The following is a 57,671-nucleotide window of genomic DNA, read 5'->3' as shown; positions in this document are numbered from 1 at the left end:
CGCCCGCCCCGAACTCCAGGTGGTCCAGGTAGCCGTTCGGCTGGTAGGGCAGGGCGCGGGCGGGCCGGGTGCCGGGCTCCTGGACGGGCAGGGCGTTGGTGGTGGGCACCGGATTGGGCAGGGGGCCGCAGGTGGCGATCCCGATGACGCTCGTGGCGGGCAGCGCGACCGTCCCGTGGACCGGGTCGGTGAAGTCGAAGACTCCGGTGAGGTCACCGGTGATCTTGCGGCGCCAGGCGCTGATGTTGGGGCAGGCGGCGGGCTTGCCGAGCGCCGTCGTCCACGTCTCCAGGAAGCGCAGGACCGAGGTGTGGTCGAAGACCTCCGAGGAGACCCAGCCGCCGCGTGTCCAGGGTGAGATGACGAGCATCGGGACACGGAAGCCGAGACCGTACGGGGCGCCGTTGAGGAACTCCCCCGCCGTGTTCGCGGGCGGGGCCGGGGGCGGCACGTGGTCGAAGAAGCCGTCGTTCTCGTCGTAGTTGAGGAACAGGACGGTGGAGTCGAAGACGTCCGGATCGGCGGCGAGGGCCTTGTACACCAGGTCGACGAAGTGGGCGCCGTCGCCGGGCGGGGCGTAGGGGTGCTCGGAGAAGGCCTGGTTGGCGACCACCCAGGAGACCTGGGGCAGGGTGCCCGCGAGGACGTCGGCCCTGATGGCGGCGGCGATGTCGTCGGGGGTGGAGCCGGTGGCCTTCGGCACGGAGGCCATGCCGCGGTCGTAGAGCGGGTCGCCCGCCTTGGCGGAGGCGAACTTCTTGAAGTAGGCGCAGCCGTTGTCGCCGTAGTTGTCCTGCGCGTTCTGGTACACCTTCCAGGTCACTCCGGCCGTCTGGAGCGCCTCGGCGTAGTTCTGCCAGGTCAGTCCGGACTCGTCGCCGCCGTCGTAGCTGGAACCGTCGACCTTGCCGCTCCACAGGTAGGTGCGGTTGGGGCCGGTCGCGCTGAGTGCCGAGCAGAAGTAGGCGTCGCAGATCGTGTAGTTGTCGGCGAGCGCGTAGTGGAAGGGGATGTCGGAGCGGTCGAGGTAGCCGAGCGAGCGGACGTTGCCGACGCCGGAGACCCAGTTGTCGAGGCGGCCCTTGTTCCAGGCGGAGTGCTGCGAGGACCAGGAGTGCGGGAGGTCGCCGTTGCACTGTGCGAGAGTCTCGCCGTCCTTGCCGCCCGCGGCGGGCGTGGAGCTGAGCTTCCACGGGTACTGCCGTCCGCCACCGTTCGGCTGGTTGAAGACGGAGTACCCGCCGGACAGGGTGATGCCGCTGCGGTCCTCGAAGCCGCGGACGCCCTTGAGGCGGCCGAAGTAGTGGTCGAAGCTGCGGTTCTCCTGCATGAGGACGACGACGTGCCGTACGTCCTGGATGGTGCCGGTCGCCGCGTCGGCGGCCGCCGCCGGACGCGAGCCGACGCCCAGCGCGGCGCCCGCCGCCACGGATGCGCCGAGTCCCACGAAGCCCCTTCGGCTGATCGGTGTCATTCGCCCGCCCCCTCGTCACCGGAGTGCCCCTGCGGCACACCGCGCGCCAGCGTGCACGCGGTGTTCGCCGAGGGCCATACCGATGCGGTGAGGGACGAGTGAACAGCGGCCGAACGCCGCCGCCGAACGCTATCGGCTCATGCGTTCGCCATAGGATCAAACGAAAGCATGCTCCTCTCTGCCGCATACGCCAGAGAGCGACCCCTGCGGACAGACGAAGAGGGCGATGACATGGCGGAGAGCCGGAGGGGACCCGGACCGCGCGATCGGTTCCGCGCGCAGGTACGGGAGGAGGTCAAGGCCGCGGCACTGCGGCAACTGGCCGACGGCGGTCCGGAGGCACTGTCCCTCAACGCCATCGCCAAGCAGTTGGGCATGACCGGGCCCGCCCTCTACCGCTACTTCGCCAACCGGGACAGCCTGCTGACCGAACTGGTCATCGACGCCTACCGCGACCTGGCGTCCGCACTCGCCCGCGCGGCCGACGCCTCCGCGAGCGACGCGGCCGCACGCCTGGCCGCGGTCGCCCGGGCCTACCGCGAGTGGGCGCGCGGCCAGCCGCACCGCTACCGACTGCTGTTCCGGGCGCCCCTGCCGGGGTACGACGCGCAGTCCACGCGACTGGTCGAGGCCTCCCAGCCGGCCATGAACGTCGTACTGAACGTGGCGAGTGCCCTGGCGGCGCCCGACGCGATGGCTCCGGAGGGCTCGGAGGGCCAGTTCGGGGAGTGGATGAAGCTCCGCGGAGTCGAGGACGTCCCGGCGGCGGTCGCCGCGCGGACCACGATGCTCTGGGCCCATCTGCACGGTCTGGTGAGTCTGGAGATCGAGCAGAACTTCGCCTCGATGGGCGTCGATCCCACACCCCTCTACGAGGAGGAGGTACGCGATTTCGTCCGTTCACTGTGAACGGGGGGGCACTTCGCTCCCGAGCATGGACACGCCACGTACATATGACCGTCGAACAAAGAAATGAAGGAGGCCCCCGGCTACCCCTGAGGACCCTCAAGTCACGTACGCTTTCTACGACTTGGGGGCGCGACCCGCGTACCGAATCCATGCCGGTCGGACCGTCCGCCTGGACTACAGCATATGTCAGAAGCACCACCGGATCGTGTGTTGCCAAATCCCTTACAGGGCGTCGCAGGCTGTGCAACAGTCGTAACGGTCCTTCCGCCCAGCCTTGGTCGTACCGTCCCCCATCGGAGTGCGTCATGCCGTCCCATCTCTCTGCGGACCGCCCCGCCGCCCAGCCGCCCCAGCGCGGCTCGGTCGACGCGCTCATTTCGCAGACGCGACGGCTGCGCGGCGAGGTGGACGCCGTACGGCGGGACGCGCCCTTCGACGGCACGGACCCCCAAGGACGCTGGCAGCGCGCACTGTGCGATCTGGCGATGCACCAACTCAACGACCTCGACGAGCATTTGGCACAGTTGCGGGACGGACCCCCGCCCGTGCCCACGGAGCCGGCCGACTCGCCCCCCGCACCGGCCGTCCCGGCCGCGCCCCGGCGCGGCTCGCTGCTCAGCCGGGTGGGCAGTGCCGAGTGGAACCTGCTCACGGACGAGGCCAGTTGGTCCGGAGAGCTCTACGACATCCTGGGTCGCGACCCCGCCGCTCCCCCGCTCACCCTCGACGAACTGCCGTCGCTGATGCTCGACGAGGACCGGCCGATGCTGACGGCGATGGTCACCGACTGCCTCATCGACGCGAAGCCCATCGACGGCGAGTTCCGCATCGTGCGCCCCGACGGCGGGGTGCGGACCGTGCACATGATGGGCGAGCCCGTGCTCGACACCCACGGCAGCACCGCCGCGATGTGGGCCGTGCTGCGCGACGTCAGCGAACTGCGTCGCAGCCAGCAGACGGTGAGCGAGACTCGTGAGTCGCTTCAGCTGCACCGGCACCACGCGCAGAGCGAGCGCCGACTCGCGGTCCAGCTGCAGGAGGCCGTGCTGCCGCCTTGGCGCGGCTCCCTGCGGTTCCCGCAGCGGGGCCCCGAGGCCCTGGACCTCGCCGCCCGCCATCTGCCCTCCTCGAACAGCGCGCTGATCGGCGGCGACTGGTACGACGCGATGGAACTGCCCGACGGGGCAACGCTGTTGAGTGTCGGTGACCTCACCGGGCAGGGCATCACCGTCGCGTCGGGCATGGCGATGCTGCTCGGCGCCCTGCGCGGCATGGCCGTCGCGGGCACCCAGCCCGGGCAACTCATGTCCTGGCTCAACCAGTTGCTCGACGCCTCGGTGCAGCCGTCCCTCGGCAGCGCGGTCTGCTGCCGCTACCGGCCCGAGACCCGCACCCTCACCTGGGCGCAGGCAGGACACCCCGCCCCGCTGGTGTTCCGCAACGGGACGGGGCGCATGCTGACAGCGCCGGACGGCGTGCTGCTCGGCGCGACCTCGGGGGCCGTCTACGGGCAGGCCGAAGAGACCCTCGAAGACGGCGACCTGCTGTTCCTGCACACCGACGGACTGGTCCCCGGGCACTATGGAGCGCAAGCCGTCCAGAGGCTGCTCGACCTGGCCCCGCGCTTCCACGGAGCCCGCACGGCCCAGGACTGCGTACGGACGGTTGTAGAGGAATTCGGCGAGAGTGGGCGCGAGGACGACGCCTGCGTGCTCATCGCCAGGATCGGCTCATAGACCTCACCGGGATCAGACCTCGCCGGGATCGGCTCGAAGACCCCGACTTGGAACCCTTGGACCTGGAACTCTTTCTGTGCACACAGGCAGGAGTGCTCACGCCTGTGTGGTGGTGCCCCCGCGCTTCGGCCTGAGCGAGCTCTTGGGGAGGGCGAGTTGGATCTCCTCACGCAGTTCGTGGATCTTCGGGTAGCCGGAGTACTCGGCGGTGAGCCGGTACATCTCGCGCAGTCGGTCCCAGGTGCGGTGGGAGGAGTTCGCCCCCATCGACACCAGGGCCAGCCGGGCATAGCGGTCCGCCTGCTCGGGGTCGTCCGCGATGAAGCACGCCGAGGCCAGCGACAGCCAGTCGAAGATCTGTGACCGCTGCCGCCCGTTCTCCCGCAGATGCAACGCTTCCTTGGCGTGGCGCTGCGCCGTGGTCGCCGCGACCGGGTCGTGCTCCGCGAGCGTCCGGTAGGCCAGGGCCTGCATGCCGTGCATGTCCGCCTCGTCGAACATCTGCATCCAGCTCGGCGGTGGCACATCACCCTTGTCGGAGACGAAGAGGTCCTCCGCCTCCCCCAGGGTGCGCCGCATGGCCTGGCCCTTGCCCATCGACGCCTGAGCCCAGGCCTCGATCGTGTAGAGCATGGCCCGGGTGCGCGGCAACATCTCGGAACCCGAGCCCGACTTGGCGAGCTTCATCAGGTCCAGGGCGTCGTCGGGCCGGCCCAGGTGCACCATCTGACGGGCGGCGCGGGAGAGCGCCTCCCCGGCGCGCGGCCGGTCGCCGCCTTCTCTGGCCGCGTGCGCGGCGATGACGAAGTACTTCTGGGCCGTGGGCTCCAGGCCGACGTCGTGCGACATCCAACCCGCGAGGACGGCGAGATTGGCGGCGACGCCCCACAGGCGCCGCTGCAGATGGTCAGGGTGTCGGTAGGAGAGCATGCCTCCCACTTCGTTGAGCTGGCCCACCACGGCCTTGCGTTGCAACCCGCCGCCGCGGGCCGCGTCCCAGGCCCGGAACACCTCGACCGAGCGCTCCAGTTCCTCGATCTCCTGCGACCCGATGGGGGCGGCCTCGTAACGGTCGAACCCAGCGGGGTCGGCGTGCAGGGGATTGTCGACTACAGGGGCGTCGGCCGCGAGGGCCGGATCGGTGTGGAGCCAATCGTGCATGGCACTGCTGAGTGCGGATCCCGCGGCGAGCGCGGCACCCGCGCCCACCAAGCCGCGTCGGTTGAGCATGAGGTCCATTCCCGTGAATTCGGTGAGGACCGCAGCGGTTCGCTCGGGCGCCCACGGCACACCGTCGGGATGTTCCACATTCCCGCCGCCCGGCCGTTTCCCCACACGCCCGTGCCGCACCAGACCGAGGTCCTCGATGGTCACGACACGGCCGAGACGCTCGGTGAAAAGAGCCGCCAACACTCGCGGAACCGGATCGCGCGGGATCTCTCCCATGTCGATCCAACGCCGCACCCGTGAGGTGTCGGTCGCCAGCTGGGGGTGGCCCATCGCCGCCGCCTGCTTGTTGACCAGCCTCGCGAGTTCGCCCTTGGACCAGCCGGCCAGGCCGAACAGATCCGACAGACGAGTGTTGGGTTGTCCGTTCACGTCAAGCCCCCAGGTTCTCGGCTGAGTTGACAGTAACCCTCTGTCAGTTGCTGAGCGACTATTCGCCAGGGTTCGCCAGGGTGCGCCAGATGGTCTGCCACTGGGCATCCGGTGTCAGGTAGGAAAGCGCCACCCCGACCCGGTTGCCGAGGGACATTCCCCAGGGTGCACCAGGGCGGCCGGGGCGGGTAGCGCAGCAACTTGCAGGCACACGAAGGGATCTGTTTCGCCCATGTACACAGCATCGTCCTCCGTGTCCGCTCCGCCCCGGTCGCTTCACCCCCGCCCGGCGGCGGCGGGCAGCGGCCCCTACCTCGACCCCGCTCGACCGGCGGCCCCCGTGCTCGGCGCCGGCAGGACGCGGCGCGTTCCGGGGCTCGGCACCCAACCGCTCAGCGGGAGACTCGACTTGTCCGGCCCTCAGGGCGCGCAGCTGCGCACGGCGATCGCGTCGGTGCACCGGATCTGTCCGGAGTTCGCTCCGGTCCAGGTACTGCGCCGCAGCGGGCGCTCCGTGCTCCTCGTCGGCACGACGGGGCGCAGCACGGCGGTCGCCAAGTGTTTACTGGACCACTCCCCGATCTGGTCGGAGCGGATCAGGCACGAAATAGCGGCATACCGATCGTTCGTGCGGCATCGGCCACCGGTCCGGGTGCCCCGGCTGATCGCGGCGGACCCGGACAACTGCACCCTTGTGATCGAGCGGATGCCGGGGCGGGTGGCCGCGCTGCAGCGGCACCCGGCGGAGGCGCCGCCCCGCGCGGACATCCGGGCGGCACTGGGTGCGATCTGCCGGCTGAACGCGTGGCGGCCGCCGGCGGGGACGTTCGACGCCCCGCTGGACTACGCGGAGCGGATCTCCCGTTTCCATGAGCTGGGTCTGCTCACGGACCGGGACATGGGCGACCTGCAGAAGCTGGTGCACGGCATCGCGCACTCGGCGGGCCGTCAGGGCATGGGCCAGTTCTGTCACGGGGACGCGTTGCTGTCGAACATCCTGCTCTCACCGGCCGGTCCAGTACTGGTGGACTGGGAGCACGCGGGCTGGTACCTGCCGGGCTACGACCTCGCGACGCTGTGGGCGGTCCTCGGTGACGCTCCCGTGGCGCGCCGCCAGATCAGTCAGCTCGCGCAGTCCGCCGGTCCCGCGGCGCGCGACGCCTTCCTGGTGAACCTGATGCTCGTACTGACCCGGGAGATCCGTACGTACGAGACGGCCGTGCAGCGTTCGATGCACGACGCGACCCCGGCGGCACCAGGACCGGCCCATCCGGGTGCTGCGCCGTCCGGCGAGGAACAGCGGCTGCTGCTGCGGCGGCTACACGACGACTGCCAGATGGCCCGTCGGGCCGTTCGAGCGGCGGTCGGCACTCGTTGACGGGGACGAAGGTCCGCGGTGCGCCTGAACGGCGGCGCGCCGCGGACCTTCGTCGTGCGGGGCCTGCCGTGCGGCACCGATGTACGGCGAGCGGCTCTGCCCCCTCGTCGGCATCTCTCCCGCGGGCATCTTCACCCGTTCGCGCCAGGGGTCCACTCCACTGACGCCTTGCAGGCCGTCCCGCTGCCGCCACGAAAACCCGTTCGCCCCCTCTCGGTAAGGGAAATCGCCCGCTCCTGGGCAAGATTGACGGATCGTCGGAGAGCCGATACCACTGACCCACGATCGGCCCCGCACGCCCCACCGCGCTCGACCGTCCCAGGAGGCTGCATTGCGAGGATCCTTCATCGACCCCGAGGCCACTGTCGGGTACAGACGCGCGCGCCGTACCGCGGGCGCCGTCGCCTCGGCGGCGCTGTTGTTGCCGCTGCTCGGCGCGGCCCCGTCGAGCAGCCCCGCGCAGGCGTCCGCCGCGGAGCTCCAGCGGGCCTTCGCCGTCGCTGCCGCCGAGTACCACGTGCCGCTGAGCGTCCTGCTCGGCGTCTCCTACCTCCAGTCCCGCTGGGACGCGCACGCGGGCGCGCCGAGCGTCAGCGGCGGCTACGGCCCCATGCATCTCACCGACGCGCGGACGGCGATCGCGGAGGCACCGCACCACAGCGAGGGCACGGAGGACGCTCGTGGCGACAGCTCGCGCCCGCCCCTGCTGCCCACCACCCAGGTGCCGCAGAACTCCCAGCTCCCGGACCGGCTGAAGACGTTGCCGAAGGCGGCCCGGCTCACCGGCCTGCCCGAGGAGCGGCTGCGTACCGACGCCGCCGCGAACGTGGCGGGCGGGGCCGCGCTCCTGGCGGCCGCGCAGAAGGACCTCGGCGAGCCGCTGAGCGACGACGCGGCCGACTGGTACGGCGCGGTGGGGCGTTTCTCCGGCGCGGACGACACCGCGACCGCGGCGACCTACGCCAATGACGTCTACGAGGTGATCCGCCAGGGCGAGGAGCGCACCACGGACGCCGGTCAGCAGGTCGCGCTCGCCGCCCGGCCCGGACTGAGCCCCGACACCGCGCTGCTGCGGCGGGCCGGGCTGCGTACCGTCTCCGCCACGAACACGGAGTGCCCCACGTCCGTGTCGTGCGAGTGGATCCCGGCCCCGTACTCGGAGTTCGGCGACGGTGACTACGGGAACCACGACCTCGGTGACCGGCCCGCGTCGCAGAGCATCAAGTACATCGTCATCCATGACACGGAGGGCAGCTGGGACGGCGTGCTGAAGCTGGTCCAGGACCCGACCTACGTGTCGTGGAACTACACCCTGCGCTCGACCGACGGTCACATCGCCCAGCACGTGAAGGCGAAGGACGTGGCCTGGCACGCGGGCAACTGGTACATCAACGCCAAGTCGATCGGCCTGGAACACGAGGGATTCCTCGCCTCGCCGGACGCCTGGTACACGGAGGAGATGTACCGCGCCTCGGCGCGGCTGGTGAACTACCTCGCCTACAAGTACCGCGTTCCGCTGGACCGCCAGCACATCCTGGGCCACGACAACGTGCCCGGTCCGACCACGTCGACCATCCCCGGCATGCACACGGACCCGGGCCCGTACTGGGACTGGCAGCACTACTTCACCCTGCTCGGCCACCCGTTCCGGCCTGCGACGAAGACAAGGACGAGTGGAGGTCTGGTCACCGTGCTGCCGGACTTCGCGGAGAACCAGCCCCGGTACACGGGCTGTGTCACCAGCGGTGAGCCCTGCGCGGCGCACGGCTCCAGCGAGGTGCGGCTCTACTCCCGGCCGGACGAGACCTCGCCCCTGATCAAGGACATCGGGCTGCGTCCCAAGGGCGACGACTCGACGATCGACGTGAACGACGTGGGTTCCCGGGTCTCCACCGGACAGCGGTACGCGGTCGCGGACCGTGACGGCGATTGGACGGCGATCTGGTACCTGGGCCAGAAGGCCTGGTTCAAGAACCCGCAGAGCCGGCCGACTGCGGTGAACGCCTCGGGCCAGGTCGTGACCCCCAAACCGGGCCTCACGGAGATCCCCGTGTACGGGCGCGCCTATCCGGAGGCCGCGGCATACCCGGCGGGCGTCCCCGTCCAGGCCGTCTCGCCGCTCCCGTACAAGATCCTGGCAGGCCAGAGGTACGTCGCCGGTGACAAGGTGCCGGGCGAGTACTTCTACGCGCCGACGTTCGACACGACCCCGCACAGGGTCGTGATCGGCAAGGACATGTACTACGAGATCCAGTTCGGTCACCGAGTGGCGTTCGTGCGGACGGCGGACGTCAACGAGACGCGTTCGCACCCCTGAGTGCCAGGGGCGAGGGGGCCGGGCCGCGGACAGCGCCCCGGCCCCCTCGCCGTCCTCTCCGCTACACCCAGTCCCGGCGAGCGGCCTGCCAGGCCAGTTGCATACGGGTGGCCGCCCCGGCGAACGTCATCAGTTGCTGGATATGACGTTGGACCGTACGCCTGCTCAGGCCCAGTTGCGAGGCGATCGCCTTGTCGGTGACGCCCGCGACGAGCAGGGAGAGCAGCCGTCGGTCCGTGGTGGAGAGGGAGTCGGCGCCGGATGTCCCGTCGGTGCCGCTGACCGCTCCGCTGTCGTCGACGTGCAGGGGGACGGCGTCGTCCCAGTAGCGTTCGAAGAGCGCGATGAGCGCGGCGAGGAGGCTGCTGTCGCGCACCAGGGCCGCGGTGGGTTCCTCGGGGCTGCCGAAGGGACCACCGGGTACGAGCGGGCAGATGGCGATGGCGCGGTCGGACACGGCGAGCCGCAAGGGCAGATGGGGTACCGCGCGGGCGACCTCACCCGCCCGTACGCCCTCGATAACGTTGTCCACGGCTCCCTCGTCGTCGAAGAACGCCTTCTCGTAGAGGACCCGATAACGCACCCCGCGGGCCAGCGCGTCGAACTCCGCCTCGTTGCTGCCCGAGGGCATGGCGACGTACTGGGCCTTGCAGAACCACAGCATCTCGTCGTGGGTGTCCGCCTGGATGCGGCGCAGGTGCTGGCGCAGCGCGTCCGCCCCGGTGATCACCTCGATGAGCTCACCGGCGTCGCGCCGGCGCATGGTGTCCCGGTAGGTCGCCAGCAGGGCGGTGGCCGTGGCCCGGGCCTGGTCGAGGGCGTCGGCGTTGCGTTTGAGCCGGGGCATGAGGGCCACATCGGGTGGCGTGGCCCGGTAGAGCCGTGGGGATCCGTCGGTGTGACTGGCCAGTCCCCTGGCCGTGAGCGCCTCGAGGGTCCGTGAGGCGTCCGCGGTGGTGGCACCCGAGCGGATCGCGAAGTCGCCCGCCGAGGCGTTGCTCATCGTCACCAGGATCCGATAGGCGGACTCCTCGGCATCGGTGACCCCGGCGGCTTCCAGTGTCACGGCGCTCTCCTTGGTCCCACCCCGTCCAACGGTTGAACACCGTACTGCATCCGTGTGGACGGGCGGCGGGTGCACGGCCGCGTCGCTCCGCCGTGCACCCGCCGTGCGCGCTGTGCGCGCTGTGCGCAGCAGCGTCTATCCCCGTTGCAGGTAGGCGCGTTGTACCGTCTGTCGGACGCTGTTGCCGAGCCGGTCCCGCGCCGTGACCCGCAGGGTCACATACGCGTCGCCGTGGCCGGAGGGCCTGGTGACGGTGGCCCGGAACGCGTTGTGCCCGCGGTCCTGGACCGCCGCACCGCTCCAGTGCCTGCCGTCGTCGTAGGACACCTCCACGCGCAGGGCCACTCCGCGCGGGGCGGGCTGACCGTCCTGGGCGCGGACGGCCAGGCCGATGGTGTGCGTCCGCCCGGCCCCCACCGCGTTGTGTGCGTCGACCGGTACGGCGTAGTCGAGTTGCAGCAGGGACAGCGGTGTCGCCGTGGCCGTGGTCGCGGACCGGAAGGACCAGGAGGTGTCGGTACGGGCGGCGAACGCCCACTCGTCGTCCACGCGCGAGGTCGTCAGGTCCAGCCGGTAGTCGGCTGCGCCCGGGGCGACCTCGAAATCGGTCCAGGCGCTGTCGGCGTCGGCGACCTTCACCCCGTCGCGGTAGAGCGCCGCGGCGGCCGTGTCACCGCCCGGCGCGTCGGCGGCCGTGGCGAGTCCGCCCACCCCGCCGCCGTCCCCGGCGAGCAGCCGTGACCAGTGACCCGCCGTGGAGTCGGTGAACTCCGGAATGCGCAGGGCCAGTACGTCTCCGGTCCGTACCGAGGGCGTCTTGGTGCCCCGGGGGATCGAGGGGCGCACCACGGCCCCCTGCCAGCGCTCGTCGAGGTGCTCGCCGGGCCGGTAGGTGCGGGGCGCGTCGTTCATGCCCACGGCCAGCGGCATGTCTACGTCGAACGTGGTCGTGTGATGCACCCGGTGCAGCCAGGCCGTGCCGTTCGCGCTGACGTACTCGGTGCGTACGAAGCCCGTCGGCACATAGCGGGTGTACTGCAACCAGGCGGTGTCCTGGTACGGGCGCCGGGCGAACCGCTGTTCACTGGCCCAGGGCGCTCCTCCGTTGTCGGCGTACGTGGTCCGCAGCACCGCGCTGTTGCGCTCGGACACGGTGTACACGACCTGCCGGGGTATCTGTTGGGACGACGTCTGCATGACGTCGTAGAGGTACGGGCTCTTCGCCGTTCCGGTGAATCTGACGGTGGTGCTCGGGCGCTTCTTCAGCCGGTCGAGCAGGGCGGCGCCCGCTGCCTTGCCGATGCGGACGGTCGGCACGGCGGTGCGTTCGCCGTCGGGGCTCCAGCGCGTCCAGGCGATGTCGGCGAAGTGGGTCATCAGCAGTCCGCGTACGCCCGCCGCGGCCGCCTGTCGGGTCAACTCCCGCTCGTTGGTGCCCTCTTCGTTGCGGACGATCGCGAGTTTGCCGCGGGCCCGGCTGAAGTCGGGCTTGGCGAAGGTGCCCGCGTCCACGGCGGTCAGGGTGATACCGCCGGCGGCGAACAGCGGCGAATTCGGCATGTAGTACGGATTCAGGGCGAGGTCGCTGCCCGACACCTTCGCCTCCAGCAGCGGGGCGACCAGCTGCCAGCGCGAGGCGAACTCGAAGGTGCCGTCGGTGACGGCCGCGGTGGGGCTGACGTAGAGCCGCTTGGCCAGGTCGAAGTACATCGTGCCCTGGAGGAGGCTGTGTCCGTCGATCTGCCGGTAGGTCTGGTAGTCGAGGATGCCGCGCTGTTCGGCGGGCCGGGGCGTGCGGATGTCGACCTTGGTGGTCTTGCGCGCGTCCAGGGTGACGGCCGTGTCCTTGGTGACCTTCACCTCCGGCAGGACGACCTGGCGCAGTTCCTGTCCGTCATCGGCCGTGTCCAGGCTGGAGTAGTCGAGTTGATAGGTGCCTTCCTCGACTTCGGCGACGGCCGGCTCGGTGCTGACGTAGTCGACGAATCCGTCCGTGCCCCAGATGGTGGGCAGTGCCTGGACGCGGTTCCCGTCGTGGTCGTAGGTGGTGACGGTGAGCTTGTGGATGGGGCCGTGCACCACGATGCTCACCGTGGTGTGGACCTTGACCGCGCCGTCGGTCGTGGTGGCGGTGACATAGCCGTAGTAGTCGCCCCGGCCGGCCCGGGAGGGATCCACCGTCAGTGGCACGTCCACGGTGGCACCGGCGGCGATCCGCACCGCGTCGGAGCCGAGTCGCAGCGCACCGGTCGTGAGTTCCCGGCCGCCGGTGGTGGCCAGGTGGGCGGCGAGCGCGAGGGTGACGTCCTTGTCCGAGGTGTTGGTGTAGCGGACGGTGGCCGTGCGCGGGGCGCCGTTGTCGTCGCCGCCGGTTCCGTACGGTCCCATGGCCACACTCCCGGTGGCGGTGACCGGTCCGAGCGCCGCCGCGGCCACGTCGACGCGGCCGCCGCCCTCCTCGGTCACCTGCTGTCCCCCGACGGTGTGCGCCGTGCTGATGAGCGCGTCCTTGAGCCGCTGTCCGCTCCAGGTCGGATGCGCCTGGGCGAGCAGGGCGGCGGCGCCCGCCACATGCGGGGTGGCCATCGACGTACCGGAAGCGGCCACGTAGTACTGGTCCACCGGTTCGCCCATGGTGGTGCCCGCCGCGCGGGCCGCGACGATGCCCACCCCCGGGGCGGTGACATCGGGCTTGACCACGCGGTCGCCGTGGCGCGGACCGCGGCTGGAGAACGGGGCGAGTGAGTCGTCGCGGTCCACCGCGCCCACGGTCAGTGCGGCGTCCGCGGCGCCGGGTGAGCCGATGGTTTCCTGGCCCTGCTCTCCGCTGTTGCCGGCCGCCACCACGAAGAGGGCGCCGCTGTTGCTGCTGAGTTCGTCGACGGCGAGGCTCATCGGGTCGGTGCCGTCGCTCACCTCGTCCGAGCCCAGGCTCATGTTGACGACCTTGGCGCCCTCGGCGGCGGCCCACTCCATGCCGTCGATGACCTGCGACTCGGTTCCGTAGCCGTCGTCCCCGAGGACCTTGCCGATCAGCAGGTCGGCGCCCGGTGCCACCCCCTTGCGGGTGCCGCCGGACGCGGCGCCGGTCCCGCCGACCGTGGAGGCGACGTGGGTGCCGTGACCGAAGACGTCACCGGTCCCGGAGCTGCCCGAGAAGTCCTTCGCCTGGCTGATGCGTCCGGCCAGGTCCGGATGGGTCTGATCGACACCGGTATCGAGTACCGCGACCTTGACGGAGGTGCCGTCGTACCCGGCCTTCCAGACCGCCGGGGCGTTGATCTGTCCGGTGCTGCGGTCGAGGGCGGCGTCCACCCGGCCGTCCAGCCAGATCCTGGGCGTGGCGGCCATGCCCGCGGCGCTCACGCGGTTCGGGGCGGGGGCGAGTTGTTTCCAGAACCGGGCCAGGTCGTCGTCGGAGATCCGGACCGACTGTGCGTCGATGCTGTCCAGCGTGCGGGCGGGCGCGTCGTCCTCGGTCAGCGTGGTGAGCCTGCGCACCGCGGCGGCCGGGACACCGTTCGGCCGGCCGATGATCAGAGGGAGGGTGTCGGTGTGCGCGGCGTCGTACTTCTGTTTGATGAGTGCGCTGACGTTGAACAACTGCCGGTCCAGGCGCCCGGCGGCGACCAGGTCCTGGGCGTCGGAGGGCAGCACCGTCAGGTCGCCGTCCTGTTCGACGGTACGGAACAGGATGCCGCGCCTGCCGCTGCCGGGCTCGACGGCGGCGATCCGCTTGCCGTCACCGTCCGTCGTGACGGTCACACGGTCGCCCGTGATCAGCCGCACGGTGGCGCTGCCGCCTGGCGAGCCCCCCGCCGAGGCAGCCGTTGCCGTCGTGGCAGCCGTTGCCGTCGTGGTCGTCCCGGCCGTACTGGACACACCAGCCGCGCCGGCCGCCGATGGCATGCCGCCGGCGGTCAGCGCCAGGCCGGCCGATATCACCGCCGCGAGGCGAATGCGTCTCATCTGATCAGCACCTTTCCGTGCATGGTTGTGCGCGCGAGGAGATCTTCATTCGGGTGCTGCACAGAATCCGCCGCTGCCGGACGCGATGTCACCGTTTCCCCGTGGCGCGGATGGGACATGTCGCAACCGCGCCACCCCGCGGACTCCGCGGACGTCGCGGCGGAAGCGCGGAAGCGTGGAAGCCGACTGCCACCCTGGGCATAGCCGCCGTGGCGCTGACGTTCGACTGTTCAACAGAGATCATCTGTTCAACAGAGATCGTCGCGAACGTTGGAGGAGCCTCGTGCCACTGCCCTCACACCCCCTGCGGAAGCTGGGCTTCTTGACCATCGGACTGTTCGACGAGGCCGACCCACGGCGGGGTCACGAGTCGACGCTGGAGATCATCGAGCTCGGTGAGCAGCTGGGATTCGACAGCGCGTGGGTACGGCACCGTCATCTCCAGTACGGGATCTCCTCCCCCGTGGCCGTCCTGTCGGCGGCCTCGCAGCGCACCAGCCGGATCGAGCTGGGGACGGCGGTCATCCCGGTCGGGTGGGAGAACCCGCTGCGGCTGGCCGAGGACCTTGCCACGGTCGACATCCTGTCCGGGGGCCGCCTCAACCCGGGCGTCAGCGTCGGCCCGCCGATGCACTACAACCAGGTCAAGCAGGCCCTCTACCCCGACACCGGCGACGCCGAGGACTTCAGTTACGCCCGCGTGGAACGGCTGCTGGATTTCGTGCGCGGCAAGCCGGCGACCGACTTCAGCGGGATCGAGGGCTTCGAGGTGTTCTCCGACCGCGTCCAGCCGCACGCCGCGGGCCTCGGCCGGCGCATGTGGTACGGCGGTGGCAGCCTGCGCTCCGCGCAGTGGGCGGGCGAGCACGGGATGAACCTGCTGACCAGCAGTGTCGTCAAGGCGGAGGAGTCCGAGGACTTCGCCGAGATCCAGCGGTCGCACATCCGGACGTTCCGCGCCCACCACCCCGACGGCGACCGTGCCCGGGTCTCCCAGGGCCTCGTCGTCATCCCCACCGACAGCGCCTCACCCGAGCAGCGCGAGAAGTACGAGGAGTACGCCCTGAAGCGCACTCCTCGTACCGCGACTCCGCAGGGCCCGGCCCGGATGATGTTCGCGCCCGATCTCGTCGGCACCTCCGAGGAGATCGCCGAACGGCTGTACGCCCACGCCGCGTTCCGGGAGGTCGACGAGGTCGCGTTCGCGCTGCCGTTCACCTTCGGGCACGAGGACTACGTGCAGATCCTCACCGACATCGCCACCCGGCTCGGTCCTGCACTCGGGTGGCAGCCGGCCGCCTGAGCGCGGCGCCGGGGCCTCAGCCCTGCTGGAACAGCTCCGGGGGCAGGGGCTTGAGCAGGGCGTACAGGTCGTCGGTGATGGGACGGTCCCAGGCGGCGATGGTCACCAGGACGTTGTCGTCGCGGTCGAACTGCACGCAGGAGATGCGGGTCTCGGAGAGCTTGAGACGGCGCACGATGAGGAGACCGTCGCCCTGCATCACCGGGATGTCCTCGGTCCCGGTGACGGTGACCTCCTCGTCGTTCTCCAGCGCCAGCAGCAGCTGGGCCACCTCGAAGGGGATCTCGTCCTCGGCGACCTCGCGGGCCGGGGAGCCCTCGGGCAGATTGCCGATGATCATCGCGGGGCCGCGGCCGCCGAACAGGTCGTAGCGCAGGAAGACACCCTGGCAACTGCCGTCGGGGGCGGGCAGCAGACCCGCGCCGAGATTGCCCGGCCAGTCACCCGGATCCATGGCCAGAACGTCGAAGTCGGGCCCGGCGGGCGTGGCGCTGCGGCGGCGGAGGAAGGACATGCCGCAATGGTACGTGCCCGGGCGTGAACCGGGCCTTGGGGGCGTCCCGCGTGCGCGGCTTCCGGACCGGTTGTACTTGGCTTCCGGACCGGTTGTACTTGGCTTCCGGACCGGTTGTACGTGGTTGCCGGACCGGTTGTACGTGGCTTCCGGACCGGTTGTACGTGGTTGCCGGACCGGTTGTACGTGGCTTCCGGACCGGGCCCGCATGGTTTCCGGACCTGTCGCGCGTGGCTACCGGACCGTTTGCTGGCCCAGTGCCGCCGCCAGTCCCGTACGGTCCGTGCCCACCTTCCGGTAGACCGCCGAGAGCAGGCGGACGACGGCCGGTTCGTCGGTCCCCAGCTCCTCGGCGACCTCGGTCGTGGTGCGGCCCCGGGCGGTGAGCGCGGCGGCCGTGCGTTCACGTGCGGTGAGGGTGTCCGTCTCGGTGCTGTGCAGGCGGCGCGGGCGCAGTCCGGCGGCGGCAAGCTCGGCGCGGGCCTCGTCGCCGAGGCCGTCGGCGCCGCACTGCATGGCCGCGTCCAGTCCTCGGTAGAGGTGTTCTGCGGCCTCCTTGGGAGAGCCCGAGCGACGCAGTTCGGTGCCCAGGGCGACCAGCGCGCAGGCCAGTTCGTAGGCGGCCGGGGAGCGCTCCAGATGGCTGACGGACTCTTCGAGGAGCTTGACGCGGGTCGAGCCTGAGGAGACGTCGGCGGCGGCCCGCAGCGCCTGTCCGACGGCCGAGGGGGCGCCGAACTGGCGGGCGCGGTGCACCGCTTCGAGTGCCGTGGCGACGGCGCGTTCCGGCGCGTCGTGGCTTTCGGCGCGGGCGAGGTGGAGCTGCCAGGGGCACCAGGAGGGGTTGCGCATGCCGCGTGGGTCCAGGCGGCGCCCGGCCGCTTCGAGCTCGGCGGCGGCGTCCTTGGTGAGGCCGCGGGCGAGCAGCAGTTCGCCGTGCACGGTCTGGACGTCGGGGAAGGTGACGGCGGCCGGGAAGGGCGCGCCGAACGCGTGGTCCTCGCCGATCTGAGCGGCCTCGGTGACGCGGCCGCGGGCGAGCAGGATCTCGATGATGACGCCGACGGCGTACCAGTGGACGGGGGTGCCGGCGCCGACGCGTTCGGCGAGCCTGAGGCCCGCGCGGGCGAAGTCCTCGGCCTCGACGAGTCGGCCGCGGCGGTAGCGGACGTATCCGAGGAGGGTGTAGCCGAAGGAGAGGTGGGCGCCGTGCCAGCCCTGGGACTCGAAGTCGGCGATCCCGGCGGCGAACAGTTCCTCGGTGCGGCCCGGGCGGTCGGCGTACATGAAGGTGAGGGCGACCAGGACGGGCACCTCGAAGCCGCGGTCGGCCTCGGCCCAGCGGATCCCTCCGGCGAGGGCGCGTTCGGCGTGGTGGAGCGCGACGTGGGCGGGCTCGCCGCGCAGGGTGGCGTCCCAGGCGCGCAGGCCGATGACATAGCGCTCGGTGAGGTCGCGGCCGGTGAGCCGGTCGGCGAGGCGGGCCAGGCGGCGGGAGCGGGCCGGGGAGTCGGGTTCGTCGGCGCGGAAGGCGTCCCACATGAACTGTTCGGACTGCATGCGCAGCCGGACCCGGGCGTCTCCGGTCACGCGGATCTCACGGGCGAGCGTCTCGGAGGCCTCGGCGAGCCGGTCGCTGTGGGCGAGGACCTGGGAGAGCCGGTAGACGATGTTGTGGCGCAGCTCCGGGTCGGTGATGGGTTCTTCCAGGGCGGCCCGGAGGTGGTTGACGGTGGTCGCCGGTTCGGTGAGCAGGGAGGCGCAGCCCAGTTCGTGGAGGACCGCGGCCCGCTCCTTGAGGGGCGGCGGTTCACGCAGGGCCCGGGCCAGGTAGCGGCGGGCGGCGTCGGGGGCTCCGGCGCGCTGGGTCTCGCGGGCGGCGGCGCGCAGTTGCTGGACGACCCAGTTGTCGCCCTCGGGGTGGGTCTCCATGAGGTGGCGGGCGGCGGCGGAGGGGCCGAGCCCTTCGTCGATGACGCACCACGCGGCCTGGCCGTGCAGGGCCACGCGGACGCCGCTGGGGATGGCGCGGTAGACGGCGGTGGCGATGAGGGGGTGGACGAACTCCAGGGTGTCGGCGCCGGCGAGGATTCGGGCGCCGCGCAGGGCGTCCGCGGCGTCGGCGGCCTCCTCGGAGCCGAGCCCGGCGACGGCGGCGGCCAGGGTCGGCGGGATCTCGGTACCGAGGACGGCGCAGGCCCAGGCGAAGCGGACGGTGGAGGTGCCCAGGCGTTCGAGGCGTGCGATCAGGCCGCTGCCCTTGACGGCGGCGGCGAGGTCGCGCAGCAGGTGCGCCCCTTCCTCGGTCGGGACCAGTCCGCGGTCGCGGACCTTCGCGGTCAGCTCCACCGCCTCGAAGGGGTTGCCCGCGGTGACCGCCCAGCATTCGCGGCAGAACACGTCGTCCGCCACGGTGCCGAGGTCCTCGCGGACGAGTCCGGCGACGGCGGCGGCGCTGAGCGGTTCGAGGTCGAGGGGGCGCTGGCCCGCGCGTCCGGGAAGGCCCCTGAACGCCTCGGCGTGGTCGGGGAGTTCGTCGGGCCGGTAGGCGACGGTCAGCAGCAGCGGCAGTTCCTCCGCGCGTGGTGCGAAGGCGGCGAGCCAGCTCAGTGACTCGGGGTCGGCCCAGTGCGCGTCGTCGAGGACGAGCACCATCGGGGCGCGCTGCACCGCGAGGTGGGTGAGCACCCAGTCGAGGCCGTCGCGCAGGCCCTGCTGGTCGGGCGCGGTGCCCTCGGTCGGGGCGCACAGGCCGAGCGCGGGACCGACGATCGCGTACCAACTCCCCAGCTGGGCGCGGATTTCCGCCTCCGGGGACCCGGCGAACTGCGGTTGCAGGAGCTGGCGGGCGACGTGGAAGGCGACGCCCTGTTCCTGGTCGCCGCCGCGCGCGGACAGGACGGTGCAGCCCCGGGCGGCGGCGCGGCGGCGCACCTCGGCGAGGAGGGTGGTCTTGCCGATTCCGGCACGTCCGGCGAAGGCGAGGAGCGCGCCGCGGGGCCGCTCGGGTGCTTCGGTTCCGTCCTCGCGCAGACCGGTGAGCTCGTTCAACGCCTCCTCGGCGGCGGCGAGTTCACCCTCCCGTTCGAAAAGTGTCCTTCTGTTGCGTACACCGCGCTGTCCCATGATCCACCCCCCGGCCACGGCGGTGTGGTCCGCGCGGGGAGCGGATGCGTACCGTGACCTCCAGGGACCTCAGCGTACGCTCGTAGCGCCTCGTGGGGAGCCCTTCCGCCGCTACCGGCGCGGGCTTCGGCCGACCGACCGGTTTCTTCGGTCAGTCCCCCACGGCCTGCGCGGATTTCCTGTGCCGTTCGTGATGGCGGGCGACGCGGGCGCGGTTCCCGCACGAGGGTTTGCACCACTCCTGTCGCGGATGTTCCTTGATGAAGTAGCGCACGCAGCGCGGCGCGTGGCAGGCGTGCAGCCGCGACCGGTCCGGGCTCGCGAGGAAGGCGAGGGCGGCGCGGGCGAGCAGTGCCGGGAGGGGAACGGCGCCGCCCGAGGGCTGCTGGCGCACGACGGGTTCGGCGCCGTCGTCCCAGGTGAGGACGGGGACGGTCGGTGCGAGGGCGGCGGCGGTGTTGAGGCGCAGTACCGCCTGCGGTACGGGCAGCAGCCGGGCGGCGTCGGCCGGGCTGGGGTCGCCGGGGCGCACGGCGCGGGCGAACAGGGCGCGGACCGCGGCGCGCAGGTCGCGGACGGCGGCGAGCGCGGCGGCGTCGGCGATGAAGGTGTCGGCTCCGGGCAGCAGGTCGGCGTGTCCCCGCACCCAGTCGGTGAGTCCGCCGGCTTTCGTGAGGTCGTCGGCCACTCCGCCCTGTCCGTCGTGCCGGATGGTGAGGGCGAGGTCCAGGGCGAGCCGGGTGTCCGCGTCGTTCGATTCCGCCATGGCGTTAATGATAGGTACACGTGCACCCATTAGCCGCTCGGGTCCACCGCCCCGTTCAGTCGCCCCGGGGCCATCGCGCCGTTCACGGATCGCCCGCCCCCAAAGAGAAGCCTCGTCCTGGAACCGGACCCCCGATGGGGCACCGGCCCCGGGACGGGACCCACGTCGCGTATCCCCTCCTTGCATGGGGCGTCGGCTCGAAGTCTCGACTCCTTGCATGGGGCGTCGGCTCGAAGTCTCGACGTCAGATCGGGTCGGGTCGGCTCAGGTCAGGTCGAACTCTCCCTCGCGGGCGCCCGACACGAACGCGCCCCACTCGGCCGGTGTGAAGATCAAGGAAGGGCTCGCGGGACGGCCACTGTTGCGCATCGCGATGAAGCCCTCGACAAAAGCGATCTGGACGTCTCCCCGCCCTCGGCTGCTGGACTGCCATTCGGCGTTGCTGAGGTCCAGCTCAGGCTTGTCCCACCCCGCCAGCGGGTGCTGCTCGATGGTGCTCTCGGCCACGTCCGTGCTCCTCCCGGTTCGTCGTCCGCCGCCAGCCTAGCGATCGGTTCCGGCGGCGGACAGGCCACGTGAGGGGGACGCTGTCAGGAGGTGGGCGGCTCGGCCCCGACCAGCCACATCGAGAAGAACTGGGATCCTCCTCCATAGGCGTGCCCCAGCACCCTGCGAGCCCCTTCCACCTGGTGTTCTCCCGCCTGACCGCGCACCTGAAGTGCCGCTTCGGCGAAGCGGATCATGCCGGAGGCACCGATCGGATTGGTGGAGAGGACACCGCCCGACATGTTGACGGGCAGGTCCCCGTCAAGCTCGGTCACACCGGATTCGGTGAGCTTCCAGCCCTCGCCCTCCTCGGCGAAACCGAGGTTCTCCAGCCACATGGGCTCGTACCAGGAGAAGGGCACGTACATCTCCACGGCGTCGATGTCACGGCGCGGGTCCGCGATGCCCGCCTGCCGGTACACGTCGGCCGCGCAGTCCTTGCCCGCCTGCGGCGACACACAGTCCTTGCCCGCGAACAGCGTCGGCTCACTGCGCATCGCGCCGCCGTGCAGCCACGCGGGCGGCCTCGGCGAGCGGGCCGCCCCCGCCCGGTCGGTGAGGATCATCGCGCAGGCGCCGTCGGAGGACGGGCAGGTCTCCGAGTAGCGGATCGGGTCCCACAGCATGGGCGAGGCCTGCACCTTCTCCAGCGTGATGTCGTGCTCGTGGAGATGGGCGTACGGGTTCTTCAGCGCGTTGCGCCGGTCCTTGTACGCGACCAGCGAGCCGACGGTGTCGGGCGCGCCGGTGCGCCTCATGTACGCCCGTACGTGCGGCGCGAAGAAGCCGCCCGCGCCGGCCAGCAACGGCTGCTGGAAGGGGATCGGCAGGGACAGGCCCCACATGGCGTTCGACTCGGACTGCTTCTCGTAGGCCAGGGTCAGGACGGTGCCGTGGACGCGGCCCGCGATCAGGTTCGTCGCGACCAGGGCCGTGGATCCGCCGACGGAACCCGCCGTGTGCACCCGCAGCATGGGCTTGCCGACCGCGCCGAGCGCGTCGGCGAGGTACAGCTCCGGCATCATGACGCCCTCGAAGAAGTCGGGCGCCTTGCCGATGACCACGGCGTCGATGTCGGCCCACGTCAACTCGGCGTCGGCGAGCGCCCGCCCGGCGGCCTCGCGGACGAGTCCCGCGATGGACACGTCCCGTCGGGCCGCCACGTGCTTGGTCTGGCCGATGCCTACGACGGCCACGGGCTCCTTGCTCATCGGGGATCCCCTTCGAGTACGGCGACCAGGTTCTGTTGGAGGCAGGGCCCGGAGGTGGCGTGGGCGAGCGCCCGGTCGGACTCGCCCCGGTGGACGCGGGCGGCGGCCTCACCGATGCGGATGAGCCCGGCGGCCATGATCGGGTTGGCGGCGAGCGCTCCGCCGGACGGGTTGACGCGCACCTCCTCGCCCAGTCGAAGCGCCTTGCGCAGGACCACCTCCTGGGAGGTGAACGGCGTGTGCAACTCGGCCGTGTCGACGGGCCGTTCGAAGGCTCCGGCCCGCTCGGCGGCGAGGCGGGTCGACGGCGAGTCCGTCAGGTCGCGCACGCCGAGGCCGTGTGCCTCGATGCGGTGGTCGATGCCCCGGATCCAGGCGGGCCGCTCGCACAGTTCGCGGGCCCGCTCCCCCGCCGCGAGGATCACGGCGGCGGCACCGTCGCTGACGGGCGGGCAGTCGCCGACGCGCAGGGGCCGTACGAGGTACCCACCCTGGTCCACCGAACCCCGAAGCTGCGCATGGGAGTTGGTGACGGCCGAAGCGCGGCTGCGGGACGCCACCCCCGCGAGCGCGGGCTCGTCGGTCTCGCCCGCGTCGATGAGCGCCTGCGCCTGAAGGGCCGCGAGGGCAACGGAGTCGGGCCACAGGGGCGCGACGTAGTACGGGTCGAGCTGCCGGGTCAGAACGTCCCGTACGGATCCGGGTGACGACTTCCCGTACCCGTACACCAGCGCGGTGTCGGCGTCCCCGGTGAGCAGTTTCGTCCAGGCCTCGTACAGCGCCCAGGCCCCGTCCATCTCCACGTGCGACTCGGAGATCGGCGGCCAGGCGCCCACCCCGTCGAGGGCCATGGTGAAGGAGAAGGCGCGGCCCGCGAGGTAGTCGGTCGAACCGGAGCAGGTGAAACCGATGTCGCTGGTCTTCAGCCCGGTCTGGTCGAGGACGGCATGCAGGACCGGGATGAGCATCTCCACCTCGGAGAGCTCGTCGGTGGTGCGCAGATGGTCGCTCTGCGCGAAGGCGACGACGGCGATGTCCCTGATGGGCGGCATCTACAACAGCTCCTTGTACGTCTCGTACTCGGCGTCGGGTTCGCCGGTGGGCCGGTAGTGGTCGGGATGGCGGCCGCCCTCCGTCCACACCGGCTCCACCCGCAGCCCCATGCGCACCTGGTCGTAGGGGATGCCGCCGATCCGGCCGTGCAGCGCGAGGTCGGCGCCGTCGAGGGCGATGTGCGCGTAGACGTACGGCACTTCGATGTCGAGGTTCCTGGCCTTGATGTTGACGATGCAGTACGTGGTCACGGTGCCGCGAGGGCCCACCTCCACCTGCTCCGACGTCATGACACCGCAGGTGGGACAGGCACCCCTCGGCGGGACGTACACCTTGTGGCAGGACGGGCAGCGCTCGCCCACGGTGCGCCGCGAGGAGAGGCTGTCGATGTAGGCGGACTGGGCGCGGCCGGGCGAGTAGACGTAGTCGAGGCGCGCGGGGGCGACGATGCCGGTGACCATGTCCTCGAACCGCCCGTCGTGACCCGCGATCTCCGGGCGGTCTCCGTCGTACGGCTCGAAACAGGCGATGTCGGTGATGGCGCCGGCGCGCTGCGCCGCCCAGCGGACACGCACGCGCATACCGGTGCGTACGGCGTCGGGGTCCGGTGCGTCCAGGGCGTGCAGGAGGGCGGTGTCGGCGCCGTCGAGCCGGACCAGGACCCAGGCGAAAGGGGTGTCGAGGGGCTGGCCCCGACGGGGTTGGTGGTTCCAGGCCCAGGTGGTGACGGTGCCGGTGGGGGCGACCTCGACGAGCTCGCCCAGGTCCTCCGCGGTGACGGGGTCGTACTCGACGGGCGGGACGAGCGTCCGGCCGTCGGCGGTCTTCACGCCAAGGACGACACGCTCACGCAGCCCGGTGAGAAACGCGCTCTGGACGGGGCCGAGCGAACGGGTGAAGGGGAACTCGACGACGAGGGGGGCTTTGAGGACTTCGGGCATCCCGGTTGTCTCCTTAGGGGAGGGGGATCGTGCGCGTCACGACTCCGTCGGGGGGAGGGGGAGGATCGAGCACGTGGTGACTCGGTCTGGGGAAGGAGAGGATCGAGCACGCCCCCGAAAGCGGAACCCAGGGCCCTCGGGTCTCCCCTTCCGGCCGCAGAAGGTCGCTGTCACGCCCGTCCCGGCCCCGCGCACCGTCACGACCCCGGACGTCACGCGCGCCGATAGACGGGTGGGCGCTTCTCGGTGAAGGCTCGGGAGCCTTCCTTCGCGTCGGCGGTGTCGAAGATCGGCCAGCCGCGGGCCAGCTCGGCCGCGAGGCCCTCCGTCTCCGTCATCTCGGCGGTCTCGTACACGGACGCCTTGACCGCCTCGACGGCCAGCGGCCCGCAGGCGTTGATCTGTTCGGCGATCTCGAGGGCCTTCTGCCGCGCCGTCCCGTCGGGCACGACGTGTCCGACCAGGCCGATCCCGGCGGCCTCCCGGGCCGAGTACGGACGCCCCGTGAGGAGCATCTCCAGGGCGTGCGTGCGTGGGATCTGGCGTTGCAGACGGACCGTGGAGCCGCCGATCGGGAACAGCCCGCGCTTGACCTCGAAGAGCCCGAAGGTCGCCGACTCGCCCGCGACCCGGATGTCGGTGCCCTGGAGGATCTCGGTGCCGCCCGCGACACAGTGGCCCTCGACGGCGGCGATCACCGGTTTGCGGGGGCGGTGGTGGCGCAGCATCGCCTTCCAGTGCAGATCGGGGTCGGCCTTCAGCCGGTCCCGGTACTGCTGGCCCTCCATGCCCCGCCCCGCGAGCGCCTTGAGGTCCATGCCGGCGCAGAAGGCGTCCCCCGCACCGGTGAGCACGATCGAGCGGATCGCGTCGTCCTCGTCGGCCTCGATCCAGCCGTCGTACAGACCGACGAGCATCGGCAGCGAGAGCGCGTTCTTGGCCTCGGGCCTGTTGAGCGTGAGCACCAGTGTGGCGCCTTCGCGCTGCACGGTGAGGTGTTCCGTACCACCCATTGCCGTCCTCCCGTCAGACAGGCTCTCTGGAACGAGAACAGGTTGCAGTAGGCGCGGGACCAGTACAAGAGTTTTCTGACAGACAGTCAGATTTCTTCTGCGCGAGCCCTTCCCACTTGTGGCGGGCTTTGCTCTGATGGCCGTCGAGCCGAGGGGCGGACCCGGACGCACGACGTCAGGAGGAGCGGTGGAGTACAACCTTGCCGACCTGTTCGAGTCGGTCGTCGACGTGGTTCCGGGCCGCGAGGCGCTCGTGTACATCGACCATCCGGGCACGGGCGCCGAGCGCCGTCTGACGTACGCGCAACTCGACTCGGCGGCGAATCGCATCGCCCACCACCTGATCGACAGCGGCATCCGCCCCGGCGAGCACCTTGGACTGCACCTCTACAACGGCGTCGAGTACGTGCAGACCGTGCTGGGCTGCCTGAAGGCACGGATCGTGCCGGTCAACGTCAACTACCGCTACGTGGAAGAGGAGTTGGTCTACCTCTACCGGGACGCGGATCTCGTGGCACTGGTCTTCGACACGGAGTTCACCGACCGGGTGGCGGCGGCACTGCCGCGGGCCTCGGCGCTGCGGCACCTCCTGCGGGTGGGGAGCGCGGCGACCGGCAGGGCCTCCTTGCCCGCCGTGGACTTCGCCGAGGCCGAGGCCGCCGGATCCCCCGAACGGGGTTTCCCACCGCGCTCGGCGGACGACCAGTTCATCATCTACACCGGCGGCACCACCGGCATGCCCAAGGGTGTGATGTGGCGTCAGGAGGACCTGTTCTTCTCCGGACTGGGCGGCGGGGCCCCGACGGGCGAGCCGATCAAGAAGCCGGAGGAGCTCGCCGCGCGGGTGGCGGCCGGCGGTGAGGGCATCACCTTCTTCCCCACTCCCCCGCTGATGCACGGCACCTCGACACTGACGGCGTTCATCGGGTTCAACTTCGGCCAACGGGTGGTGATCCACCGCAAGTTCGTGCCCGAAGAGGTCCTGCGGACGGTGGAGAAGGAGAAGATCACCAGCATGTCGCTGGTCGGCGACGCGATGCTGCGCCCGCTGATCGACGCGCTGCGGGGGCCGATGAAGGGCACGGACTGCTCCTCGATGTTCAGCGTGTCCTCGTCCGGCGCGATCATGTCGGAGACGGTGCGTGAGCAGTTCCAGTCACTGGTCCCGAACGTGATGCTGCTCAACAACTACGGCTCCTCGGAGTCCGGCTTCAACGGCACCGCGACCGCGGACTCGGGGGCCGGTAAGGGATTCCGGCTGCGGGTCAACTCCCGTACACAGGTGGTGGATCCGGCCACGTACGAGCCGGTCGCCGTCGGCGAGCCCGGCCGGGTCGCACAGCGCGGCCATGTGCCCCTCGGCTACTACAACGACCCGAAGAAGACCGCCGAGACCTTCTTCCAGAAGGACGGCGAGCGGTGGGTGCTGCTCGGTGACATGGCGACGGTCGACGAGGAGGGCATCGTCACCGTCCTCGGCCGCGGCTCCCAGTGCATCAACACCGGTGGCGAGAAGGTCTATCCGGAGGAGGTCGAGCAGGCCCTAAAGTCCCATCCGGACGTGTACGACGCGCTGGTCGCCGGGGTGCCGGACGAGAAGTGGGGCAACCACGTGGCGGCGGTCGTCCAGCTCCGCGAGGGCGCGGGCAGGCCCTCGCTGGAGGACATCCAGTCCCACTGCCGGGGCCATCTGGCGGGCTACAAGATCCCCCGCCAGCTCGTCATCACCGACACCATCCAGCGCTCGCCCAGCGGCAAGGCGGACTACCGGTGGGCGCGCTCGGTGGCGACGGAGACAGCCCGCTGACGCACGCGGCACAACCGCCGCCCCACGCCGAGCCCGTCCCGGGGTGGCCGGTGACCGTCGAACGCGACGGTCACCGGCCGTCATCGCCAGGACGCTCTACCCCTGGACGGCTTCGGCCCGTGCGTCCGTGAAGCGGTCCCTCAGCTCGCGTTTGAGGATCTTTCCGCTGGCGTTGCGTGGCAGTTCGTCCACGAAGAGGACCTGCTTGGGCGCCTTGAAGGCGGCGAGCTTCTCGCGTGCGTGGGCGACGAGTTCGGCCTCGGTGACCTCGGTGCGGGCGACGACGACCGCCGTGACCGCCTCGATCCACCGCTCGTCGGGGAGCCCGATCACGGCCACCTCGGCGACGGCGTCGTGAGTGTAGAGCGCGTCCTCGACCTGACGTGAGGCGACCAGTACGCCACCGGAGTTGATGACGTCCTTCACCCGGTCGACGACGGTGAAGTAGCCCTCCTCGTCGCGCACGGCCAGGTCCCCGGAGTGGAACCAGCCGTCGCGGAAGGCCTCCGCGGTCTCCTCCGGCTTGTCCCAGTAGCCCTCGCACAACTGCGGTGAGCGGTAGACGATTTCTCCCCGCTCCCCGTCGGGCACGTCCTTGCCGGACCCGTCGACGACCCGCGCCTCGACGAACAACACCGGCCGCCCGCAGGAGTCCATCCGCCCCTTGTGCTCGTGGGGTCCGAGGACCATGGCCAGCGGTCCGATCTCGCTCTGGCCGAAGCAGTTGTAGAACGCCAGCTTCGGCAGCCGCTCCCGCAGCCGTTCCAGAACCGGCACCGGCATGATCGACGCCCCGTAGTACGCCTTGCGCAGTCCGCTCAGGTCTCGGGTGGCGAAGTCGGGACGGTTGGACAGTCCGATCCAGACGGTGGGCGGCGCGAACAGGCTGTCCGCGTGTCCGGCCTCGACCAGGTCGAGGATCTGCCCGGCGTCGGGCGCGTCGAGGATGACGTTCACGGCACCGACCGCGAGATAGGGCAGCAAGAACACATGCATCTGCGCCGAGTGGTAGAGCGGCAGCGAGTGCACGGGCAGATCGCCGGCCTGCAGATCGAGGGCGGTGATCGCGCTGAGGTACTCGTGCACCAGCGCACGGTGGGTCAGCATGGCGCCCTTGGGCAGCGCGGTGGTGCCCGAGGTGTAGAGGAGCTGCGTCAGGTCCTCGCCGCGAGGCTCCGGACCGTCGTACGGCGTGGTCGTGTCGAGTCGCGCGAGCAGCGAGTCGTCGCTGTCTCGCAGGGCGAGAACGCGGGTTCCCCCGGGGAGGTTCCCAGCCAGGTCCGGATCGGCCAGGACCAGCCCGCAGCCCGCCTGTCCGACGATGTACGCGAGGTCGTCACCGGTCAGGTTCTGGTTGACCGGCACGTGCACCAGCCCGCCACGCGCACACGCGAGGAAGCCGATCAGGTACGCGTCCGAGTTGTGGCCGTAGGCACCGACACGGTCGCCCGGTGCCAGTCCCGAGACGCGCAGCACCTGGGCAGCGCGAGAGACGGCCTCGTCGAGTTCGGCGTAGGTCCAGGACCGGTCGCGGTAGTGGACCGCGACGCGTTCAGGGGTCCGCCGGGCGCTGCGCCGCAGCACCCCGTCGACCGTGACGCTCCGTCCCGCCGCCACCGTGGGGTTCTGACCCGCCGTCATGACCTGCTCCTTCGTCCGGCTGCTCTGCCGCGATCCTCGTTCCGGCCCGCGAGCGCGGTCAAGCGTCCCGCACCCTTGGCGCGAAGAGGATCAACCCCGCCGTGGAACGTACCGACACCAGGTCACACGTCTGTGACCGTTGTTACGCTCAACCGCCCCTTCCCTCAATGATGTCGGGAGGCACGATGCGCATCCGCCCCAGACGGTTCACCGTCCTGGCCGTCGCACTGCTCACCGCCTCGGCCGCGCTGCCCGCGACCGCCGCGAACGGCCAGGAGCGTCACCACTCTCCGTCCCACCCGTCCTCCGGCGGTCTGTCCGCCGTGATCCGCTACACCGAATACGGCATTCCACACATCCTTGCGAAGAACTACGCGGACCTCGGCTTCGGCACCGGCTGGGCGCAGGCCGCCGACCAGGTGTGCACCCTCGCCGACGGATTCGTGACCGTACGCGGCGAACGCTCCCGCTTCTTCGGTCCCGACGCGGAGCCGGACGGTTCGCTGTCCTCGGCGGCCAAGAACCTCTCCAGCGACCTCTACTTCCGTGGCGTGCGTGCGACGGGCACCGTGGAGAAGCTGCTCGCGGAGCCCGCGCCACGGGGCCCGAGCCGCGATTCCAAGGAGCTGACGCGGGGCTGGGCGGCCGGCTACAACGCCTGGCTCGCCCAGAACCGGATCACCGATCCGGCCTGCCGGGGCGCCTCCTGGGTCCGGCCCGTGACCGCGGTGGACGTGGCCGCGCGTACCTTCGCGCTGGCGGTGCTCGGCGGTCAGGGCCGCGCGGTCGACGGCATCACGGCCGCGCAGCCGCCCGCGACGACCGCCGCGCGGACGGCCGCCGGCGCGCCCGACGCGCGGAGTGCCGCGCGCGCCGCCCGCATACTCTTCGACACCGCCGACATGGGGTCCAACGCGGTCGCCTTCAGCGGTGCCACCACGGCGAACGGCCGCGGACTGCTGCTCGGCAACCCGCACTACCCGTGGCAGGGCGGCCGTCGTTTCTGGCAGTCGCAGCAGACGATCCCCGGCGAGCTGAACGTCTCGGGCGGCGCGCTGCTCGGCTCCACCACGGTCTCCATCGGACACAACGCACGGATGGCCTGGAGCCATACCGTCGCCACCGGCGTCACGCTCAACCTCCACCAGCTGACGCTGGATCCGGCCGACCCGACGAGGTACCTGGTGGACGGGAAGCCGGAGCGGATGACGAGGCGGACCGTCACCGTCGAGGCGCTGGGCGGCCCGCCCGTCACCCGCGCCCAGTGGTGGACCCGCTACGGCCCGATCGTCACCTCGCTCGGCGCGGGACTCCCGCTGCCCTGGACGTCCACGACGGCGTACGCCCTCAACGACCCCAACGCCGAGAACCTGCGCGCCCCCGACACCGCCCTCGGCTTCGGCCGGGCCCGCAGCACGGCCGACGTCCTCACGACGCTGAGGCGCACACAGGGGCTGCCCTGGATCAACACGGTCGCCGCCGACTCGGGCGGCCACTCACTGTTCACGCAGTCGCAGGTACTCCCGCGTATCACCGACGAGTTGGCCCAGCGCTGCTCGACGGCGCTCGGCAAGGCCCTCTATCCGTCGTCCGGTATCGCGGTCCTCGACGGCTCCCGCGGCGACTGCGCACTGGGCAGCGACCCCGACGCCGTACAGCCCGGGATCTTCGGGCCCGCGAAAATGCCGGTCCTCAAGGACGCTCCGTACGCGGAGAACTCCAACGACAGCTCATGGCTCGCCAATACGGACCGGCCGCTCACCGGATACGAACGGGTCTTCGGGCCGATCGGCTCGCCGCTGTCGACCCGTGCGCGCGGCGCGAAGGCGGCCGTGTCCGCGATGGCCACCAAGGGGGAGCTGACCGTACGGGACCTGCAGGCGCAGCAGTTCGCGAACCGGGCGACCTCGGGTGACCTCATCGCCGACGACACGGCCCGTGCCTGTGCCGCGCTGCCCGGTGGGACGGCAACGGGCAGCGACGGCAAGGCAGTCGACGTGAGCGAGGCCTGCGGCGTGCTGAGGGCGTGGGACCACTCCATGAGGACCGGCAGCCGAGGCGCGCTGCTCTTCGACCGGTTCTGGCGGCGGCTGACCGCCGCGACCGGACCCGCGCAGCTCTGGAAGGTCCCGTTCTCCGCGGCGGACCCCGTCCACACGCCGAACACGCTCAACACCGCAGCGCCCGGCCTGGCCACGGCCCTCGCCGACGCGGTGAGCGAGCTGCGGGCGGCGGGCATCGCGTTGGACACGACGCTCGGCGCGCACCAGGTCGTCGTCCGGGGCGAGCAGCGCATCCCCGTACCGGGCGGCACGGAGTCGCTCGGCGTGTGGAACAAGGTCGAGCCGGTGTGGGACGCGGCGGCCGGCGGATACACCGAAGTCACCACGGGGTCCTCGTACATCCAGGCCGTCGGCTGGGACGGCGGCCCCTGCCCGGTCGCCCGTACGCTGCTGACCTACTCCCAGTCGTCGAACCCGAACTCGCCGCACTTCAGCGACCAGACACGGCTGTTCTCCGAAGGGAAGTGGGTCACCTCCCGGTTCTGCGAGAAGGACATCGCGTCCTCACCCGGGCTGCGGGTGATCCGCGTGGGCGAGCACCGCTGACGGCAGCGGGGTGGGCCCTGCCCGCGCGGGCAGGGACCACCCCGGTCACACCCCGCTCCGCTGTCACACCGCTCGCGTACGGCCCTCCCAGTAGGGATCCCGCAGCCGGCGCTTGTACAGCTTCCCGTTCGGGTCGCGCGGCATCGACTCGATGAAGTCGACGCTCTTGGGGCGCTTGTACCCGGCGAGCAGGCGCTCGCAGTGGCGGAGGATGTCGGCGGCGAGGGCCGGGCCGGGCTCATGGCCCGCGGCGGGCTCGACGACGGCCTTGACCTCCTCGCCCCAGTCGTCGTGCGGGATGCCGAAGGCGGCCGCGTCGGCGACGGCGGGGTGGGAGAGCAGCACGGCCTCGATCTCGGCCGGGTAGATGTTGACACCACCCGAGATGATCATGTCGATCTTGCGGTCGCGGAGGAAGAGATAGCCGTCCTCGTCGAGACAGCCCAGGTCACCGACGGTGAAGAAGTCGCCGATGCGGTTCTTCTTCGTCTTGCTCTCGTCCTTGTGGTACGAGAATCCGCCGGTGCTCATCTTCATGTAGACGGTGCCGAGTTCACCGGGTGGCATCCGGTTGCCGTCGTCGTCGAAGACCGCGAGTTCGCTGATGGGCCAGGCCTTGCCGACCGTGCCGGGCTTCTTCAGCCAGTCTTCGGTGGTCGCGAAGGCGCCGCCGCCCTCGCTGGCCGCGTAGTACTCCTCGACGCTGTGGCCCCACCACTCGATCATGGCCCGTTTCACATGGTCCGGGCACGGGGCCGCGCCGTGGATGGCGTGCCGCATCGAGGAGACGTCGTAGCGCGCCTTCACCTCGTCGGGGAGTGCCAGCAGCCGGTGGAACTGGGTCGGGACCATGTGGGTGTGGGTGCAGGCGTGGGCGTCGATGACGCGGAGCATCTCCTCGGGCGTCCACTTGTCCATCAGCACCAGACGGTGACCGATGTGCAGGGAAGCGCCCGCGAACTGGAGTACCGCGGTGTGGTAGAGCGGCGAGCAGACCAGGTGCACGTTGTCGTCGTACGGCCTGATGCCGAAGATGCCGAGGAAGCCGCCGAGGTACGACTCCTCGGGGAGCTTGCCGGGCAGCGGGCGCCGGATGCCGCGGGGGCGGCCCGTGGTGCCCGAGGTGTAGTTCATGACCCAGCCGAGGGTGCGGTCGTCGGGCGCCGAGTCGGGCTGTCCGTCGAGGAGTTCTGCGTACGGCCTAAAGCCCGCCACCGTGCCCACCGCGTACCGCTGCGCCAGCGGAAGCTTCGCCTCGTCGGCGGCGTGGCGGGCGGCGTCGGCGAACCGTTCGTGGGCGATCAGCACCTTGGCGCCCGAGTCGGAGACGATCCAGGCGATCTCGGGGCCGACGAGGTGGTGGTTGACCGGCACCAGGTAGAGGCCCGCCTGGGAGGCGGCGAGGTAGGCGACGAAGAACTCGACGCCGTTGGGCAGGACGACCGCGAAGGCGTCGCCGCGTTCGAGTCCCGCGGCGCGCAGACCGTGGACGAGTTGGTTGGCCGCGGCGTGCAGCCGTCCGGCGGTCCACTCATCCCCGTCCGGGGTGACGAGGACCGTCCGCCCGGGGTCGGCGGTGGCCTGGGCCCAGAAGCCGTTGGGTGAGGTGCTCATCTGATCCCTCCGTGGATACTCCGCCCTTCCGGGTGGAGAGGAAACGGACTTCTGCGGAGCAGGGCAGGGAAAGACGATTCGCCGCCAGGGCGGATCGTCTTTCGCGGCCAACTTCCCGCAGATAGTGACAAGTCGATGCGATAGTTTGTGAGCTGTGACCACTCACGTGAAGCGGGCGTATCGGTACCGCTTCTATCCGACGGATGCGCAGGCAGCGGAGCTGTCGCGCACGTTCGGGTGCGTGCGGAAGGTCTACAACATGGCGCTCGCCGCCCGTACCCAGGCGTGGGTGACCCGCCAGGAGCGGGTCAACTACCACCAGACGTCGGCGATGCTGACGGCGTGGAAGAAGACCGAGGAGCTGGCCTACCTGAACGAGGTGTCCTCGGTCCCCCTCCAGCAGGCTCTGCGGCACCTGCAGACAGCGTTCACCCATTTCTTCGGCAAGCGGGCGAAGTACCCGCGGTTCAAGTCGCGCAAGAAGTCGCGCAAGAGCGCGGAGTACACCACCAGCGCATTCCGCTTCCGCGACAAAGCGCTGACACTGGCGAAGATGACCGAGCCGCTGGCCGTCGTGTGGTCGCGCCCGCTGCCCGAGGGTATGAGCCCGTCCACCGTGACGGTCTCGCAGGACGCGGCGGGCCGCTGGTTCGTCTCCCTGCTGTGCGACGACCCCGGCATCAAGCCGCTGTCCGCGAACGCGAACGCGGTCGGCATCGACGCCGGGCTGGAGCATCTTCTGACCCTCTCGACCGGAGAGAAGATCACCAACCCCCGGCACGAGCGCCGTGACCGTGCCGCTCTGGCCAAGGCACAGCGGCGTCTCGCGAAGAAGGAGAAGGGCTCGTCGAACCGGGCCAGGGCCCGGCTGAAGGTCGCGAAGATCCATGCACGGATCGCTGACCGGCGCCGCGACACGCTGCACAAGATCACCACTCGGCTCGTTCGTGAAAACCAAACGATCGTGATCGAGGACCTGACCGTGCGCAACATGGTCAAAAACCACCGGCTCGCCCGCGCCATCAGCGACGCGGCGTGGAGCGAGTTCCGCAGCATGCTGGAGTACAAAGCCCAGTGGTACGGCCGCGAGGTGATCGCCGTGGACCGGTGGTTCCCCTCCTCCAAGCTGTGCTCCGCCTGCGGCACCCTGCAAGAGGCGATGCCGCTGAACGTCCGCACCTGGACGTGCGACTGCGGCACGACCCACGACCGCGACGTGAACGCGGCGCACAACCTCCTGGCCGCCGGGCTGGCGGTGACAGTCTGTGGAGCTGGCGTAAGACCTCAACGGAGTACTCCGGACAGGCAGTCGGCAACGAAGCAGAAACCCTCACGGCGCGAGCCGTAAGAATCCCCCTCCTCCAGGAGGGGGAGAAGTCAAGACTGTTCGCCCCTTCCCGCGATCCGGTTGACGCGCTCGACGGCCCGCTCGAAGCCGCTCGTCAGGTCGTCGAAGACGGCCTGGACACTGCGCTCGCTGTTCATCCGGCCGACGATCTGCCCCACCGGCGTCCCGAGCAGCGGTTTCACCTCGTATTTCTGGATCCGGGAGACCGCCTCGGCCACCAGCAGCCCCTGGAGCGGCATGGGGAGCGTGCCGGGGCCGTTCGGGTCGTCCCAGGCGTCGGTCCACTCGGTGCGCAGCTGGCGGGCGGGCTTGCCGGTCAGCGCGCGCGAGCGGACGGTGTCGCCGGACCCGGCGGCGAGCAGCTTGCGGGTCACGGCGGGCGAGTGCATGTCGGCTTCCGTGACGGTCAGCCACAGGGAGCCGAGCCACACCCCCTGGGCGCCGAGGCTGAGGGCGGCGGCCACCTGCTGTCCGCTGCCGATGCCGCCCGCCGCCAGTACGGGCAGCGGGTCGACGGCGTCGACGACTTCGGGGGTGAGGACCATCGAGGCGATCTCGCCGGTGTGGCCGCCGGCCTCGTAGCCCTGCGCGACGACGACGTCGATGCCCGCCTCGGCGTGTTTGCGCGCGTGCCGGGCGCTGCCCGCGAGGGCCGCGACGAGCACTCCGCGTTCGTGGGCGCGGTCGACGACGTCGGCGGGCGGTGAGCCCAGCGCGTTGGCGAGCAGTTTGATCGGGTAGTCGAAGGCGACGTCGAGCTGGGTGCGGGCGACCTGTTCCATCCAGCCGGTGATGCGCCAGCCGGATGCCTCGCCCTCGGCGAGTTCGGGCACGCCGTACTTGGCGAGGGTGTCTTTGACGTACTGCCGGTGCCCCTCGGGGATCATCGCCTCGACGTCGGCCTCCGTCACCCCCTCGACCTTCTTCGCGGGCATGACGACGTCCAGGCCGTACGGTTTGCCGTCGACGTTCGCCTCGATCCAGTCGAGGTCGCGTTTGAGGTCGTCGGGTGCGGTGTAGCGGACCGCGCCGAGCACACCGAATCCGCCCGCGCGACTGATGGCCGCGGCGACGGCGGGAAACGGCGTGAAGCCGAAAATGGCGTGCTCGACTCCCAGTTTCTTGCTCAGCTCCGTCTGCATGGCCGCAGAATGCCGCAGTCCTCCGGACGAGGGAAGGCCTTTTCTGATGCTCCGTCAGTTTTCTGGCCAGTCCCTCGACAGAGTTGCAGACCTCGCGTCACGCCGACGGCACACGACCGACCAGCCGGAGAGGCCCTAGTCGTCCCCGCCCTCCAGTACGGCCATGGCCGCGTTGTGCCCGGGTACCCCGCTCACGCCGCCCCCGCGCACCGCGCCCGCCCCGCACAGCAGGACGTTCGCGTGCCGGGTCTCGACGCCCCAGCGGCCCGTGCCCTCCTGGGCGTACGGGAAGGCGAGGTCGCGGTGGAAGATGTTGCCGCCGGGCAGCCGCAGGTCGCGCTCCAGGTCGAGCGGGGTCTTCGCCTCGATGCAGGGGCGGCCGTCCGCGTCGGTGGCCAGGCAGTCGGCGAGCGGTTCGGCGAGGTGTGCCTCCAGCTGCGCCAGCGTCGACTTCAACAGCTCCGCCCGTACGGCGTCGTTGTCCCGCTCGAACAGCCGGGCGGGCGTGTGGAGGCCGAAGAGGGTGAGGGTCTGATAGCCCTGCTCGACCAGGTCCTGGCCGAGGATGCTCGGGTCGGTGAGGGAGTGGCAGTAGATCTCGGAGGGCGGGGCGGTGGGCAGCTCGCCGGACGCGGCCTGCGCGTGGGCGGTCGCCAACTGCTCGTAGCCCTCGGCGATGTGGAAGGTGCCGGCGAACGCCTCGCGCGGGTCGACGGAGGTGTCGCGCAGCCTCGGCAGCCGTTTGAGCAGCATGTTGACCTTCAGCTGGGCGCCCTCGGCGGGGGTGGGCGGTTCGTCGCCGGTGAGGTGCGCGAGTTCCTGCGGCGAGGCGTTCACGAGGACGTGCCGGGCCGGAACGACGCCCTCGCCGTCCGCGGTGCGGTAGGTGACCTCGGCGGCCCGCCCGTCGGTCTCGATGCGTACCGCCTCGTGGCCGGTGACGATCACCGCGCCCGCGGCGCGCGCCGCCGCGGCGATCGCGTCGGTGAGGGCACCCATGCCGCCGACCGGCACGTCCCAGGCGCCGGTGCCGCCGCCGATCACGTGGTAAAGGAAGCAGCGGTTCTGGCGCAGGGACGGGTCGTGGGCGTCCGCGAAGGTCCCGATGAGCGCGTCGGTGAGGACCACACCGCGTACGAGGTCGTCGGTGAAGTTCTCCTCCACGGCGACACCGACCGGCTCCTCGAAGAGGACCCGCCAGGCCTCCTCGTCGTCGATGCGGGCGCGGAGTTCCTCGCGGGTGGGGAGCGGTTCGGTGAGCGTCGGGAAGACCTGCTGGGCGACATGGCCGGTCATGCCGTAGAAGCGCTGCCAGGCCTCGTACTCGCGGTCCGAGCCGGTCAGACGCGCGAAGGCCTCGCGGGTGCGGCGCTCGCCACCGCCGACGAGCAGGCCGGTGGGCCGGCCGTCGCGTTCGACCGGCGTGTACGAGGACACGGTGCGGCCACGCACGCGGAAGTCGAGGCTCAGATCCCGCACGATCTTCCGGGGCAGCAGGCTGACCAGGTAGGAGTAGCGCGACAGCCGCGCGTCGACTCCGGCGAACGGCCGGGTGGACACGGCGGCGCCGCCGGTGCTCCCCAGGCGCTCGAGCACCAGCACGGACCGGCCGGCCCGGGCCAGGTAGGCGGCGGCGACGAGACCGTTGTGGCCCCCGCCGACGATCACGACGTCGTATCCCTCGTGTGCAGGCATGGTTCTTCGTAGCACGCGATGATCTAGAACGGCCAGAGGTACGCGGCACCCGGCGGGCATCCGGACGGGGTGCGGGCGCCCACCCCTGCGCGGCGGCGCGGGCGGGGCCGCCCGGGAGCCTTCCGCCGTATGGCCGGTGCCGCCGCTCGAACAGGGCGAGCGCAACCCTGCACGAGAGCCCCTCAGCCTCCCCGTGCGGCCCGCTGTTGGCGTAACGCCGCCACCCTCCGGTACAACTCCACCGCCTCTTGGCCCCGGCCCAGTTGCTCCAGGCAGTGTGCCTCGTCGTTGCGGCTGGCCAGGGCGTCGGGGTGGTCGGGGCCGAGGACGCGTTCGCGGGCGGTGGCGACGCCCCGGTACTCGGTGAGGGCGTCGGACCAGCGGCCCAGCCAGCCGAGGCCGACCGCGACCTCGCGGCGGCTGACGAGGGTGTCCGGGTGGTCGGGGCCGAGGACGCGCTCACGGATCGCCCACACGTCGCGGGATTCGGCGAGCGCCTCTTCCCAGCGCCCCATCCGACCCAGGTTGACGCCGAGACCGTGCCGGGCGCGCAGGGTCTCGGGGTGGGCGGGGCCGTGCACCCGGGTGCGGTCGTCGATCAGGTCCCGGTACAGCTCCAGGGCCTGCGCGCTGCGGCCGAGCCGGCCGAGACTGATGCCGACCTCGTAGCGGGCGGAGAGGGTGTCCGGGTGGTCGGGGCCGAGGGCCTGGGCCCGTGCCTCGGCCACTTCCCGGTAGGTCCCCAACGCCTCGGGCCAGTGCCCCAACTGACCGAGCGCGTATGCGACTTCGTATCGTGTCACAAGCGTGTCGGGGTGGTTCGCACCGAGCACCCGGGTCCGCGCGGCGGCGACCTCGCTCGCCATTCGGTACGAGTCCTCCAGGCGGCCCAGCCTGCTCAGGTTGAAGGCGAGGTTGTGGCGGCAGCGCAGGGTGTCGGGATGGTCGGGGCCCATGGCGCGCTCCCGGGCGGCGAGCACCTCGATGTACGCCTGGTGCGCCTCGAAGTGGCGACCCAACTGACCCAGCATGTACGCCATTTCCTGGCGCGCGGCCAGGGTGTCGGGATGGCCGGGGCCGAGCGCCCGCTCCCTGCCCTGGGCGACCCGCGCGTACTCGCGCAGCGCTTCGGCGGCGCGTCCGGTGCGGCTGAGGGTGAAGCCGACCTCGTAGCGGCTGGCGAGGGTGTCGGGGTGGTCGGGGCCGAGGACGTGCTCGCGCTCGGCGGCGACCGCGCGGTGCACCTCCCCCGCCTCGGTCCACCGGCCGAGCCGCCCGAGGCTCAGTCCGGCGTTGTGCCGGCCCGTCAGGGTGGTGAGCAACTCCGGGGAGGGGGTCGGGCGTTCGACGCGCTCCGGCGCCTCCGGTACGGACATGGCCGGGCGCGCCGTCCATTCGCCGGTCAGGCCCGCCGCCGCGTCCGGCAGGGCGCCGCCCAGTCCGGCACCGGTCGCCTTGTGGCCGGTGGTCATGCCCCGGGTCCAGGAGGGCAGCCGGGGTTCACGTGAGGAAGAGGGCGTGGGAGCTCTCCTCGACGGCTCCAGCATCCGCTGCTCATCGGCAGGACGGCCCACCGCGGGGGACACGACCGTCGGAACGTACACCGGAGTCGTACGCCCCGTGCCGATCCGCCGGCCGAGCTCGCGCGCGTCCTGCGGCCGCCGCTCCGGCTCCTTGGCCAGCAGATCCAGGATGATCCGCTCGAAGTACTCGGGGAGCTCGGCGCGGTGGTGGCGCGGCGGCTCGGGAAGCGTGTCACGGTGGCCGACGAGGATCGCCCACGCGTCGTCCAGATCGAACGGCGGTGCCCCGGTGGCGATTTCGTAGAGCACACATCCGAAGGAGTACAGATCACTGCGCTGGTCGACCTGGGCACCGCTGATCTGCTCCGGCGACATGTAGTGCGGGGTGCCCATCGCGATGCCGGTGCCGGTCAGCCGGGCCGTGAAGCCGATGTCGTGGCCGAGGCGCGCGATGCCGAAGTCGCAGATCTTCACCGTGCCGTCGGCCAGCCGCATGATGTTGGCGGGCTTCAGGTCGCGGTGCACGATGCCCTGTTGGTGGGTGTAGGCGAGGGCCCCGGACACCTGGTCGGCGATGTCGACGACATCGGCGACGGGGAGCGGATGCTGCTTGTTGTCCTCCAGGAGCTGGCTGAGGTTGCGGCCCTCCAGCAGCTCCATGACCAGGTACAGCACGCCCTCCGACTCGCCGAAGTCGTGCACCACGGTCACCCCGCGGTGTTGCAGCGCGGCGGCCACCCGGGCCTCGCGCCGGAATCTCTCCCGCAGCACCCGGGTGAACGACTGATCGTGGTGCGGGCCGAGTGGTTTGAGGCACTTCACGGCCACCTGCCGCCCCAGCGACTCGTCGCGGGCGCGCCACACCTCACCCATACCTCCCCGCCCGATCAGATCGAGCAGTCGGTACCGGCTCTGGATCAGCCTGGTCTCCGCCATCTCGTGCGATCGCCCCCGTCGCTGCTCGCCGCGCCCTCCCCTGGCTCGTCCAGTATGGCGAGTTATCTGCCGACTTTGTACGGCGCCGGTCGGGAGCCGGGGCCGAGCCGCGCCATGGCCCGCGGAATGTGTTTGGGCGGGAGTTGCCAGCGAAGACGTGCGGGAACGCAGCGCAGCACGGTGCCCGTGACACGCAGGCGCCGGGTCACCGCGGAGGGGGCTGGTGCGGGTCTGCCGTACAGCTCGTGGGCGTACGGCGGCAGAGCGGCATACGCCAGATGCGCCACGCGCCGCCACAGCAGGGCGCGCGCCGGGACGAGCAGCGGGTGGGTCGGCGGGCGCGACAGGAAGTCGTCCACGTCCCGCGCCTCGGACCCGGCGGCGAGCTCCGGCAGCACCTGCTCGAAGTAGGCGGCCAACTCCGCCCGATTCGCCGGTACGTCGGCAGGGTCGAGGCCCACCAGGCGTGCGCTGACCCGGTGTTCGTCGATGTACCGGTCGGCGTGCGCGTCCGTCATCGGGAACCCCGAGCGGCGCAGGACGTGCAGATAGGAGTCGATCTCGGCGCAGTGCACCCACAGCAGCAGCTCGGGCTCGTCGATCCGGTACCGCTCCCCCGTGTCCGGGTCGGTGGCCTTGAGCAGGGTGTGGATCTTCCGGACCCGGGCGCCGGCCTTCTCGGCGGCGTCGGTCGTGCCGTACGTCGCCGTGCCGACGAAGTTCGCGGTGCGCATCAGCCGGCCCCAGGCGTCGCGCCGGAAGTCGGAATTCTGCATGACGCCCCGGACCGCGCGGGGGTGCAGGGCCTGAAGGTAGAGCGCGCGGATCCCGGCGACCCACATCATGGGGTCACCGTGCATCTGCCAGGTCACCGAGGAGGGGCCGAACAGTCCCTGGTCACCCGTGCGAAGCGCGTCCACCCTGTCAGTGTGACTCCTGGAGCTGCGGGAAACCATGCCGCACCCCGACCGGAGCGGGCCGCCGCCGCCCACCCACCCGGCGGGAAGGGTGTTCCTGGTTCAGGCCTCGGCGACGACGAGGAGGTCGTCGATCGTGCCGGCCGGACGCTCGGATCCGGTTTTCACGACCACCCGCCATACTCCGGGGGCCAGGGACACCTGGTTGAAGTAGTTGCCCCTGTTGTCCGGCAGGAGGGGAACAGCGGGACCGAGCGCACCTCCGTCGGCTCCGAAGAGCTCGGCACCCAGAACCAGGTCGGGCTGCTCCGCGGACACGTGGACGGGTACCTTCCGGCCGGCTAGGGCCACGGAGGGCAGTGGGAGGGAGAGGGGCCGCGGAGGGGTCAGAACCCTGCCGGGCGCAACGGGAACGATCTCGCCCGCCAGGTCCTGGAGCAGTCCTTCCTGGCGTGGCAGCCCGACATGGCTCGCGGGACAGAAATTGGCCGACGAGTCGTCCCTCCACCGGGGTGGGACACTGCTGAAGCGGGGCACAGTGCCGTCACCGCCGAAGTCCTCACCTCGCCGCTGCCGGGCGAAGCGGATCCCGTCCCTGCCCACTACGACGCTCTGCTCTGTCGGTTGCCGGTCGCCGGCGAACACATGCCACGTGCAGTCGCTCCGCCGTTCGCGGACGAACACATGCCACGCGGAGCCGCTCCGCCGTTCGCCGGCCTCGTGCCTGGTCAGCTTCGAGTGGAAGGCGAGGGAGTGGCGCAGCGCCTGCCCGTCGAGGTCGGGAATGCACCGGTCGGCCGGACTCGCGGGCTCACCGCCCTTGTCCGTGGTGACGCACCGATACGTGGGGAGCAGTTCGGCCACGGAGGGAAAGGTCTGTGCCACGGCTCACAGTCGCTCGTTGAACTCGCCCAATGCGGGAGGCAGCAGACGGCCAACACCATCGAGACGACCGCCGAGCAGTACAACTCTCTGATCGTCGAGAAGACGCTGGTCGACCGCTCCCAGGCCGACCCCCGGTTCCTGCAGTTCTTCCCCTCCAGCGAACTGACCGCCTCCTGGGCCAACCCGGGAACGTCGCCCACTTTCACCCACAAGGCGATCGCACACTCGTGAAGGGGAGCCGACCGAAACCCGGACGAGGACGGCGGCGCCCGTGAACGCCCGCGGCCCTTTCACTTGCGGACCTTAACGGCGCGGCTCTCCGACGACCGGCCCGACGACGCGACGACCTCCGTCATCCACAACGACTGGCGTCTGGACAACCTCGTCCTCGACGAGAGTGACCTGTATGTCACCGCAACGCCGGAGTTCCTGCGTCCCTTCGATGCCGCCCGCGACGCGCTGACCGCTCTCCCCCAGGTCGATGCCCGTCTGCTGACCCCGCGATGAACCACCGCTAGAGTCGCCCGGTGACCGCGGACGGCAGGAGCGCCGAGACGAGGAGCCCGGACGATGGACCTGGAGCTTCGGCATCTACGGACCTTGTGTGCGATCGCCGACGCCGGGAGTCTGGGGCGAGCCGCGGCACTCCTGAAGTACTCGCAGCCGGCGATGAGCACCCAACTGCGCCGCATCGAGCGGCTCTTCGGTGAGGACTTGTTCGTGCGTACCACGTCGGGAGTCGAGCCGACCCAGTACGGCCTTGAGGTCCTGACTCAGGCGCGCGACATTCTGGCCCGTGCGGATGCCATCAGGCGTCGTCCGGCGGGGGACGGCGTCGGAGCACCCCGGGTCCTGCGCCTTGCGGCGACCAACTCGCCCGTCCTGTCCGGCATGGTCATCCGTATACGCAGCCGGAGGCCTGATCTCACGCTGACGGTGAGCAGCGTCTACCCGTCGTCGGAGATAGTCGAGCACTTGGAGAAGGGCGAGCTGGACGCCGCGATCGCCGCGGACTACCCCGGTATGGAGCTTCGGCACTCCGCGGCCGTGGCGCATCGCGAGATCGTCAACGAACCCGCGTTCGTGGCCCTGCCCGCCGGTCACCGGCTCAAGCACCGCATGGAGGTCCCCCTCGCCGAACTCGCCGACGAGGCTTGGTTCCTGACCCCCGACGACGGTGCCGGCTGGCCGGGCGTTTTCTACGCGGCCTGCGCGGCAGCCGGGTTCACGCCCGCGGCCGTCCATGAGTACCTCGGTGACCGGCTCCAGCTCCAGGACATGATCGCCGAGGGGCTCGGCGTCTCCATCGTGCAGGCTACGACCCGGCCGAACCAGGGCGTGATCGTCAAACCGCTGACCGGCACACCGCTGTGGACCCGCTATCTGCTCGCATGGCGCCGCGACCAGGTCACGGAGGACATCACGGAGACACTGTTCAGCTCCGCGCACGCGTCCTACCGCGACCTCATCGCGCGGTCGGTGCACTTTCAGGCGTGGGCGGCGCAGACGTTCCATCTGCCGCGTTCCTAGGGCAGTGACGGCGGCGCCCGCGCCTTGGGACGCAGGGTCAGGCCAGGAGCTCGCCCATCCACGTCTCGATCGCCGACGCGGTGCGCGGCAGCGCCGACGACATGAGGCGGGCGCCGTCCTCCGTGACGACCAGATCGTCCTCGACGCGCACGCCGACGCCACGCAGCTCCGGCGGCAGCGTCAGGTCGTCCGGCTGGAGATACAGGCCCGGCTCGACGGTCAGGACGTGGCCCGCCTCCAGGACGCCGTCCAGGTACTGCTCGGCACGGGCCGCGGCGCAGTCGTGGACGTCCATGCCCAGCATGTGGCCGCTGCTGCACCACGTGTAGCGGCGGAACAGACCGCTCTCGGGCTCAAGGGCCTCGTCCGGCGTCACCGGGAGCAGGCCCCAGGAGTGCAGCCCCTCGGCGATGACCCGCATCGCAGCGAGGTGGAAGTCACGAAAGCGCGCGCCCGGGCGGAGCGCCGCGATACCGGCGTCCTGCGCGGCGAGCACGAGGTCGTAGAGGTCGCGCTGCGCGGCGGTGAAGGTGCCGCTCACCGGAAGGGTGCGCGTGATGTCGGCGGTGTAGAGCGTGTCCGACTCGACGCCGGCGTCGAGCAGCAGCAGGTCACCGGGATGGACCGGACCGTCGTTGGCGATCCAGTGCAGTACGCACGCGTGCGCTCCGGCGGCGGCGATTGTCTCGTAGCCGAGGCCGTTGCCCTCGAGGCGGGCGCGCAGGCCGAAGACGCCCTCGATCCAGCGTTCGCCGCGTGGATGGCGGACGGCCTCGCGCAGTGCGCGCACGACGTCGGTGAATCCGGCCGCCGTGGCGTCCACCGCGATCTGCAGCTGCTCGACCTCCCACTCATCCTTGACCAGGCGCATCTCGGACAGGAACGAGGCGAATTCGAGGTCGGCCTCTTCGCGGCCGGTGCTGTCGACGAGCGCGTCGATCTCCGGGTCGACGCCGCGCAGCAAGCGGGTCGGCCGCGCGCCGTTCAACCGGGCGGGCACGTCGTCGAGGCCCTGGGTCGCCACGCCGAGCAGTGAGGAGGCCTCGTCGAGGGTGGCGCGGCGGCCGACCCAGATCTCACCGTAGCGGCGGTCGCGGTAGAACTCCCCGGTGTCGCGCGGGGATCGCGGGCGGACGTGCAGTACCGCCTCGTGACCAGAGGCGGTCGGTTCGAGGATCAGGACGCTGCCCGGCTCGGTACCACCCGTCAGGTACGAGAACGCGGTGTGCGGCCGGAACCGGTAGTCGCAGTCGTTGCTGCGCACCTTGAGGACGCCTGAGGGAACGACGAGCCGTTCGCCGGGGAAGCGCGCGGACAGCCGGTCGCGCCGTTTGGCCGCCCACGGTGCGATCGACTGCGGGGGCGGATCGGCGCGCGGCGAAGACTCCCAGTTCCCCATGAGGAACTCGGCGAGCGCCGAGGAGACCGGAAGGTCGTGCGAACCGGTGTGGAGCGGCTTCTTCGTCGTCATACCGGGATCGTAGGGAGCAGGGGACCGCCCCGCCCCATACCGTTTTTCCGCCGCACGCATAACACGAGGCGGAGACCTGCTCGGCGTCCCGCCCTGACCGCCAACTGCCTCTGTGGGCACGGATGTTATGGCCAGCCCCTCCATTGTCGTATCCCTCAGTCCGTTGTCATTGGCCACTGTGAGTGGGACGTTCCCCCCACGCCTCGCCGCTCGTGCTCGAAGCGACCCCCACTCACGAAGGAGCATTGATGCGTCGTCGACCTGCCCTGCCCGGATTCCATCCCGGAAGTCCGTCCAGATTCGCGTCCGGTTTCCTGGCCGTCAGCCTGGCGGTCAGCGCCCTGATAGCAGGCCTGCCGGCCGCACCGGCCCTCGCGGCAGCCGGACCGAGGACCTCCGCAATGGCTGCTCCGACGACCACCGCCGTGTCCAAGCCCAAGCCGCGCGCGCTGTCGCCGCTCGGCGCGAACACCGCTGCGTCCGATCAAGCAGACGTCCGGAGCGGGCGGCTGGCCGCCGCCCATGTCCGGCCGCTCAGCCCGCAGTTGCCGCAGACCTCCTCGACCTCGAAGGCCGTACGGCCTCCCACAGCCACGAGGCACGCGGCAGCCGCGCCGTGCACCCCGGCCGACTTCGGCACCCGGACCGGATCCGAACTGGTCGCGTACATCCAGGACTCGACCACCGACTGCATCAATACGCTGTTCGGCATCACCGGCACGGACGCCCGGAACGTGTTCCGCGAGGCGCAGATGGTGACCGTCGCAGGCGCCTTCCAGGACGCGTCGCAGACGTATCCCGGCGACAACTCCACCCATGTGTGGCAGCTCGTGCTGTTCCTGCGCGCCGGCTACTACGTGCAGTACAACGACTCGGCCGACGTCGGCGACTACGGCCCGACCCTGGCTGCGGCCACCGAAGGCGGACTGGACGCCTTCACCGCCAACTGCCATTTCATGGACGTCAGTTCGGAACACGGCAACGTCCTGGGCGACGTCATCATCCTGACGGACAGCGCCAACGAGCAGGCTCGCTACCTGGACACGTACAAGAGAGTGCTGAACGCCTACGACAGCTCCTACGACGCCTACTGGAGCATGGACACGGCCGTCAACGACGTCTTCACCCCGCTCTTCCGTGGCCACTTCAACCCCGCATTCATCAGCGCTGTCACCGCCGACCCGAGCATCATCGACACGTTGAACTCGTTCGCCCTGAACCACATGTCGATGCTGAGCGGGACCTGGTACTTCATGGCCTCCAACGCCGGAACCGAGACGGCGCGCTTCCTCGACACGGCCGGGCTCCAGGACAAGGTGCGGCCGATGGTGAAGGGCCTGCTGGACGCCTCCTCGATCACCGGCCCGACCGCTCCGCTGTGGGTCGGCGCCGCCGAGATGACTTCCGCGCACGACGCGGCCCAATGCTCGTACTACGACACCTGCGACCTGACGTCCAAGCTCACCGCGGCCGCACTCCCCATCACCTACAAGTGCGATGACGGGCACACTTTCCTGGCCCAGTCCCTGACCGACTCGGCGCTCGCCGAGGCCTGCAAGAGCGTGCAGGGACAGGACGCCTACTTCCACGGCATTGTCAAGGACAGCGGCCCGGTCGCCGACGACCGCAACACCAACATACAGATCGTCGTCTTCGCGAGCCCCAGGGACTACCAGACGTACTCGGGCTGGATCTTCGGCAACAGCACCGACAACGGCGGCGAATACCTGGAGGGCAACCCCGCCGACCCCAACAACCAGGCCCGCTTCGTCGCCTACGTGAAGAGCGTGGGCGACGGCTTCCCGGCGGACATCTGGAACCTGAACCACGAGTACACCCACTACCTCGACGGCCGCTACGACACGTACGGCGACTTCTCCGCGGGCCAGACGGTCCCGGACATCTGGTGGATCGAGGGCTTCGCCGAGTACGTCTCGTACAGCTATCGGGGCGTGCCCGACAGCGAGGCGCTCTCCGATGCCGGGAAGCACACCTACGCCCTGAGCACCCTGTGGCAGAGCACGTACGCCAACTCCGACCTGACCCGCACCTACCCATGGGGCTACCTGGCCGTCCGCTACATGGTTGAGAACCACCCGGACGACGTGCAGGCCATGCTGACCAAGTTCCGCACCGGCGACTACGCCGGAGCCTATGCGGTCTACAACACCGACATCGGCACCCGTTACGACGCGGACTTCGCCGCCTGGCTCGACACGTGCGCGGCCGGCGCCTGCCGGGTGAGCAGCAGTTGACCGAGCGCTGACGGCTGAGCCAGCCGCCCCCTGCCCCTGCCTCTCCCTGTCACCCCGCGGCCTGACAAGGCCGCGGGGTGACACGCGTGCCAGACGTACCACTCGCGCCGCTCCTCCAAGACGGAACCCCATGCCGTTGCTCGAACGCTGCGTTGAACACTCTGGGATCCCGGTGACCGATTGACGGCACGGCCGTTGCGCCGGGCATGCATCCATGTCCGGCCCATCTGCTTGGCCTGATCGGCGACTCCGTCACTTCGAGCCGTAATACAGCCGGAGGAAGTCCTCCATCGCCGCGTCGACGCCGGCGCGGTCACCGGTGGCGAGCAGATCGAGCAGCAGACCGCGGACGGTGGCCAGTCCCAGCCTGGCGCGGTTCCGGGCCATGGCAGGGTCCACCCCTGCGGCGACCTCGGCGGCCACGAGCGGCTCCAGCCAGTCGTTCACGAGCCCTGCGAGGACCGGGGCAGCCTCGGGGCGGCCCCGCAGCGCGTGCCCGTAGATTTCGAAGAAGAGCCGCTCCTGACCGGCCAGCCGAGGGTCCGTCAGCTGCTGCCAGAGGAGCCGCGCAGCATCCGCGGGCGAGAGACCGGGCTCCAGGCGCAGCCGGGACAGCAGATCACGCTGGCGCTGCTCCGACGTCCGGACGATCTCGACGAACAGGTGTTCCTTGGAGCCGAAATAGTGGATCAGCATGCGGTGACTGACGCCGATCGCAGCGCCCAGGCCACGCAGGCTCAGGTCCGCGATGCCGTGTGCCGCGACGTAATCGACGGCCGCGTTCACCAATTCAGCGCGCCGGCCCCCGTCCGTGCCGGGCGCTGCCCCGCCCTCAGGATGCGAGCCGTCCGTATTCACCACGTCGGAAGTGTACCAATTGGTACATGCCCTGTGTACCGTGTGGTACATGAAGTCTGTCACCGTGTCGATCGACGTACCGCAGACGCCCGAGCAGGTCTACGACTTCCTCGATGTCATGGCTCACCACGAGCGATTCACCAACCACTACCTGACCGACTGGCGCTACAGCGGCCCAGGCCGTGGCGTCGGATCGTGCGCCACGGTCACAGCCGCGCTGGGCGGCGCGAAGACCGACGTCACCATCGAGGTCGTCGAGGCCGACCCGCCACGGCGCATCGTCGAACGGAACGTCAGTGCCGCCGGCCGACGCCTGGCCCACGGCACCTACGCCATCAAGCCGCTGGGGACCGGCGGGAGTCAGGTGTCGTTCACGTACGCCTGGGCGCGCACCCCGCTCGCCGACCGCCTACTGGCACTCGTCGTCCGGGCCACGATACGACGCGCCAACCGCACGGTCATGCGACGCCTGGCCACCGAGTTGGCTCGCCACGTGTCCGCTGCCGGATCCTGACGTCGGTACATGTCAGCTCTTCCGCCCGCCGCAGGAGCCGAGGCCCACGGCGCCCCTGCCCGCATGGGTTCTTGGCGCAGCGGGCCGAGTGGCATACCGGCCTCCCCCACCCCAGGAGCGACACACCCACCGGCACGCCGGAAGCGTCGAACAAGGGTTCAGAGCGAACCCCCGATGAAACTGCGCACACATGCCTCATGAGACATGGCTCAGTCTGGAGAACGCCAGCCACAGAATGATCAGGTGGCAGGGCGACGACGGGGTCCGGCTGCAGGCCCGCTCCTGACGCGACGTCACCGCCGCATGGGGAGACCTCACCGCCGGCCACCACCTCCCGGCCGGGGCCGTCCTCGACGGCGTTATGTGACCTGTCGGTGTGCCTGAGCCAGTTGGTGTCTCACGGAATCCGCGGGTTGTTCGTCCGAGGCGGCACAGTGAGCCCCAGGGTCCGCATCGGAGACGGCCAACGGCAAGGCGCCAGGCATACGCCTTCGACCGCACCCGGAGTGTGTCGCCGCAGGATAGGTGTCACCAGCGGAAGTTTTCGACCCGCGTTTTCGCGTTGGAGAGGTGCTGTAGTCGTCACCGGATGGGCACGCCGCCTGTCACGCGATGGGATCGGTAGAGCAACTGCCACCGGGCACGCCGCTGAAGGCATCGGCGCACACCTTCAAGTTGATCGAGCGCAAGAACGAATTAGCTGCAGTCCTGAAGGGTGGACAGAGCATTTCCGACCTCTGTCGCGCGTCGGCGGGGAAGGGATTCGTCGGCCCAGGAGATCGGCGGCGCCCGGCGGGGGCGCCGCACGTCAGAAGTGGAGTCGGCCTTGGCGCCTGTACCGAACGGCACCCACGGTCGCCTGGCCCCAGGAGTACGGCCTCCTCGCGAGCGGCCTCAAGCATGCGGAATCGGGACACAACCGGGCCAGATCAAGACGCTCGTTCTTCATCAACCGCCTCCACAGCACGCCCCGTTGAAGCCGCTCGCGTTGGACCCATCAGAAGACGCCATAACCACTCCAGTTGGCTGCTCCGAACCGCCACACAGATGAGTCGGTCGATCTTGTATCACTCAGCACCGGCGTGACGACGAGCCCATTCGGACCAATGGGTGAGGCCGGCACGTGACGGTCTGCTCAACGACCGCTCTTCAACTCAAGAGGCGGTCCAGTGCAGCTGACTGGATCGAGCTGATCGCCCGGTCGAGCTTGTCCATGCCGGCCTGCACGCGCTGCGCGACGGCCTTGTCGGTGGCGCGCGACAGGGCACCGGCAAGGTCCAGTCCCGCAGAGAAGATGCGGTTGATCACGTCGGACATGACCTGGCTCATGAACGGGTCGGCCCACATCTGGAGTGGCCAGGGCCCGGTAAGGGCATTTACGAACTCGCGCCCGACGAAAAGTGGATCACGTGGGTGCGGCTCATCCCCACGCGACACACACTCCGCCGGTGCTGGTGCCGAATGACGTCGCCCTGTGGGCTCGAACCGGACCTCAGGGGCTGTGCGTGACCGCGGGCACCCGGCAGGGCACATGCGCTCGTCGCCGTCCCTGAGCGGACCAGTCCGTCCCGGTCGCTTCGTCGTCGGCCAGCCATAAACGATAGAAAGGGTATATGAGCGGAGTTTCAGGTCAGTCCGGGCAAAATGCGCCTGATGCGTCCATGAGGACTCATCAGCCCGGTCGGCCACGTCAGGCGGAAGGGGCGTGGCGGTCGGGTTCGCTGCTGAGCGTGCACAGCCTCGCGGGCCAGGTCTTCCTGCTCCAGCTGGCGGTTGTGATGCTGCTCGTCGCCGCCGCCCTGGTGGCGCTCGTTGTGCAGGCTCAACGCGACGTGATGGCGGACGCCCGCCACCGGACGCTCAGCGTGGCGCAGACCTTCGCGAACTCCCCGGGGATCGTGGCGGCACTGAACAGCGCGAACCCGACCGCGGTGCTGCAGCCGCCCGCCGAGGCGGCCCAGAAGGCCGCAGGCGTCGACGCCGTCATCGTGTACGGGCTGAACGGGATCACCCTCGCCCACAGCGACCCGCGTCAGATCGGGAAACGCGTCATCGGGCCTTACGCGGCGGCGGCGACCGGCAAGCCGTTCACGAGTAAGTTCAAGGGCTCACTTGGGCTCTCCGTGATCTCGGCGGTGCCCGTCAGGGGGCCCGACGGTTCGGTCATCGCCATCGTCTCCGTGCCCGTCACGGTCGAGAGGGTGCAGCACAACGTGAACCGGCAGCTACCGTTCCTCCTCGGCGGCGCCGCCACGGCCCTGGTCGTCGCCGCAGGCGGGTCGGGCCTGGTGAGCCGGCGGTTGCGGCGGCAGACCCACGACCTGGGACCGACCGAGATGACCCAGATGTACGAGCACCACGACGCGGTGCTGCACGCGGTGCGGGAAGGAGTGCTGATCGTCGGCGGTGACAGCCGGCTGCTGCTGGCCAACGACGAGGCACGACGGCTTCTGGACCTGCCGGCGGACGCGGAGCGGCGGCACATCACCGATCTGGGGCTGGACGAGGACTTCGCCAGGCTGCTGGCCTCCGACCGCCCCGCCACCGACGAGGTGTACCTGGCGGCCGACCGGCTGCTCGCGGTCAGCAAGCGGCTCACCACACCTCACGGACCGGCCGGCAGCGTGGTCACGCTCCGGGACACCACCGAGCTGCGGGCCCTCTCCGGCCGGGCGGAGGTGGCGCGCGAACGGTTGCAGTCGCTCTACGACGCCGGACTGCGGATCGGCACCACGCTCGATGTGAAGCGCACGGCCGAGGAACTGGCCGAGGTGGCGGTGACCCGGTTCGCCGACGTCGTCACGGTCGATCTGCTGGACCCGGTCCTGCGCGGCGAGGAGACCTCCGGTGCGCCCGCCGGGATCACCGAGCTGCGCCGCAGCGCTGTCGCCGGTCTCGACGCGGGCCATCCCCTCCACCCCGTCCGCGAGCTGATCCGGTTCGTCCCGGCCCACCCCGTCTCCACGGCGATGGCCGAGGGCCGCCCGGTCCTGCTCGGGGACCTGAGCGCCTCCGGCGCCTGGCGGTCCCAGCAGCCCGAAGGTGCCCGGCGGATCCTCGATCACGGCATCCACTCCATGCTCGTGGCGCCCCTCCGCGCCCGCGGCGGGGTGCTGGGCGTGGTGGGCTTCTGGCGCGCGAGGGGCTCCCCGTCGTTCGAGGACGAGGACGTGTTCTTCGCCGAGGAGCTGGCAGCCCGGGCAGCGGTGTGCATCGACAACGCCCGCCGCTACACCCGCGAACACGCCATGGCCGTCACCCTGCAGCACAGCCTGCTGCCCCGCGCGCTGCCCGAGCAGTCCGCCCTCGAGGTCGCCTACCGCTATCTGCCGGCCCAGGCCGGGGTGGGCGGGGACTGGTTCGACGTCATCCCGCTGTCCGGTACCCGGGTGGCGCTGGTCGTGGGCGATGTCGTCGGCCACGGTCTGCACGCCGCGGCGACGATGGGTCGGCTGCGCACCGCCGTGCACAACTTCGCCAGCCTGGAGATGCCCGTGGAGGAGCTGCTGGGCCGGATGGACGAGCTGGTGGCGCAGATCGACGCCGAGGAGGTCACCGCAGCGGAGGACTGGCAGGGGGTGATCACTGGGGCGACCTGCCAGTACGCCGTCTACGACCCCACCTCCGGGCGACTGGCCATCGCCACCGCCGGCCACCCGGGACCGGCGGTGGTCCGGCCCGACGGGACCGTCGACTTCCCTCAGCTGCCCGTCTCCCCGCCACTGGGACTCGGAGCCGGCCTGCCTGTCGAGACCGCCGAGTTCACCGTGCCCGAGGATTCCCGACTGGTGCTCTACACCGACGGGCTGATCGAGGACCGTACCCGGGACCTGGACGCCGGCCTGGAGGCCCTGCGCGATGCTCTGACAGGGCCCGATCGCACGCCGGAGGCCACCTGCGCGGCGGTGATGGAGGCCATGCTGTCCGACCGGCCCCGGGATGACATCGCGCTGCTGGTGGCCCGCACGCGCCGGCTCGGACCGGGTCAGGTCGCGGAGTGGGAGGTGCCCCGTGACCCGGCGGCGGTGGCCCCCGTGCGCACCGCCTGCGCCCGTCGGCTGGCGGAGTGGGGGCTGGAGCAGGTCGCCTTCACCGCCGAACTCATCCTCAGCGAGCTGATCACCAACGCCATCCGCTACGGCGCCGAGCCCATCGCCGTGCGGCTGCTCCGCACGGAGCCTATCGGCAGCCCCGATGCGGGCACCCTGATCTTCGAGGTCGCCGACGGCAGCAGCACCTCGCCGCGGCTGCGCTGGGCGAAGGTCACCGACGAAGGCGGCCGCGGACTCTTCCTGGTCGCCCGCTTCACCGAACGCTGGGGGACCCGCTACACGACCACCGGCAAGGTCATCTGGGCCGAACAGTCTCTGCACCACGACGCCGCGCCGGAGGCGGAAGGACTCGGCGAGCTCCTGCTCGACCAATGGGACGACACCGCACTGTGAGGTGAGCCGGTACGTCCCGCCCCTCCACCGTCGCGCACGCCGCGTGCCGGCTGGGGCGCGGCGAGGGCCCGGGGCGTACGGAGAAGCCGAGTGCCAGGGAAAAGACGGTGATCGCGGGCCTCCCGGGCGGCATTCCGCCATCGAGGCTGCCGGGTACCCTGGCCTCGATGACCACTTCCTCGGCGCCATGGAGCCGAGGAAGCCGGGAGGCACAGCGGGAGGCCCGCCACTCCGGACCGAGTGGCGCTGCCGGCAGCCGGTCGAGGTGACCACCTCGTCCCCCTACGTCCGGGAGCAGCCGTGACTACACCGTGTGCCCGAGCAGCGTCGGTCTTCGGCTGCCTCGCTCTCGTGGCACTGGGCCTGAGCGCTTGCGAGAACGCACCTACCGCCAACCTCGCGAAGCCGTCGGTGGCCACGTCCGCCGGGAGCATGGGCGGCATGCGCGCACTGATCGCCGCAGCGAAACACGAGGGCACACTCAGAGCGATCGCGCTGCCGCGTGACTGGGCCAACTACGGCGGCCTGATCAACGGTTTCGAGAAGAAGTACGGGATCAAGGTCACCGTCGAGGATCCGCTGGGCCACAGCGAGGACGAGATCGACGTCCTGAGCAAGCGGGGGAACCGGCCGACAGCGCCCGACGTGATCGACGTGGGCGATACGTTCGCACGGAAAGCAGCGGCGCAGAATCTTCTCGCGCCGTACAAGGTAGCCGCTTACGATTTGATTCCCGATAATGAGAAGGACTCGAAGGCCCGCTGGTCCGACAACTACGGGGGCTACATCTCCATCGGCTGCGACGCCAACCGGGTCAAACCCTGTCCGGAGACCTTCGCCGATCTGCTGAAGCCCGGTTACAGGGGCAAGGTCGCACTCGAAGGCGACCCGCCCCGTTCGGCCACCGCCTTCGCCAGTGTCTACGCGGCCGCGCTGGCGAACAACGGGTCGTTCGACGACGTCCGGCCCGGTCTCGACTTCTTCGCCGAACTCAATAATCGCGGCAACTTCAACCCTCTCAATTCCAACTCGGTGACGGTCGCGAGCGGTCGGACACCCATCAGCATCAACTGGGACTACATCAACCTCCACTACGCCGACCAACTCCGCGACAAGGGCGTGAACTGGCAGGTCGCGATCCCCTTCGACGGCAGCTTCGCCCAGTATTTCGCGCTGGCGATCAACAAGAACGCCCCACACCCGGCGGCTGCCCGCCTGTGGCATGAGTACCTCTTCAGCCCGGAGGGCCAGAACCTCCGGCTGCGCGCCTATGCCCGCCCGGTACTCATGGACGCCATGAGGCAGGACGGCACCCTCGACAAGGCCGCCGCTGCTCGACTGCCGACGGTTGAGGGAACGCCGCAGTTCCCGACAGACGCGCAACTGGAGAAGGCGAAGGAGACGGTCACCCAGGGCTGGGCGAAGGCCGTCTCCGGCCAGCTGGGATGATCCCCGTCGCCCATCAGCTGTGCGGCGAACGGGCACCGGCACAAAACAAGCGAAACGCAAAGAAGCTCCCGCCTTGCTTCTGTCTCGTCCAACCCAGCAGAGGTCACTCGCCGGGCCCGACGACGCGTCGGCGGCGGCACGGGCTCGAAGCGGAGTCGACGAAGCCGGAGCCGTCGCCGGGCGTCGCCTGCGCCAGCTGATCCTGACCGACGCAGGCATGGTGGCCCTTGCCGATTCAGCAGCCGGAGTCGGCGACGACGAAGTAGCTCGCCCTGCGCCAGCAGCATGCAGGGCGGTATTGGCTGGTACCACTGCCTGGCCAGGAGTGCGAGCGGTTGCCACAGGCCCGTCCGTTGCATGCCGCCGGGCAGCCGCCCCGGCAAAGGCTCCGTCATGGGCGCCGACCACCGATCAAGGAACGAGGCGAAGGCCTATCCAAGCCAAGCCGCAGTCCCAGGTCCGCATCGATCAAGATCCGGACCATTCCCGGGCCAACGACTCCAACGCGGCATCGATGGCTGCTGTGTGCGCAGGTCAGCGATCCGCTGGCGCTGTACCACCAGCAGACCAAGAACCTCCTCGTGTCGTACTCGCCGAAGAAGCTGGGCTTCTTCTAGAGGCATGGAAAAGGGCGCCTGAACTGGGGAAACTCCCAGCCAGGCGCCCTTCATTAACCGCAATCAAGGAGCGAGGCAAAATGCTCCCTTACTCCCAGTTCGTCCCACCGTCATCCCCGCCCTGACCAGCTGGTCCGGAATATTTCCGGACCAGCCTGCACCTAATACTCCAGCAGCACTTTGACGTTTTCCCTGTTCAGGGGCGGTTTGGGTGAGTGTAGTGGGCTGGTTGCCGGTCGGTGTTCTCTGCTTCGGTGCGCGGCCGCCGAAGTGATGCGGCACTCGCGCGACGGCCGGACCAGGCCTACGCGTGGTCCCGCACGATGATCTTTCCGGTGTTCTTGCCGTGCAGCATGCCCAGGAATGCGTCCACGATGTGCTCGAACCCGTCCACCATCGTCTGGTCCAGCGCTAGTCGGCCGCTCTGTAGATGGGGGACCGCGAACTTGTACAGCTCGTCCTGCAGGTCGCGGTAGTTGCTGACCAGGAAGCCCTCCATGCGGAGGCTCTTCTCCACGATGTCCGAGTAGTTGAAGTGCGGCGGGGGCGCGTCCGGGGTGTTGTAGCGGCTGATGGTGCCGATCCGGACGATGCGCCCGAACTCGCGCAGTGCGCCCACCGCGGCGGCCAGTTGTTCGCCGCCGACGTTGTCGACGAAGACGTCGATGCCGTCCGGTGCAGCCTTGGCGAGCAGTTCAGCGGCGAGGCCGTCATGGTAGTCGAACGCCGCGTCGTAGCCCACCTCCCGGGTCAGGTGGTCGACCTTGGCCGCCGAGCCCGCGCTGCCCACGAGTCGGCCGGCGTCCAGCAGCCGGGCGAACCGGCCAGTGGCCGTGCCGACGCCGCCGGCTGCGGCGGAGACGAAGAGGTCGTCGCCCTCGCGGAGCCGGGCGATGCGGGTGAGGCCCACGTAGGCGGTCAGTCCGGTGCCGCCGAGGACGCTCAGGTACGCCGTCAGGGGGACCCCGTCGAAGCGGGGGAGTTTGCGGATCTCCTCGGGTCGGACCACGGAGTGCGTGCGCCAGCCCAGCCGGTGGAACACGATCTCGCCCTCGGGCAGCTCCGGCGTCCGCGAGGCGACGACGCGCCCGAGGGTCCGGCCCTCGAGCGGTGTGTGGAGCGCGAAGCCGCCGGGCACGTCGTCCATCATCTCGCGGTGGTACGGGTCGACGGACCAGTAGAGGTTCTCCACGAGCGCGGTGCCGACCGCAGGATCGGGAATCGCGGACTCGACGAAGGCGAAATCCTTGGTGGTGGGGAAACCGTGGGGGCGGGCGGTCTGCTGGACGGTGATCGCGTTCTCGGTCATGACGGGACCGTAGGACGGGAATGGAGCCCTCGGGCAGGCGGTTGGACTCATGTGACGCCCCGTTCCATGAGCAGTTCTCATACCTCGAGGTGAGCGCCCTGTGGCCCGCACGACCGACACCGATCTCGCTCCGCACGAACTGCGCATCCTGGTGGCGGTTGCGGACGCCGGCGGCTTCTCGGCCGGGGCCGAGGCACTCGGCCTAACACAGTCCGCGGTCTCCCACTCGGTGCGCGGCAGCGAGCGCAAGATCGGCGCCGTTCTGTTCGAACGCGGCCGCGGCGGTGCGAGACCCACTCCGGCGGGGGAGAAGGCTGTGGCGCATGCGCGCCGTACCCTGCGGCTGCTTGACGTGCTCGTCGCCGAGGCGCGGCAAGCCGCCCGGTCCGAGGCGACGCAGGGGCCGGAGGGCCCGCTGCGGATCGCGGCCTTCCGCAGCACCGCGCTGCACCTGCTGCCGCCGGTCCTGCAGCGGCTGCGCGCGCGGTATCCCGGGATCGAGCCGCAGGTGCGGATCGTCCGCGAGCTCGGGCGCGGCACGGCGGGCGAGGTGGCCGACGGGCGGTCGGATCTCGCCATTGCCACCTTGGACGGAGCGCAGCTGCCGGCGGGACTGGTGGCGAGCGGACTCTTCGAAGAGAGCTACTCCCTGGTGCATCCGGCCGGACACCCGGCTCCGCGCTCGCTGCCGCTGGTCGACTGGGTCGAGAACTGCGGCTCGTACACCCGCGCCTGGTGGGGCGCGCAGGACTGGATCCCGAGGGCCACGATCGAGGCCGAGGACGACGGAGCAGTGCTCTCGCTCGTGAGCAGGGGACACGGAATGGCGATTATGCCCGCGCTCTCCCTGGTCGGAGCAACGGACTCGATCGAGATCACCGATCTCGGTCCGGAGCGCCCGACGCGCCGTGTCGGCTATGTGACCACCCCGGAGCTCGCCAGCTCCGCCGTCGTGCGTGCTCTGGTGCGGGAGCTGCGGGCCGCCGGCTCCGCCATCTGACGGGCAGCGGGCAGCCAGGTCAAGGCACTGCTGTCAGATCTGAACGCGGTCAGCGAGGCGTTCAACCACCACAGCCTGCCCCTTGACCTCGTCAAACCGCTGGCGGCTGCCATGCCGTCGATGGAACCCGAACTTCTCAGGCACGCGATCTAGGGCGCGTATCGAGTCGTGATCAATCTGCGGGATTTGCTCTCGCGGCGGGGTCTGGTCCGGTAGGCCTTCTTGCGTGACGCGAGTGCAACTGACGGATGCAGAGTGGGAGTTCATCGGGCCGTACCTGCCGATCGGCGCGTACGGCCCGTACCCCGAACGGCTTCGGTACCAGTTCGAGGGTGTGATCTGGCGGTTCAAGACCGGCGGGCAGTGGCGGGAGATGCCGCGGGAGTTCGGCGCCTGGTCGACCGTGCACAACCGCTTCCGGCAGTGGCGTGACGCCGGCGTCTTCGAGGCCCTGCCGGAGGGCCTGATCGCGGAAGCGGCGAAGCGGGGCGAGGTGGACCTGTCCCTGGTCAGCATCGACTCCACCACCGCGCGGGCACACCACGACGCCGCCGGGATGCACCTGGGCGAGGACGTCATCACTGCACTGGAGAAGGCTGCCGCCGAGGAGGAGAAGACCAGGTCAAAGGGGGCAGCCTCGAAGAACAAAGCGGGCAGGACGTCACAGCAGATCCCGAGTGGGAGGAACGACGACGCATCCGGCGTCGGCGAAGACTCCGCCTGAAGGCCGCTCTCCTCGGACGCTCCAGGGGCGGGCAGACCAGCAAGGTCCACCTGGCCGCCGACCGCAAGTGCCGCCCGCTGGCGTTCGTGCTGACCGCGGGCCAGGCCGCGGACAGTCCGCAGTTCATCCCGGTGCTCAAGAAGTTAAGGGTCCGCGGCCCCGTCGGCCGTCCCCGCACCCGGCCGGACGCGGTCGCCGGAGACAAGGCCTACTCGTCCCGCGGCAACCGGGCCCACCTGCGCCAACGCGGCATCAAGGCAGTCATCCCGGAGAAGAAGGACCAGGCCGCCAACCGAAAGAAGAAGGGCTCCGGGGGCGGCCGCCCCGTCAGCCACGACGCCGACCTCTACAAGGAGAGGAACACCGTCGAGCGCCTGATCAACAAGCTCAAGGCCTGGCGAGGCATCGCCACCCGATACGACAAGACCCCGGACAGCTACCTCGCCGGCCTCCACCTACGC

General features: G+C 70.4%; 38 protein-coding genes and 1 pseudogene (2 of these 39 cut by a window edge). 16 read left to right on the top strand and 23 right to left on the bottom strand.

Annotated elements, in window-relative coordinates; translation table 11 throughout:
• On the bottom strand, positions 1 to 1,474 hold the 5' portion of the coding sequence (locus SMIR_RS37820) for a phosphocholine-specific phospholipase C (RefSeq protein WP_168489039.1). It extends 548 nt beyond the left edge of the window; the window shows 1,474 of its 2,022 coding nt (coding positions 1–1,474); it begins with the start codon at positions 1,472 to 1,474; its stop codon lies off the left edge, out of view.
• Between the two features lie 231 nt (positions 1,475 to 1,705).
• Between SMIR_RS37820 and SMIR_RS37815 the strand changes: the two genes are divergently transcribed.
• Positions 1,706 to 2,383, top strand: a complete 678-nt coding sequence (locus SMIR_RS37815) for a TetR/AcrR family transcriptional regulator (protein ID WP_212728045.1) — start codon at positions 1,706 to 1,708, stop codon at positions 2,381 to 2,383.
• A 305-nt stretch (positions 2,384 to 2,688) separates the two neighbouring features.
• Positions 2,689 to 4,119 carry a PP2C family protein-serine/threonine phosphatase gene (locus tag SMIR_RS37810; protein ID WP_168489045.1) on the top strand — a complete coding sequence of 477 codons (1,431 nt, stop codon included), beginning with the start codon at positions 2,689 to 2,691 and terminating at the stop codon, positions 4,117 to 4,119.
• A 96-nt stretch (positions 4,120 to 4,215) separates the two neighbouring features.
• Here the strand turns inward: SMIR_RS37810 and SMIR_RS37805 are convergent, their stop codons facing one another.
• A complete protein-coding gene (locus SMIR_RS37805; protein ID WP_168489047.1) occupies positions 4,216 to 5,718 on the bottom strand; it encodes a DNA-binding protein NsdB in 1,503 nt (500 codons plus the stop codon).
• Positions 5,719 to 5,950: 232 nt separating this feature from the next.
• On the opposite strand from SMIR_RS37805, the gene SMIR_RS37800 reads away from it, so the two are divergent.
• Positions 5,951 to 7,096, top strand: a complete 1,146-nt coding sequence (locus SMIR_RS37800; protein WP_101407225.1) for an aminoglycoside phosphotransferase family protein — start codon at positions 5,951 to 5,953, stop codon at positions 7,094 to 7,096.
• Positions 7,097 to 7,427: 331 nt separating this feature from the next.
• The gene (locus tag SMIR_RS37795) at positions 7,428 to 9,413 is read left to right on the top strand and encodes an N-acetylmuramoyl-L-alanine amidase (protein ID WP_168489053.1); all 1,986 of its coding nucleotides are present in this window, start codon (positions 7,428 to 7,430) and stop codon (positions 9,411 to 9,413) included.
• Positions 9,414 to 9,474: 61 nt separating this feature from the next.
• Here the strand turns inward: SMIR_RS37795 and SMIR_RS37790 are convergent, their stop codons facing one another.
• Complete coding sequence (locus SMIR_RS37790) at positions 9,475 to 10,479, bottom strand: helix-turn-helix domain-containing protein (RefSeq protein ID WP_168489055.1); 1,005 nt, start codon at positions 10,477 to 10,479, stop codon at positions 9,475 to 9,477.
• Between the two features lie 135 nt (positions 10,480 to 10,614).
• A complete protein-coding gene (locus SMIR_RS37785; protein ID WP_168489066.1) occupies positions 10,615 to 14,448 on the bottom strand; it encodes a S8 family serine peptidase in 3,834 nt (1,277 codons plus the stop codon).
• Between the two features lie 283 nt (positions 14,449 to 14,731).
• Between SMIR_RS37785 and SMIR_RS37780 the strand changes: the two genes are divergently transcribed.
• Complete coding sequence (locus SMIR_RS37780) at positions 14,732 to 15,751, top strand: LLM class flavin-dependent oxidoreductase (protein WP_212728044.1); 1,020 nt, start codon at positions 14,732 to 14,734, stop codon at positions 15,749 to 15,751.
• A gap of 16 nt (positions 15,752 to 15,767) precedes the next feature.
• Here SMIR_RS37780 and SMIR_RS37775 read toward each other — a convergent pair whose 3' ends face one another.
• From SMIR_RS37775 to SMIR_RS37740, 8 genes are all read right to left on the bottom strand, one after another.
• Complete coding sequence (locus tag SMIR_RS37775) at positions 15,768 to 16,265, bottom strand: hypothetical protein (RefSeq protein ID WP_060898022.1); 498 nt, start codon at positions 16,263 to 16,265, stop codon at positions 15,768 to 15,770.
• 234 nt (positions 16,266 to 16,499) lie between these two features.
• Positions 16,500 to 19,391: an ATP-binding protein gene (locus SMIR_RS37770; RefSeq protein WP_168489071.1), complete on the bottom strand. Its 2,892-nt coding sequence runs from the start codon at positions 19,389 to 19,391 to the stop codon at positions 16,500 to 16,502.
• A gap of 151 nt (positions 19,392 to 19,542) precedes the next feature.
• Positions 19,543 to 20,157: a CGNR zinc finger domain-containing protein gene (locus SMIR_RS37765; RefSeq protein ID WP_168489073.1), complete on the bottom strand. Its 615-nt coding sequence runs from the start codon at positions 20,155 to 20,157 to the stop codon at positions 19,543 to 19,545.
• Between the two features lie 264 nt (positions 20,158 to 20,421).
• A complete protein-coding gene (locus SMIR_RS37760) occupies positions 20,422 to 20,664 on the bottom strand; it encodes a DUF397 domain-containing protein (protein WP_054232930.1) in 243 nt (80 codons plus the stop codon).
• Between the two features lie 83 nt (positions 20,665 to 20,747).
• Positions 20,748 to 21,914, bottom strand: coding sequence for a thiolase family protein (locus SMIR_RS37755; RefSeq protein ID WP_168489077.1), 1,167 nt, complete (start codon positions 21,912 to 21,914; stop codon positions 20,748 to 20,750).
• A complete protein-coding gene (locus tag SMIR_RS37750; protein WP_212728043.1) occupies positions 21,911 to 22,966 on the bottom strand; it encodes a thiolase family protein in 1,056 nt (351 codons plus the stop codon). Before SMIR_RS37750 ends, SMIR_RS37755 begins: the two co-directional genes overlap by 4 nt.
• Positions 22,967 to 23,908: a Zn-ribbon domain-containing OB-fold protein gene (locus SMIR_RS37745; protein WP_212728042.1), complete on the bottom strand. Its 942-nt coding sequence runs from the start codon at positions 23,906 to 23,908 to the stop codon at positions 22,967 to 22,969.
• 212 nt (positions 23,909 to 24,120) lie between these two features.
• The gene (locus SMIR_RS37740; protein WP_168489084.1) at positions 24,121 to 24,921 is read right to left on the bottom strand and encodes a crotonase/enoyl-CoA hydratase family protein; all 801 of its coding nucleotides are present in this window, start codon (positions 24,919 to 24,921) and stop codon (positions 24,121 to 24,123) included.
• A gap of 187 nt (positions 24,922 to 25,108) precedes the next feature.
• Here SMIR_RS37740 and SMIR_RS37735 point away from each other — a divergent pair, with 187 nt between their 5' ends.
• The gene (locus SMIR_RS37735) at positions 25,109 to 26,728 is read left to right on the top strand and encodes an acyl-CoA synthetase (RefSeq protein ID WP_212728041.1); all 1,620 of its coding nucleotides are present in this window, start codon (positions 25,109 to 25,111) and stop codon (positions 26,726 to 26,728) included.
• A gap of 96 nt (positions 26,729 to 26,824) precedes the next feature.
• On the opposite strand, the gene SMIR_RS37730 is transcribed toward SMIR_RS37735, so the two are convergent.
• Complete coding sequence (locus tag SMIR_RS37730) at positions 26,825 to 28,369, bottom strand: acyl-CoA synthetase (RefSeq protein WP_212728040.1); 1,545 nt, start codon at positions 28,367 to 28,369, stop codon at positions 26,825 to 26,827.
• A gap of 185 nt (positions 28,370 to 28,554) precedes the next feature.
• On the opposite strand from SMIR_RS37730, the gene SMIR_RS37725 reads away from it, so the two are divergent.
• The gene (locus SMIR_RS37725; RefSeq protein ID WP_212728039.1) at positions 28,555 to 30,978 is read left to right on the top strand and encodes a penicillin acylase family protein; all 2,424 of its coding nucleotides are present in this window, start codon (positions 28,555 to 28,557) and stop codon (positions 30,976 to 30,978) included.
• Positions 30,979 to 31,041: 63 nt separating this feature from the next.
• On the opposite strand, the gene SMIR_RS37720 is transcribed toward SMIR_RS37725, so the two are convergent.
• Positions 31,042 to 32,592 carry an acyl-CoA synthetase gene (locus SMIR_RS37720; protein ID WP_168489133.1) on the bottom strand — a complete coding sequence of 517 codons (1,551 nt, stop codon included), beginning with the start codon at positions 32,590 to 32,592 and terminating at the stop codon, positions 31,042 to 31,044.
• A gap of 154 nt (positions 32,593 to 32,746) precedes the next feature.
• Between SMIR_RS37720 and SMIR_RS37715 the strand changes: the two genes are divergently transcribed.
• Complete coding sequence (locus SMIR_RS37715) at positions 32,747 to 33,940, top strand: RNA-guided endonuclease InsQ/TnpB family protein (RefSeq protein ID WP_168489135.1); 1,194 nt, start codon at positions 32,747 to 32,749, stop codon at positions 33,938 to 33,940.
• Between the two features lie 29 nt (positions 33,941 to 33,969).
• Here SMIR_RS37715 and SMIR_RS37710 read toward each other — a convergent pair whose 3' ends face one another.
• The 5 genes from SMIR_RS37710 to SMIR_RS37690 all read right to left on the bottom strand — a co-directional run bounded on the left by SMIR_RS37710 (position 33,970) and on the right by SMIR_RS37690 (position 41,038).
• The gene (locus SMIR_RS37710; protein ID WP_212728038.1) at positions 33,970 to 35,082 is read right to left on the bottom strand and encodes an NAD(P)H-dependent flavin oxidoreductase; all 1,113 of its coding nucleotides are present in this window, start codon (positions 35,080 to 35,082) and stop codon (positions 33,970 to 33,972) included.
• 135 nt (positions 35,083 to 35,217) lie between these two features.
• The gene (locus tag SMIR_RS37705; protein WP_212728037.1) at positions 35,218 to 36,777 is read right to left on the bottom strand and encodes a phytoene desaturase family protein; all 1,560 of its coding nucleotides are present in this window, start codon (positions 36,775 to 36,777) and stop codon (positions 35,218 to 35,220) included.
• A 182-nt stretch (positions 36,778 to 36,959) separates the two neighbouring features.
• Positions 36,960 to 39,236, bottom strand: a complete 2,277-nt coding sequence (locus tag SMIR_RS37700) for a serine/threonine-protein kinase (RefSeq protein WP_168489141.1) — start codon at positions 39,234 to 39,236, stop codon at positions 36,960 to 36,962.
• A gap of 62 nt (positions 39,237 to 39,298) precedes the next feature.
• Positions 39,299 to 40,192: an oxygenase MpaB family protein gene (locus SMIR_RS37695; RefSeq protein ID WP_211118599.1), complete on the bottom strand. Its 894-nt coding sequence runs from the start codon at positions 40,190 to 40,192 to the stop codon at positions 39,299 to 39,301.
• A 63-nt stretch (positions 40,193 to 40,255) separates the two neighbouring features.
• Complete coding sequence (locus SMIR_RS37690; protein WP_168489144.1) at positions 40,256 to 41,038, bottom strand: hypothetical protein; 783 nt, start codon at positions 41,036 to 41,038, stop codon at positions 40,256 to 40,258.
• 294 nt (positions 41,039 to 41,332) lie between these two features.
• Between SMIR_RS37690 and SMIR_RS37685 the strand changes: the two genes are divergently transcribed.
• Both SMIR_RS37685 and SMIR_RS37680 read left to right on the top strand, forming a co-directional pair.
• Positions 41,333 to 41,545 (top strand): hypothetical protein, encoded by a 213-nt coding sequence (locus SMIR_RS37685; protein ID WP_168489146.1) that lies wholly within the window; start codon positions 41,333 to 41,335, stop codon positions 41,543 to 41,545.
• 63 nt (positions 41,546 to 41,608) lie between these two features.
• The gene (locus SMIR_RS37680) at positions 41,609 to 42,568 is read left to right on the top strand and encodes a LysR family transcriptional regulator (protein WP_168489148.1); all 960 of its coding nucleotides are present in this window, start codon (positions 41,609 to 41,611) and stop codon (positions 42,566 to 42,568) included.
• A gap of 37 nt (positions 42,569 to 42,605) precedes the next feature.
• On the opposite strand, the gene SMIR_RS37675 is transcribed toward SMIR_RS37680, so the two are convergent.
• On the bottom strand, positions 42,606 to 44,039 hold the full coding sequence (locus tag SMIR_RS37675; RefSeq protein WP_168489150.1) for an aminopeptidase P family protein: 1,434 nt from the start codon (positions 44,037 to 44,039) through the stop codon (positions 42,606 to 42,608).
• A 401-nt stretch (positions 44,040 to 44,440) separates the two neighbouring features.
• Here SMIR_RS37675 and SMIR_RS37670 point away from each other — a divergent pair, with 401 nt between their 5' ends.
• The gene (locus SMIR_RS37670; RefSeq protein WP_249938551.1) at positions 44,441 to 46,294 is read left to right on the top strand and encodes a collagenase; all 1,854 of its coding nucleotides are present in this window, start codon (positions 44,441 to 44,443) and stop codon (positions 46,292 to 46,294) included.
• 252 nt (positions 46,295 to 46,546) lie between these two features.
• On the opposite strand, the gene SMIR_RS37665 is transcribed toward SMIR_RS37670, so the two are convergent.
• Entirely contained in the window at positions 46,547 to 47,155 is a 609-nt protein-coding gene (locus SMIR_RS37665) for a TetR/AcrR family transcriptional regulator (protein WP_248002790.1), read from the bottom strand.
• A gap of 46 nt (positions 47,156 to 47,201) precedes the next feature.
• Here SMIR_RS37665 and SMIR_RS37660 point away from each other — a divergent pair, with 46 nt between their 5' ends.
• Positions 47,202 to 47,666 (top strand): SRPBCC family protein, encoded by a 465-nt coding sequence (locus SMIR_RS37660; RefSeq protein WP_168489157.1) that lies wholly within the window; start codon positions 47,202 to 47,204, stop codon positions 47,664 to 47,666.
• Positions 47,667 to 48,815: 1,149 nt separating this feature from the next.
• Here the strand turns inward: SMIR_RS37660 and SMIR_RS37655 are convergent.
• Complete coding sequence (locus SMIR_RS37655) at positions 48,816 to 48,983, bottom strand: hypothetical protein (protein WP_168489159.1); 168 nt, start codon at positions 48,981 to 48,983, stop codon at positions 48,816 to 48,818.
• A gap of 344 nt (positions 48,984 to 49,327) precedes the next feature.
• Here SMIR_RS37655 and SMIR_RS37650 point away from each other — a divergent pair, with 344 nt between their 5' ends.
• Positions 49,328 to 52,111: a SpoIIE family protein phosphatase gene (locus SMIR_RS37650; protein ID WP_212728035.1), complete on the top strand. Its 2,784-nt coding sequence runs from the start codon at positions 49,328 to 49,330 to the stop codon at positions 52,109 to 52,111.
• A gap of 300 nt (positions 52,112 to 52,411) precedes the next feature.
• Complete coding sequence (locus SMIR_RS37645; protein ID WP_168489161.1) at positions 52,412 to 53,560, top strand: ABC transporter substrate-binding protein; 1,149 nt, start codon at positions 52,412 to 52,414, stop codon at positions 53,558 to 53,560.
• A gap of 921 nt (positions 53,561 to 54,481) precedes the next feature.
• Here SMIR_RS37645 and SMIR_RS37640 read toward each other — a convergent pair.
• Positions 54,482 to 55,486, bottom strand: coding sequence for an NADP-dependent oxidoreductase (locus tag SMIR_RS37640; RefSeq protein ID WP_212728034.1), 1,005 nt, complete (start codon positions 55,484 to 55,486; stop codon positions 54,482 to 54,484).
• Positions 55,487 to 55,586: 100 nt separating this feature from the next.
• Between SMIR_RS37640 and SMIR_RS37635 the strand changes: the two genes are divergently transcribed.
• Both SMIR_RS37635 and SMIR_RS37630 read left to right on the top strand, forming a co-directional pair.
• A complete protein-coding gene (locus SMIR_RS37635; RefSeq protein ID WP_168489165.1) occupies positions 55,587 to 56,486 on the top strand; it encodes a LysR family transcriptional regulator in 900 nt (299 codons plus the stop codon).
• Positions 56,487 to 56,712: 226 nt separating this feature from the next.
• A pseudogene (locus SMIR_RS37630) lies at positions 56,713 to 57,671 on the top strand (IS5 family transposase); it runs 45 nt beyond the window's last position.

The organism is Streptomyces mirabilis (assembly GCF_018310535.1).
Classification (GTDB): domain Bacteria; phylum Actinomycetota; class Actinomycetes; order Streptomycetales; family Streptomycetaceae; genus Streptomyces.
The sequence above is the reverse complement of the archived record's forward strand: the minus strand, read 5'-3'. Positions and strand labels throughout refer to the sequence as shown.

What these genes read in the sequence shown, in the direction of transcription:
- SMIR_RS37815 (WP_212728045.1), top strand. Translation starts at nt 1,706, where the DNA reads ATGGCGGAGAGCCGGAGGGGACCCGGACCGCGCGATCGGTTCCGCGCG.
- SMIR_RS37810 (WP_168489045.1), top strand. Translation starts at nt 2,689, where the DNA reads ATGCCGTCCCATCTCTCTGCGGACCGCCCCGCCGCCCAGCCGCCCCAG.
- SMIR_RS37800 (WP_101407225.1), top strand. Translation starts at nt 5,951, where the DNA reads ATGTACACAGCATCGTCCTCCGTGTCCGCTCCGCCCCGGTCGCTTCAC.
- SMIR_RS37785 (WP_168489066.1), bottom strand. Translation starts at nt 14,448, where the DNA reads ATGAGACGCATTCGCCTCGCGGCGGTGATATCGGCCGGCCTGGCGCTG.
- SMIR_RS37775 (WP_060898022.1), bottom strand. Translation starts at nt 16,265, where the DNA reads ATGTCCTTCCTCCGCCGCCGCAGCGCCACGCCCGCCGGGCCCGACTTC.
- SMIR_RS37770 (WP_168489071.1), bottom strand. Translation starts at nt 19,391, where the DNA reads ATGGGACAGCGCGGTGTACGCAACAGAAGGACACTTTTCGAACGGGAG.
- SMIR_RS37765 (WP_168489073.1), bottom strand. Translation starts at nt 20,157, where the DNA reads ATGGCGGAATCGAACGACGCGGACACCCGGCTCGCCCTGGACCTCGCC.
- SMIR_RS37755 (WP_168489077.1), bottom strand. Translation starts at nt 21,914, where the DNA reads ATGAGCAAGGAGCCCGTGGCCGTCGTAGGCATCGGCCAGACCAAGCAC.
- SMIR_RS37750 (WP_212728043.1), bottom strand. Translation starts at nt 22,966, where the DNA reads ATGCCGCCCATCAGGGACATCGCCGTCGTCGCCTTCGCGCAGAGCGAC.
- SMIR_RS37745 (WP_212728042.1), bottom strand. Translation starts at nt 23,908, where the DNA reads ATGCCCGAAGTCCTCAAAGCCCCCCTCGTCGTCGAGTTCCCCTTCACC.
- SMIR_RS37740 (WP_168489084.1), bottom strand. Translation starts at nt 24,921, where the DNA reads ATGGGTGGTACGGAACACCTCACCGTGCAGCGCGAAGGCGCCACACTG.
- SMIR_RS37730 (WP_212728040.1), bottom strand. Translation starts at nt 28,369, where the DNA reads ATGACGGCGGGTCAGAACCCCACGGTGGCGGCGGGACGGAGCGTCACG.
- SMIR_RS37725 (WP_212728039.1), top strand. Translation starts at nt 28,555, where the DNA reads ATGCGCATCCGCCCCAGACGGTTCACCGTCCTGGCCGTCGCACTGCTC.
- SMIR_RS37720 (WP_168489133.1), bottom strand. Translation starts at nt 32,592, where the DNA reads ATGAGCACCTCACCCAACGGCTTCTGGGCCCAGGCCACCGCCGACCCC.
- SMIR_RS37710 (WP_212728038.1), bottom strand. Translation starts at nt 35,082, where the DNA reads ATGCAGACGGAGCTGAGCAAGAAACTGGGAGTCGAGCACGCCATTTTC.
- SMIR_RS37705 (WP_212728037.1), bottom strand. Translation starts at nt 36,777, where the DNA reads ATGCCTGCACACGAGGGATACGACGTCGTGATCGTCGGCGGGGGCCAC.
- SMIR_RS37700 (WP_168489141.1), bottom strand. Translation starts at nt 39,236, where the DNA reads ATGGCGGAGACCAGGCTGATCCAGAGCCGGTACCGACTGCTCGATCTG.
- SMIR_RS37695 (WP_211118599.1), bottom strand. Translation starts at nt 40,192, where the DNA reads ATGGTTTCCCGCAGCTCCAGGAGTCACACTGACAGGGTGGACGCGCTT.
- SMIR_RS37680 (WP_168489148.1), top strand. Translation starts at nt 41,609, where the DNA reads ATGGACCTGGAGCTTCGGCATCTACGGACCTTGTGTGCGATCGCCGAC.
- SMIR_RS37675 (WP_168489150.1), bottom strand. Translation starts at nt 44,039, where the DNA reads ATGACGACGAAGAAGCCGCTCCACACCGGTTCGCACGACCTTCCGGTC.
- SMIR_RS37670 (WP_249938551.1), top strand. Translation starts at nt 44,441, where the DNA reads ATGGCTGCTCCGACGACCACCGCCGTGTCCAAGCCCAAGCCGCGCGCG.
- SMIR_RS37660 (WP_168489157.1), top strand. Translation starts at nt 47,202, where the DNA reads ATGAAGTCTGTCACCGTGTCGATCGACGTACCGCAGACGCCCGAGCAG.
- SMIR_RS37655 (WP_168489159.1), bottom strand. Translation starts at nt 48,983, where the DNA reads ATGTCCGACGTGATCAACCGCATCTTCTCTGCGGGACTGGACCTTGCC.
- SMIR_RS37650 (WP_212728035.1), top strand. Translation starts at nt 49,328, where the DNA reads ATGAGGACTCATCAGCCCGGTCGGCCACGTCAGGCGGAAGGGGCGTGG.
- SMIR_RS37640 (WP_212728034.1), bottom strand. Translation starts at nt 55,486, where the DNA reads ATGACCGAGAACGCGATCACCGTCCAGCAGACCGCCCGCCCCCACGGT.